This is a genomic window from Hymenobacter cheonanensis (assembly GCF_030581075.1).
Classification (GTDB): Bacteria; Bacteroidota; Bacteroidia; order Cytophagales; family Hymenobacteraceae; genus Hymenobacter.
Genome location: NZ_JAUQSW010000017.1, coordinates 1 through 42,400, shown reverse-complemented (window position 1 = coordinate 42,400; position 42,400 = coordinate 1). Strand labels below are relative to the sequence as shown.

Genomic DNA, 42,400 nt, shown 5'->3' with positions numbered 1-42,400 from the left:
TCATCCTGAGCCAGGATCAAACTCTCCATTGTAAAATATTCCTGCACCCATGCGAACATGGGCTGATGTCGAGTGCTAATCCGACTCGTATTGACGAGTTCAATTTTTAATGTTACGTTTCTGCTTACTTACGTAAGCATACTTACCATTTGTCTTTTCCAGTCATTCAAAGAACGTTTGTTGCTTCCATTTGAGGCAACATGGTGGGCTGCGTGGGCGGCCCGGTTTTGCTGTTTGCAGCGCCCTGTTTTAATTGGGAGTGCAAAGGTACGAGAAACTTTTTACTTTGCAAGTTATGGGCGAAAAAAATTTTAATATTTTCGCTTCGCCTTGTTTGTGGTGGCTTCCAGTTGAAGCGCGGTGCAAAGGTAAGAAGTTTTTTTGACTTTCAAAATTAAAAGTAGAAATTTTTAAGGTTTCTCGTTTCGTTTGATTGTCTTGCCGGCTTCGATTAAGCTGGTATTTGGTATGCAACTGCTTGTGAATTACGCTGCTGTTGCTGGTGTTTCACATGCCCCATTTTATTTGGGAGTGCAAAGGTAGTGCTTTTTTCTGACTTTCCAAATTTGAGGCGAAAAAATTTGATTTTTCAGCCTCTTCTTCAGCTATTACGATGAGCCGCTGCTGGAACGGGGTGCAAAGGTACGCTAAGAATGTCGGAATTTCCAAAAGAGTTTTTTTGAATTTGTGGCTCATTGCTCGTTTGGGAGTGCCCGCGTCCGTTCGATTTGGGAGTGCAAAAGTACGGCTGGAAGGGCCACGTTGGTAACAGCGGGCTGGCTTTTTTCGTAATACGCCGCTTTGCTGGAAAGCCGGGGGCAGGTGCTGCCGTTAGCAATCAGCCGGTTAGCCAACCAAGCGGGATTGAAAAAAATTCATACCTAGGGGTATTTTTCGAAGAAAAGGGTGAGGTCGGGGCAGTATTGGCGGGGGCGGCGGGCTTCGTATTGGTAGAAAAGCTGGCCTAGCTGGGCCAGGAAGGGCTCGCCGGTGGTGTCGTATTCATAGGCGGCGTCGTTGATAATGCCATCTTGGTTGACGTAGAGGACGGCACTGAGCAGGAATTCGGACTGGTGGAGGGAGTCGGCGAAGTAGGCGACGTCGGCCAGGTAGCCGTGCGACATGCCCACGATGTTGAAAATGCGGAGGCCGGGCTGGAGTTGCGCCTCGGGGCGGCGACCGTAGTAGAGGTACTTTTTATAGGCGTCGAAGTACCTGGGGGCGGTATAGGGGGTGAAGTGACTAGCGTGAGGCGTGAGGTGGAGGTATTGGCGGAGGAAGGCGTGGTCGGCGGGCGTGAGGTGGGGGCGCTGGGCGGCGGGGACAGACTCGGGAAAGAGAGCGGTTTGAAGCAGGGCGGTGATGTCGAGCAGGGGGAGGTTATTGGCAGTGGTGAACTCGTAGGGGCGATGAATGACGAGGCGACCGACTTGGTAGGCGCGGCCGGCAAAAACGGGCCCTAGTGGCGGCGCGGGCGTGCGCGGGTTGGTTTGGGCGGGCTGCTTATAGATGGTATCGCCCGCTAGGGTGTGGAAGGCGATGGGGTTAGTATGGCGGTTGGCGGCGGTGTCGCAGGGGGCGAAGCGGCGGACGATGCGGCTGCCGGGATAGCCAAGCTGCTGAAGGCGGTCGTTGAGGGGTTTTTGACCCAGAAACTCGTAGAGGCGATTGTAGGCGAGGTTATCGCTGACTAGCAGCATCCGCTTGATGTAGTTGCCCACCGTAGCCAGCTGGTCAGAATCGGCCGGGGCGGCAAAGGGCACAGGCGTTTGGCAGCGCCAGGCGGTGCCGGTAGACATGATGGTACTCCTATTAATAGGAGTGGGCAGCGTATGGAGCTTTTCGAGGGCTAGCAGGGCTACGGGCAGCTTGACGAGGCTGGCGGGGTTGAAATATTGGCGGGGGCTGAGATGGTAGGTGTGCTGGGTGAAGTGCGGCACATTTTGGGCGTCGCGGTTTATTTGGGTGTAAATGAGTTGGAGCTGATAGGTGGCGGGATGATTGAGGACGCGGGCCAGGGCGGGGCTGGTGTGCAGAAGGCTATCGAGGAAAGGAGAATCGGGGTACTGGGTAGTTTGAGCCTGGGCGCGGGTGCTAAGCAAGAGTGCTAGCAGGAGCAGAATAGACTTCATGAATGCGGGCGTTTTCATACTGTATATAATAAGGAAGGCCGTGATAGTTTGTATCACGGCCTTGTGGCGCGGCGGCGCTTGGTTTTATTCGATAGGCTGCTCCCCTATCCTGCAGGCTGCTCCCCTATCCTGCCCTGCTTGCCTTTTACTTAATAGGAATGCGGCGTTTGGCCAGCAGCAGGTTGCTGTCGGTTTGGCGCCAGTTGTAGCCGGTGCCGAAGGGCAGCGGGCGGGCCGGGTGCAAGCTGTCGTGGTAGGCAGCGGTCAGCTCGGGCTGATACTGCTTGGCAAACAGGTTGATAGGGCGCCGGTACGTACCGTAGTAAGTGAACTGCCAGGCGCTTTTCGGGAAGTATTTCATGCCGATTCCCGAATCGTCTTGCAAAATGTACTGGCTCTGGGCTAGCACTAGGTTGCGAATTTTGGAGAAGTACGACTTGTGCATGAGGTAGGTGGCCGACTTTACATAGGTAGTAAGCGGGCCGAGGCTGCGCACGTAGCGCAGCGGCGCATCTTTGGTGCCGAGCTTCCAGTCGCTGAGGTCGGCCGAGAAGTAGTAGATAGTTTTCTCGGAGCCGTCGGCGGCTTGCAGCTTCAGCTCGGCCCCCGGGATGGTTTTGGCGGCGGCTAGGGCAGCGCGGGCGGCCTGGGTAGTATCGGTAACGGCCTGGAGCTGGCCTTTGGCATCGAGCTGCACCGGGCGCACGGCCTGCAAGTGGTTGCCGGTGCGGGCAGCAAACAGCATAATGAGCGGCACGGCGCCGTCGAGGTTCACCGATTTGAGGTCGATGGCCATGTCGTTGGTGCGGAAGAAGCTGAAATTCAGCACCGACCAGAGCGACTTTTTTACCGCCCCCAGCAGCACAGGATTGGCCAGGTTATCGGGCGTAGGAATGCTTCCCACGGGCTCCAGCCCTATCATCACGTAGGTTTTGCTGGCCGGGAAGAGCGTGAACGCATTCAGGAAATCGGGGCCGCTGAAGGGATAAAACAGCGTGGGCGTGGCCTGGCGCACCGAATCAAGCTCGGTGGCGGCCCACTGCCCCATGGGGGCGGTGTGGGTGGTGCGGTATTTGGCCCAGCTCTTGTCCTGGTCTTTGGCGAAGGCTTGCCAGGCGGGCTGGGCAGCCAGGTCGGCTAGCGGAGTGCCGGGCTGGGGAGGCAGGCCAGCGAGATAGTTGGCCACGTTTTGCACGCTGGCCGTGTCGGGAGCGAGGTGCACGGGGGCGGCCGGGCGCACGGCCGGCGCGACTGCAGTCACCGGGGTATCAGGGCGCACGCCGGCTACTTTATTGGCCGTGTCGGCCATAGTTTCGGTCTTGGTGGTGGATTGCTGCTCGGAAGTAGAATTGGAGCAGGCAGCCACCAGCGTAAGGGCTGGCAGCAGGGCTAGCAGAGAAAGGCGCATTGACTTAGAAAAGAGACGGGCCAGCGGCCGACAGTGCCAACCGACCCGCAGCCGCAGGGAAAAACAAGAATAGAGCGTGGAGAAAGGACTAGCGCAAGGGCAGCTTAGGTGGGGCGGCCGGGCCAAATTTTTGCGTTGCAAAATAAACCAGCAGGCCCGCCGCCACTGTATAAAGGCCGTAGAGCGACTCGCTCGGCTTGTCGCGAATGATAAAGACCAGCGTCCAGCCACTAAGGGCCAGAAAAAGCAGCGGCGTGAGCGGATAGCCCCAGGCCCGGTACGGGCGCGGCAGCTCGGGCTGCCGCCAGCGCAGCACAAACACGCCCAGCACGGTGAGAAACGTGAACAGATTGAGTACGAAGCCGGCGTACACCAGCACGGCTTTGAAATCAGGCTTTAGAATAAACACCAGCGTGAGCGCCACTTGCAGCAGCAGCGCGCGCACCGGCACGCCAGCCGGGCTGCGGCCGGCCAGCCAGCGCAGGGCGGGCAAGTCTTCGCCCATAGCCTGCACAATGCGGGGGCCAGCAAAAACCATGGCGCTGATGGTAGAGACGAGCAGCGCCGCAATAACGCCCCCCGTAAACCGCCCTGCTACCGGGCCAAACAGCCAGCTGGCCGCCAGGTAGCCCACCTCTACCTGGCCCTTGAGCACGCCCAGCGGCGTGGCGCGCAGAAACACGTAGTTCAGTCCTACATATAAGAGAAGTACGATGGCCGTGCCCGTGAGCAGGATGCGCGAGAGGTTGCGGCGTGGGTTTTCAATCTCGCCGGTGAGGTAGGCGGCGGCGTTCCAGCCCGAGTAGGCGTAGCTGACATACACCAGCGACACCGCAAACGTGGGGCTGAGCAGCGCCCGCCAGCCCGCCGCATCGGGCCCGAAGTGAATGGGCTGGCTCTCGCCCAGTACCAGGCCCGCCCCGATAAAAGCCACCAGCACGCCCACTTTCAGGGCCGTAATAATGACTTGCAGCCGGCTGCCGGCGCGGGTGCTGCGCCCGTGCACGAGCGCCAGCGCCAGCACCACCGTCACGGCTAGCCCCGTACCCCAGGTGTAGGAAGTGCTCGCGCCGAGGGGCGCGGCCAGCGCCGGCCACACGCTTTGGGCATACTGGGCCAGGGCCAGCGCGGCTAAGGCCGTGGGCGCGGCAAAGCCCACGGTGGCCGACACCCAGCCCGACAAAAAGCCCAGCGCGGGGTGGTAAATCTGGCTCAGGTAGTGGTACTCGCCGCCCGAGCGGGGCATGGCGGCCGCCAGCTCGCCGTAGCACACGGCCCCGCACAGGGCAATGAGCCCGCCCACGGCCCAGAGCATGAGCAGCGCAAAGCCGCTCTGGATACCCATAATCTGAAAGCCGAGGCTAGTGAAGACTCCGGTGCCGACCATGTTGGCAATAACAATGGCGGCGCCGGTGCGAAAATTTATTCGGTGGGGTTGAGCTTGCACGCCGGCAAAGGTCGGGCGCATCGGCTACTCGCGGGGTATTGGCCAGCAAAAAGCCCTGCCAGCCAGGTATGCTACTGGTTGGCAGGGCTTTGCCGAAAGCCAGGGCTGCTTATGCCTCCGCGGGGGCGGCGGCTTTGGGCTTTTTATAGAGCGGCACGGTGCTGCACGGCTCGCCGTACATGATGCTGGCGGCTACCGGCAGCAGGCGCTGCATAATGGCTACGTAAGCAAAAGTGGGCACCGGCTTATCGCCGCAGCCTTTGATTACCAGCTTGGCGTCGCGGTATTCTTCAGAATCGATGTCCGCGATGGCTTCTTCGAAGAGCGACTGTTCGAGCGCTTCCAGGTTGCCAAAAACGTAGCGGTGGGCGTGCCCCTGCAGCTTGCTGGCGAGCAGCATGTAGGCCCAGGTGGGCACAATGGCATCGGCCGAGCAGATAATGGCCACGTTCTGGCCGTCGTACTGCGCCCAGTCGTGGGTTTTCACAAACTCGCGGAAGTCCTTCTCGCGCAGCATGAGGCCGTGGAAGAGGTTGTCTTTGATGTCGTACACCACCCGGTCACCGGGGTGAATGTAGTCTTCCAGGTTGAGGGTAACCAGGCCGCTAGCGGCCACGCGGTTGACGAAAAGCGGTTCCATAAGGCTCGGTATTACTGGCCTTTCGGCGTGGTAGTGTATACTTCTTTTAAGTAAAATGGCTCGTAGTAAGCCACATCCTGAAACTCCTGGCGCTGGTAGGCGGCGTAGGCCAGCTCGCCCACGGCCACGGCCGAAGGCTGCACACCGGCCAGGAAAACAACATTTGCCTCCTCCCCTAGCATAGCCTCAAACTTAGCCGCACCCGAACCAAAGCATAACAACGGCGCCTGGGCTAAATGTTCGGCCAGCGCGTCAGGGTCCAGAATGAGGTTGGTGGGCGCCAGCACCGGCGTGCCATCGGCGCGGTAGAGCGCCGTGTACACTTCCTGGCGCCGGGCATCGAGCATGGGGCAATACACATACTGCACGGCGCGCGGGGTGCGCGCGGCCACTTGGTGGGCTAGCGCGGGCAGCGTGCCCACCGCCAGCAGCGGCACATCGAGGGCAAAGCACAGCCCTTTGGCGGCGGCGGCCCCAATGCGCAGGCCGGTGTAGGAGCCCGGGCCGTCGCTCACGGCCACCGCCCCGAGGTCGGCGAAGGCATGGCCAGTATTGCTGATAAGCTGCTCGATGAGCACGGTGAGGTGGGTAGAATGCGACTTTTCGAGGCGCAGTTCGGCCTGGCCGAGCAGGCGGCCATCGGCGAGGTGGTGCAGGGCCACGGCGCAGATGGGCGACGAGGTTTCGAGCGAAAGCAGGAGCATGGACATAAGCAGCCGGCAAGTTCCGGCCCATTGGCAGGTATTTGCAAACCAACTTGCCGCGCGTTTGTCCGTTTTAGCGAGTCTAACCCCACCCTTTATGCGCCCGGCCGCTTCTGTCAGCATCACAATTATTGGCGGGGGCTTTGCCGGCACGGCGCTGGCGCTGCACCTCACGCGGCAGCCGGGCCCGCTGCCGCTGGAAGTGGCCCTGGTGGAGCCCCGCCCGGCGCCCGGCCCCGGCCTGGCCTACTCGGTGCCCTGGCCCGAATTGCTGCTCAACGTGCGCCCCCGCAGCCTGAGCGTGTGGGCCGACCAGCCCGCGCATTTTGCCGAGTGGCTGGCCCGGCAGCCCGAGGCCGCCGGCGGCCTGCCCGAGTTTGCCCCCCGCGCCACCTACGGCCGCTACCTGGCCCAGGAACTGGCCACGGCCCTAGCCGCGCCCGCCGCCAATGGCGTGCGCCTGCGCCACTACGCCACCACGGCCGTAGCCGCCCCTCTCCTGCCCGACGGCCGCCGCAGCGTGCAGCTTGCCGATGGCCGCACCCTGCCCAGCCACGCCACCGTGCTGGCTTTGGGCAATTTTCCGCCCGCCCCGCCCACTGCCCCCGGCACCGACCAGCGCTACCTGCTGCACCCCGGCTACCACGCCGACCCCTGGGCGCCCGGCACGCTAGCGCGCATTGGGGCCGACGAAGAGGTGCTGCTCATTGGCGCTGGCCTCACCACCGTGGATATGCTGCTGGCCCTGCGCGCCCAGGGCCACCGCGCGCCGGTGCAGGTGGTGGCCCGCCGGGGCGGCTGGCCCACGGTGCACGGCCCCGCCAGCCTCCCCGCCTACCCCAACTTTTACCCTGAGCTAGCGGCCGAAACCACCGTGGCCGGCGTGCTGGGCCACCTGCGCCAACACTTGGTCCTAGCCGCCGCACAGGGCCTCGACTGGCGCCCCGTGCTCGATGCCCTGCGGCCCGACCTGGGCCGCATCTGGGCCGCCTGGCCACTGGCCGAGCAGCGGCGGTTTTTGCGGCACCTGGCGGGGCGCTGGTCGCGGGCCCGGCACCGCATGGCGCCCAGCGCCGCTGCCTTGCTGGCCGAAATGCAGGCTAGCGGCCAACTGCGCACGCAGCCCGGGCGCGTGGTAGAAATTGAGCCCGCTGCTAGCGGCCTGCGCGTGGGCGTGGCCCAGCCCGGGCAGGCCACTAAATGGCTGGCCGCGCCGCACGTAGTGTGCTGCACCGGCCCGCTACTCGACTACAGCCGCCTGGCAGTGCCGCTGGTGCAGCAGCTCCGCGCCAGCGGCTGCCTCACCCCCGATGCCCTGCGCCTGGGCATCACTACCGATGCCAGCGGGGCACTGCTAGGGGCCGACGGCCGGCCCAGCGCGGGGGGCTTGTTCACGCTGGGCGCCAGCCGCCGGCCGGCCTACTTCGAGTCGACAGCCGTGCCGGAGCTGCGCCAGCAGGCCGCTGCCCTGGCCGTAGTGCTGGCCCAGCGCTATCGGCGCAATTTCTAACCAAGAAAGCGCCCCGCCAGCCAAAGCCAGGGGGCGCTTTTCACTTGGTTTTTTGCTTTCAAACGCCGCTAGGCGGCCAGTGGCAGGCCCGCCGGGTACATGGGCAGCACGGGCGTTTCGGGGGTCTGGGTCGTGGGCGCCGTGGGCTGGGCAGCGGCCAGCTCATCGGCGTGGCGGCGCAGGGCGCGCATGAGCAGGTACTTATATTTTTCGGCGTCGGCCAGGGCCTGCGTGAGGGCTTGCACAGCGTCGGCGTAAGCTACCACGGGCTGCAATTCGCGGCGGGGCCGGCGGGCCTCAAAAACGTGGCGGGCCAGGTAATCAGCAGGGTTTTTCATGGGTACGATAAAGCTAATTGGGGTCTGCTTGATTAACACCCAGCCTGCGGGATAAATTCACCGACTAATTATTTTAAAAACACTGATAATCAGCAGCTTTTATTACACTTAACATACTCTTTGCGGCGGCTCCGGGGCGGGGGTTTTTTGGCAAGGTTTTGGTACTATCCTAGCCGCCGGCAATCGCGCCGGCCACCGCACAGGCCCTTACTAAAACCAGCATCCGGAAATTAAACCTGCGCGTAGTAGTGTTATCAAAGTAGCGTTGTTTTTCACAACTTAATCCGAGGTTTCGACCTCGTTCTGTCATGCGTCGCAATCTGTTTTTTTCCTTGCTTCTGATTCTGGGCTTAGGCCTGGGCCTCAGTAGCTGCGCCCCGGGCGTGTATGCCGGGGCTAGCATTGGCGCTCCTTATCCTTACTATGGCCCTTCGTACTACGGCCCGCGCTACTACGCGCCGCGCCCGGTGATTATCGCGCCGGCCCGCCCCTACGGCGGCGGCTGGCACGGTGGCGGGGGCTGGCACGGCCGGGGCGGCTATGGCGGCGGCGGCTGGCACGGCCGGGGCCGCTAGGCTACCCTAGTGTAGCCGGCATACTTTATCCGCAGCTTTTACGTTTTCACTTCCTACCCTTTTCCACGTGCTTCGGCACGGCCTACCATGCGTCTTCGTCCTTTGTTTTTTGCGTTGGTGTTTGCGCTGCTTGGCGCGGGCACGGCTTCGGCCCAGGTTGTTATCAGTGCCCAGGTGGGCCGGCCTTACTATGGGCGCGGCTATTATCCGCCCGTGGCGCCGGTAGTAGTGGCCCCGCCGCCCCCCGTGTACTATGCGCCGGCGCCGGTTTATTATGCTCCCCGGCCGGTGTACTATGCACCGCGCCCTGTTTATTACGCTCCGCGCCCCTACTACGGCCGGGGCGGCTACGGGCGGGGCTATGGACGCCGCTGGTAGAGCCTTGGACCAGCTAGCCTGGTTTTGAGTATTGCCGAAAGCCCCGGCGCCAACCTGGCGACCGGGGCTTTCTTGTAGTGGTAATCGTAAGTAAAATGCCTGCGTGAGCACCGCCAGCTTAGCGCTGCCAGCTCTGGGCAGTGCCAGCCCATAGCTTCTAAGCGAAAGCAGGGAAACCGTAGCTTTACAACGTTTCGGAGCTGTGTACGCGCACGCCGCCGCCATCGTCTTCGGCGGCGCGCAGCATGGCCCGGGCCACGGTACTGGCGGCTACGGGGCGGTACTTACGCCAGCTGCCCCGTAGCAGCGGGCGCGCCAAGGCTAGCATCAGTGCGCCAACACGCTCGCCCAGGCGCGGGGACGGGCGCTCGCCCAGCAGCAGCGAGGGCCGAAAAACGTGAATGGCCCGGAAGGGCGTTTGGCGCACGGCTTCCTCCATTTCACCCTTCACGCGGCTATAGTAAAAGCGCGAGTCGAGGTCGGCCCCCAGCGCAGACACCACTAGGAATTGCGCCGCAAAATTGGCCGCCGTGAGGGCCGCTAGCCGCACTACGTACAGAAAATCAACTTTGTAGAAGGCCTCCTGCGAGCCGGCCTGCCGAATGGTGGTGCCTAGGCAGCAGTACACATCGTCGGCAATGAGGCGCAGCCGCTCATGCTCCAGGTGGTCGAGGTCCGTAACTACCTGCACTAGTTTGGGGTGCTGCGCAGCTACTGGGTGGCGGCCCACTACTATCACTTTGGCGTAGCGGTCAGAGGCTAACAGTAAGGGTAATAAAGCGCTACCAACAAGCCCGGTAGCGCCAGCGAGTAAAGCAGTTTTTTTCATACCAGAAGTTAACGGGCCGGCGACCAGCCGCCCAGCCCCGCCTGCGCTTACGCAAGGGCCGGGCGCGCGTTTAAACCAGCTTATTTTCCCAGCTCTTCGGCGCGGGCGCGGGCGGCCTCGGCGCCGGCCATCAGGCCCTCGCGCACGGCCCCGCCCCCGAAGGCCTGCATGGCGGCCTCGGTAGTGCCGCCCTTGGAGGCCACGCGGGCTATCCAGTCTTGGCAGCTGAGGCCAGCCTGACTGTACAGCTCCACGGCACCCCGAAACGTCTGGCTCACCAGCAGCTCGGCCTCGGCGGGGGCGAAGCCCATTTGGGCGGCGGCGGCCATCAGGGCCTCCATGCAGTAGTACACGTAGGCCGGGCCGCTGCCCGAGATGGCCGTGCTGGCGTCGATGGCGCTTTCCTGCTCTACATACACGGTTTTGCCGGTGGTTGAGAGCAGGTTTTGCACCTGCACCAGCTCGGCGCGGGTCACTTCGTCGGTGCTCGTGAAGGCCGTCATGCCCATGCCAATCTGGGCCGGCAGGTTGGGCATGGCCCGAATAATTTTGGGCGTACCCAGCGCCTCGCGCAGGGTGGCAATGCGCACGCCGGCCATGATGCTGAGCACGACTTGCTGCGGCTGCACCAGCCCGTGCAGCCGCTCAAACAGCACGCCCGAGTCCTGCGGCTTCACGGCCAGAATGATGATGTCGGCGCCCGGCACGCAGTCTTCGGGGCTAGCCCACACAGTGCCGATTTCGTGGGCGGCCAGTGCCGGCACCCGCTCGGCCGAGCGCGCCAGCAGGCGCAGGTCGAGGCGCGAGGTCACGTGGGCACGCACAAAGCTGCGGGCGTAGGTAAGCCCCATATTGCCGCCGCCAATAATGAGAATTTTCATGTGAGATGCCGAGCCACTAGGGCCCTACTATTAAGTAAGTGCCGATACGCAGGAACTTACCTACTGATTATAAGCAACTTATTTTTATGCAACTTCGATGCAAAAACTATTCAAGACAAAATGCAACAACGTTACGAATCTTGAATTTTATACTTTCCAAACCCAGTTTCGGCGGCGCAGCCAGCTTAGCACAACCAGCCAGATGAGCAAACATACCACCGCGCCGGCCAGTGAGGCATTGCGCGGGTCGCTAAAGAAAGGGGCAATTCCCCGTTCATAGAGCCATTCCTTGCCGCCCACCGGCTGCCCGGCCGGCCCTGGCAGCCGTAGCAGCCCTAGCGTGCGCGAGAGAATAGCCGAGCCAAAAAACACCGCAATGGCGTTGACCCCGAAGGCCAGCACCGGCCCTAGCCCCCGCCGGTGGCCGCGCACATCGCAGAGCCAGTACAGCAGCGCCAGCAGGCCCAGCGCCAGCCCGCCCGCATACAGCACGTAGGAGCTAGTCCACAGCGCCTTGTTGATGGGAAACCAGTGGTTCCAAACCAGGCCCAGCGCCACGGCTAGCCCGCCCGCCAGCGCCAGACCGGCGCTTTTACCCAGGCGCGCCGGGCCGGGCCAGCGCAGCCATTGGCCGGCCAGCAGGCCTAGCAGGCCGGTGCCCAGCGCGGGCAGCGTGCCGAGCAGGCCTTCGGGGTCCCAGGTGCGGGAGGTTTTCCAGAGGTGGGGCTCGGTGAGCACGGTGCGGTCGAGCCAGGCGCCGAGGTTGGTGGTAGGCGCCAGGTTGGCCGGGCCAAAGCCGGGCACCGGCACGAGCTGCATCAGCACAGCGTAGCCCGCCAGCAACACCAGCAGCAGCAGTAGCTGCGTGCGCCAGCTGCTTACCAGGTAGATAAGGCTGCACCCAAAGTACACCAGCGCAATACGCTGCAGCACACCCATGATGCGCACCGTGCTGAAATCGAAGTGGGGATAAAGCGAGGTGAGCACCCCTAGCCCAAACAGAATGGCGGCCCGCCGCGCCACCCGCCCCAGCACCGGGGCTAGCGGCGCGTGGTCGCGCCGGGCGCCGGCCAGGGCGTAGGCCAGGCTCACGCCCACGATGAAGAGGAAGAATGGGAACACCAGGTCGGTGGGCGTGCAGCCGTTCCACTCGGCGTGCTCCAGGGGCGGATAGATGTGGCCCCAGTCGCCGGGGTTGTTCACTATCGTCATCAGCATGACGGTGAGGCCCCGAAATACATCGAGCGAAACCAGGCGGGTGGGCGGGGAGGATAAAGAGTTTGCCATATACTATAAAAGCAACGTCATGCTGAGCTTGCCGCAGCGTTTTGTCTGCCGCAGGCGTAATGACCCTAGCGGCACGGGCAAGATGCTTCGGCAAGCTCAGCACGACGGGCGTTTTATCCTATTTCCCGGCCAGCTTACCTCAGCCCAAAAAGCCTGGCGAAAAAGCCGCGCCGCCGGGGCTTTTCCTTGACTTTAACCTTCGTGGCTTCGCTGACGCTCGGCGCCGGGCGGGGCGGCACCTGCGGGCGCGGCGCGGCGGCCACCGGCGGCTGCGGGCGGGGCGCCGGGCGGGCAGCTACCGGCGGGGCCTGGGCGGGCGGCGCGGCGGCCAGGGTTTCAACGGGCAGCTTGCCTTCGGTGAAGATGCGCACGGGCAGGCTCTCGTTGTGCAGGCGGTCGACGGCCGTGAGGTAGTAGGCGTAGGCCACGCCGGGCGTGGCGGCCGTGTCGGCATAGGCGGCGGGCTGGGCTAGCCCCCCGGGCCGGACGATGGTGAGGATGCGGCGCGGGTCGTTGGGGCCCATCACCTGGCCGCGCTCGAAGCGGTAGAGCACGTAGTAGGCGGCCAGGTCGCCGTCGGCGGCGGGCACCAGGTCGGGCTGCCAGGTGAGGGTGGCGGTGTGGCCCCGGCGGGTGAGGGCCAGGGTGCGCACCGGGCGCGGGGCCAGGCTATCGAGCCAGGGCATCACGGGCACCAGGGCCGGGGCACGGTAGAGGTCCTGGCGCAGCGAGTCGGTGGTGTGCAGCGGGTTGGTAGCCACCGATTTAGCCGAAAAAAACACGCTACCCTGCACATCAGCGGGGTAGTCGCGGTTGAGGCGCAGCTGGCGGGGCAGCTCGTGCGGGTTGCGCCAGGCCGTGTCCGAGCGCGTGCTTTCGAGCATGCGGTAGGTGCCGTGGCCAATGTAGAGGTGGCGGTCGAAGTGGTTGCGCGTCCACCACTCCAGCAGCGTAGCGTAGGGCACGAGCCGGAATTTGGTGCTCCAGTACAGCTGCGGCAGAATGTAATCGACCCAGCCCTCCTTTAGCCAGAGGCGCGAGTCGGCGTAGAGGTTGGAGTAGCTGGGCTGGCCGGCGCGGGTGTCCGAGCCGTTGGGGTCAGCGCTCTTGTTCATCCACACGCCGAAGGGCGAGATGCCAAATTTCACCCAGCGCTTGGCCGACTGAATACTGTCGTGCAGGTCATGAATGAGGCTATTCACGTTCTGGCGGCGCCAGTCGGCCAGGGCCAGGTTATCAGGGTTTTGGTTTTGGAACGCCTGCTCGTCGTGAAATACCTGGCCCGGCTCGGGGTAGGGATAAAAGTAATCATCAAAGTGCACGCCATCAATATCGTAGCGCCGCACCACGTCCATAATTACGCGCTTGATGTGGTTGCGCACATCGGGCAGGCCGGGGTTATAGAGGTACTGGCTGGCGTACTTGATAAACCAGTCGGGGTGGCGCTTGTAGGGGTGCAGCGGGGCTAGCGCGCGCGTCACAGTGTCCATGGTGGCCCGGTAGGGGTTAAACCAGGCGTGAAACTCCATATTGCGCCGGTGGGCCTCCGCGATGAGGAAGGGCAGCGGGTCGTCGCCCTCGCCGGGGGCCTTGCCCTGGCGGCCGGTGAGGTACTTGCTCCAGGGCTCTAAATCAGACTTGTAGAAGGCGTCCGACGCGGGCCTGATTTGCACAAACACGGCATTGAGGCCCGCGCGCTGGCCAGCGTCGAGCAGGCGGCGGTACTCGCGGCGGTAGTGCTCGGGTGCCTCGCCGCGCTGGTTGGGCCAGTCGATATTGGCCACCGTGGCCACCCAAAAGCCGCGCAGCTCGCGCTTGGGGGGGGCGGGGCGCAGGTCTTCCTCGCCGGCAATAGCCCCTAGCGAAGGTGGCACCTGCGCGCGCAACACAAGCGGCAGCAGGCAAAGGAGATAACAGAAAACGCGGCGGGGGCAGGAAAACCAAAGACTCAACACGGGCACAAAGTACGGTCAGGGCCGGGGTTTGCGCGCAGCCGGGCCCGGGGTGCCGGGGCTGCGGCCAGCCCGGGCTCATCAAGTGTTCATTCCGATACGCTAAGCTGGCAGTGGCCTGGCGTTTGGCTAGTATTCAGCAACTTATTAGGATTTAAAATACTAAGAAATCCTACATTTACCCGCCACCCCGGTAGCTGAACGGTGTAGAAAAAACCCGGCAGCCGGGCGGCGGCCCCCTGTTCTCTCACCCTATTCTTACCCGCTATGAAACACCCCGTTGCCACCATTTTGGTGGCTAGCCGGCCCACGCTGCTCCGGCACGGCCTGGTCACGCTGCTGCGCGAGCGGTGGCCCCGGCTGCTGTTTACCGTTACGGCGGCCGCGAGCCAGGTGGCCGAGCAGGTGGCGCGCCGGCCCTTCGACCTGCTGGTGCTGGATGAGGCGCTGCCGGGGCGGGCGCTGCCCGCGCTGCTGGCGCAGCTGCACCGGCGGCGGCCCAGCCAACGCATGGTGCTGCTGCTGAATAATTTGCGCTCGAAGCAATTGGCGGCGGCGCCCTTGCCCTGGCCCAATACCCGGCTGCTGCTGCCGCACCACGTGCCGCTGCCCGAGCTGGTGCAAGCCGTGGCGCCCTGGCTCGACCCGGTGGTGGAGGCCAGCCCCGAGCCGGCGCCGCTGGCTACGGCGGCTGGCAGCACATTCAGCGCGCGCGAGCTGGAGGTGCTGCACCTGGTGGTGGCCGACTGCTGCAACCAGGAGATTGCCAACCGGCTGTGCGTGAGCGTGCGCACCGTGGAAAGCCACCGCCGCACGCTGCTGCACAAGGCCGGCACGCACACCTCGGTGGGGCTGGCGGTGCGGGCCGTGCGCGAAGGCTGGGTGTGCTGAGAATTTCAGTGTTGCTACTGATGCCTGAGGCCAGGGCTATTGGCGTGCTTTGTGGCTCACCTTTACCCCTTTACCACCATGCCAAACTCAGAAGGGATTACCGATGTGCGGAAGCTCGCGCAGGAGTTGCACGACAATAAAGTTATCAACCTGAACACCTCGGTGGGCGACTTGCTGAAGGCCGCCCAGGGCGTCGGGACCATCAACAAAGGCCACGGCGGCGACGTGATGGACTCGGTGGTGGCCTGGTCGGGCTACGTGGTGGTAACCAAGGGCAAGCCGGCCGATATGAGCCAGCTCGAAAGATTGGGCAAGCAGAATATCGGCGGTCAACATTAGCTGGAGCCTGGCCCGCGCCATGACGCAACTGTCGCCCAATTTGCCCACGCCCGATGACGTGGCCGCGCTGCTCGCCACCCGGCTGCGGCAAACGGGGCGACAGTTTTTTGTGGATGCCGGCTGCGGCAGCGGCGAGCTGCTGCTGGCCACGGCCCGCGCCTGCCCCGCCGTGCAGTGCCACGGCCTGGAGCTGTCGCCCACGCTCAGCGCCGGGCTGCGCGCCACCATTGCCACAGCTGGCCTGCCCAACGCCACGGTGCACGAAGCCGACCTGCGCTACGTGCTGGATGTGGTGCCGGCGGCCGATTTCGTTTTTGCCTACGTGGGCGGGGCGCTGCACCAGGCGCTGGCCGTGCACCTGGCCGTGCGCCGCTACCAAGGCACGCTGCTCAGCGCACTGTACCCGTGCTACCCGCTGCCCATCACGCAGGCGCACCCGCACGGCTCGCTGCCGGCCTATGAATACGAGTTTCCGCAGTGCAGCACGCAAATGCGCTGGGATGCGGCTGCTTCGGTGGCGCTGGCCCCGGCGCCCGGCTACGCCCTGCTGAGCCGGGCGGCCACTTTTTTTGCGCCCGGCAAGCTGAGCGTGCACATGCAGGTACCCGAGGCACTGCGCGGCTGCGTAGCGGTGCACCTGGGCCAGCCCGTGGTGGCCGTGGGCCAAACGCTGCTGCTCGATATCATCGTCGATACTACGCAGCTAGCCCGGCCGGTACCGCCCAGCGTGGCCACCATCAGCCTGGCCAGCAATGGGCGGGCGCTAGGGCCGGCGCACACGCTGCTGCTGGGCTACCACCCCAGCGCGGTGGTCGAGTTGGCCCTGCCCCAGCCGGCCGGCGAAGTGCTTGTGCACAGCGTGCAGGCGCAGGATTTCACCACGTTTTATGCCCAGCTGGCGGCCCACGAGGCAAGCGCGCCGGCCGTGCAGCAGCTTCAGCCTTCTTAGCCTATGCCGCCTTCTACCCTACCCCAGCCGCCGCCCGGCGGGCTAGCCCGCCAGCGCCTGCACGAGGCGCTCGACTTTGCCCTGCGGCACAGCGCGCAGCTTACCCAGCTGCAACCCTATTGGCAGGAGCCCTGCGGCAATGGCATTGAGTGGCTTGATAAGGTGGTGACCGAAACGGCGCTGCTCTGCCTCATTGCGCCGCGCGCCGGCGGCCCCGACCCCGCGCTGGTGGCCAAAGCCCAGGCTCTGGCCGCTAGCATCGAGCCGCTGGCCCGCAAGGTGGCGTACCTCCAAAAAATAATGCGCAACCCGCAGTACGTCATCGTGTATGGCATTGCGCACCTGGCCCTCACGGCGGCCGGGCGGCCCGATGCCTACTTCGATTTTGTGGTGCGCCGGGCCGTGCACGCCCGCTTGCACCAGGCCGCCGAGCGCATTCCGTTTCGCGACCTCGATGCCATGTGGCTGCTGCACGGCTACGACGAAGAGGCGTTCGCTATTTCGTTCGAGGCCGTGGCCTACGGCTCTATTCTGAGCGCGCCCACCAGCCCGTTTTACCTCACCCGCACCGATGGCTACGCCATCACGCACACCGTATTTTACCTCACCGACTTCGGCCGCCACCCGCTGCCGGCGGCCATCGACCAGCCCCGCCTGCGGCAATTGCTGGAGGAAACCATTGCCTGGAACCTGCTGGCCGGCGACCTCGACCTGCTGGGCGAACTGCTGCTGTGCGCCTGGCAGCTCGACCAGCAGTGGGGGCCGTACGCGCGGCTAGGGCTCGATTATTTTTTTACGAGCTGGCAGCGGCTGGGCCAGTTGGTGGCCCCCAGCTTCGAGCCCGCGCACTTTGCCACCCTAGCTGGCCCCGAGCGGGCCGCCTACCAATTTTTGCACACCTACCACACTTACTACGTGGGCGCGCTGCTGTGCACGGCGCTGTGCGAAAGCGGTTTCCCCTACGAGTTGCCCATCGCGCCGGGGCCGCCCGCCCTGCCCGGCAGCGCCGGGCACGAGCTGCAACAGCTGGCCGCCGAAATCTTCGCGGCCAACACCTTTCTGCTGCCTGTGGTGCAGGCCGCCGCCGTGCCCCCGGCCGATAAGGCCAGCTGCCTGCTCGATATGCTGCTCATCCAGGCCGTGCGCGAATACGACCTGCGCCTGCTGGCGCGCCTCTACGAGCTGGTGCCGCGCCACGGGCTGCCGCCCACCTCCCTGCTGCGCGGCTCGCTCGCTTACCTGGCGCTGCAGCAGCTGCCGGATGGCCAGTGCGGCGTATTTGCTATTGGGGCCGACACGCCGGCTACCCGCGCCGCCAGCGCCTGGCTAGCCACCTGCGCCGCGCAGATGCAGGCGTACTGCGCCAGCTTCGAGCCAGTGGCAGACTCTTGTATGTCAATTGCTTAGAACCCCCTGCCCTACTGTCCTTCTACCTTGCCTACACAACGAAGCGCCGCCAGCCTATTGTTCAGGCTGGCGGCGCTTCGTTGCTTTTGCGTGAGAGCTGGCTATCCTGGCGGCGCTTACTTCTCGACCCCGCCGTTGGCCTGGGCGGCGTTGGTGGGGTTCTGGTCGGCGCGGTCGGGGCTGGCATCGGTGGCGTTTTCGTCGCCACCTTCGAGGCCGTTGGTTTGCTCGGCGTCGCCATAATCGCCCCGGATGCCAGCGCCATCGCTCTTGGCCAGGTCTTCCTGCGTCACGGTTTCGGGGTTGCCGCTGGCGTTGGGGTCCGGGTCGGCATCAGGGTTGGTGATGGGGCCGGCGGTGCTGGGGGTTTTGCCTTCTTCAATTTCCGACGGGCGGCCGGAATCGGGGGCGGGGTTGGGAGTTACCATACTATTACTGAATAATTTAAAATGAAGAAAAAGAAGCTAGCGGCCGGCGTTTAAAAGGCGAAATACTCCCCACTAAACGCCTTCTGCTAAACTCAGAGGTTTACCTGGCCCATGCTGGAGCCGCTCACGCCCGTGCCGCCGCTGGCGCCGGGGCCGCTGATGCCGCCGTCGTTCTCTTCGTCGGTTTGGGCGTTGCCATCGGCATCGGTTTCGAGTTCCGCGGCTTTTTTATCCTGGGCATTGGCGCTGGGGCGGGCGTTGCCGCCGCTGCCCGAGTTGTCGTCGGCATTGCCGCCGTAGAGGGCCTCGGGGTTGGTGGGTGCTTCCTGGCGGCCGGTGGGCTGGTACTCATCCGACTGGATGGGCTGCGTGGCCTGGTCTTTTTCGGGGCGGGTGGTAGGCATGGGTCGAGTGGAAAAGGATGTAGCTGCTGTACGCAGCCGGGCGGCGCTGGTTAGTATTGGGTATCTGAAGATTTATGCCCAACTTACTGGCCCAAGCGTTGCCAGCCCCCTTTTTGCCCTTACCATGCCCACTGCCACCGATGTGCTGCGCGCCAAAACCGACGCGGAGCTGCAATTTTTTGTCGCTAATCCCGGCTACTACCACCCCGACCTCGTGGCCGCCGCCGGGCAAGAGCTGCGCCGCCGGGGGCTAGCCCCCGCACCGCCCCCGGCCCTCCCCTACGATGACCTGGCCGAAGAGGCTGCCCCTAGCCGGCGCGGGCTGCTGCTGGCGGCGGGCCTGCTGGGGCTGGCTGGCGCGGGCGGGGCGTACTTCTGGGCTAGCCGGCCGGCTGCCCAGCCGCTGGCCGCCGCCCGCCCGGCCCGGCTCTCGCCCGATTCGCTGAAACTCGAAACCGTGGAAGCGCGGGCCATTCCCAACTTCGATGTGGATAAGCTGGTGGCCGAGCAGGTAGCCGGCATTCCGGCCGCCGAAAAGCAGAAGCCCCAGGAGTTGCGCCAGTTTAAGGGGCTGTGCCGCCGCTTTTGGGCGGCCGAAACCCAAACCGAGTTTCTTACCAGCCAGGCGCACGCCGGCCAGGCCGGGCCCCTGTTTGCCGAGCAAACCCTGCTGGCCCGCCAAACCTGGCGCGACTGGAACAAGGCCGTGGTGTACAGCTACCGCTTTGGGCCGAAGATGAAGGACCAGCTGGGGCGCATGGCCAGCACCGCCAGCAGCCAGCAGCACATTCTGGCCAATTTCCCCGCCTTGCTCGATGGCCGCAAATTCTTGACCGACAAGGAGATGAACGCCCGCGAGGCCGACGTGCAGGATTGGCTGGCCGGCCTGCGCAAGGTATCGCCCGTTACGGGCAAGGCATACAAGGCTACTGTGCTGCAAATCAAGCTATAGCCCGGTTAAGGTAGAACAGCTTTTTAGGCGGCGAGCACCCAACTCCAACACGCGCGAACTAAAAATTTGCGTTACTAGCTGGCCACCCCTGGCCCGGCGTCGAAACCCAAGCCCCCCGGCCGGTAGTTAAGCAAGCACCATGGATGTCTCCACCCCCGAGGCGGCCGCCGCGCACTTTGCCCAGCGCCCCGACGCCGAGCTGCTTTACCTGGCCCACCATGCCAGCCGCTACCCGCCCGCCGTGGGGGCCGCCGCCGTGGCCGAGCTGCAGCGCCGCGGCCTGGTGCCCGAGGCGCCCGCCCCGCTAGCCCCGCCCGCCCCCGAGGCGCCCGCCGAGCCCGACGAAACCTGGGGCCAGGTGCTGCGGCCGGTGCTGCGCGGCCTGTTTTGGCCTACGCGCCAGTGCTGGGCGGTGCCGCTGCTCATCGACCTCAACCTGCTGGTGTGGCTGGCCATGACGCTGAGCGGCGTATCGGCCACGGCGCCCAGCGGCCACGCGCTGGCCACCTGGGGCTCCAACGTGACGGGCCTGACCTGGCCGGGCCAGCCCTGGCGGCTGGTTACGAGTTTGTTTGTGCACGGCGGCATCACGCACTTGCTGCTCAACATGGCCAGCCTGTGGCTGCTGGGCGTGCTGCTGGAGGCGCGCACCGGCGGCGCCCGCCTGCTGGCCGCCTACCTGGCTAGCGGTGTGGCCGCCTCGGTAGCTACGCTCTGGTACCACAGCGGCGGCATCAACTCGACGGGGGCCAGCGGGGCCATTTTTGGGCTCTATGGCCTGCTGCTGGTGCTGCTGCTCAGCAAAAGAATATTGCTCGACAAGTGGGACCGGCGCGGCATGCTAGGCCTGGTTTTGTACCTCGTGCTCAGCAATTTGATTTCGGGATTGACGGGCAATATCGACAACATCGCCCACCTCGGCGGGTTGCTGATGGGGCTGCTGGTGGCGGTGCCGCTCCAGCTTTCTATGCGCCGCACGTAGCGCCTACTTATCGCTTTCGCGTTTTTCTTGTTTAAAAGCAGGCGGCTAGGCCAGGCTGCTTCGTTTAGCACTCACCTTCTCTATTTTATGCTCGCTCTCCAGCAAGATGCCCCGCACCAGCCCGCCGTGGCCCGTGACCTTGCCACGCCCCAGCCCGCCGCCGGCGAGGTCCTGATTAAGCTGCGCGCCGCTGCCCTCAACCACCGCGACGTCTGGATTCAGAAGGGCCAGTACGCCGGCATCAAGCTGCCCTGCACGCTCGGGGCCGATGGCGCGGGCGAACTAGCGGCGCTGGGCGCGGGCGTGGCGGGCTGGGAAGTGGGCGCGCCCGTCATCCTTTACCCCGGCGTGGAGTGGGGCGATAAGCCAGCCGCGCAGGGCCGCAATTTCCGGGTGCTGGGCATGCCCGACCCCGGCACCTTTGCCGAATACACCACCGCTGCGGCCCGCTACGTGCGCCCCCGCCCGGCCCACCTGAGCTGGGAGCAGGCCGCCGCGCTGCCGCTGGCCGGCCTCACGGCCTACCGCGCCGCCTTTGTGCGGGCGCAGGTGCAGCCCGGCGAGCGCGTGCTGGTAACCGGCGTGGGCGGCGGCGTGGCGCAGGTGGCGGCCCAGTTTTGCGCCGCGGCCGGCGCCGAAGTCTGGGTAACCTCGGGCGAGGAAGAAAAGGTGACCCGCGCCCTGGCCCTGCCGCTAGGCCTGCGCGGCGGCATCAGCTACAAGCAGGCCAACTGGGGCCGCACGCTGCTCCAGAACACGGGCGGCTTCGACGTGATTATCGACAGCGCGGCGGGCGAGGCCTTCGGCACGCTGCTCGATGTGGCGGCGCCGGGGGGGCGCATTGTGTTCTACGGCGCCACGCTGGGCAATATTCCGCAGCTGCCGGCCGCCAAGGTGTTCTGGAAGCAGCTCAGCATCCTGGGCTCCAGCATGGGCTCGGAGCAGGATTTTGATAATATGCTAGCCTTCGTAAACAAGCACCAGCTCGTGCCGGTGGTCGATAAAACCTTCCCGCTGGCCGAGGGCGAAGCCGCCCTGCGCTACCTCGAAGCCGGCCAGCAGCTCGGCAAAGTGGTGCTGACTTGCTAGGTCGAGCTATTCACTGCACTTACAATGACAAACAGGCAGTTAAGTTAACTAGCTAGTAAATCGCTTGTCATTGCGAGCGCAGCGAAGCAATCGCATCAGGACAAGCCGCTCGGGTGCGATTGCTTCGCTACGCTCGCAATGACAAAATATGAGCAGACAATTTTGCGTAGCCCAAACGACAAGCGGCCCGCTGCTACAGCGGGCCGCTTGTCGTTTACCGGAAAATAGTAGCTTACTTCTTGCGGTATTCGCTGTTGAGGTAGGCTAGCACGGGCGTGGTCACGTCGAGGGCTTTTTCGCCGTAGGCGATGGTGCCGCTCGGGGCCGCAATAAGTATCATCTTGTAGCCGTGGGCTTTGCCGTAGGCTTCCACTTTCTTGTTCACGCTGGTGAGCACGGTCTGGGTCAGCTTGCCTTCGGCTTCCTGGGCCTGCTGCTGAATTTTTTGCTGCTCGGCGGCGCCCTGCTGCTGCTTTTGCTGCAGCTGCTGCTCGGCGGCGGCGCGCTGCTCGGGGGTGAGGCCGGCGGCGGTTTTCTGGTACTGCTCCACGGCGGTGCGGAAGCTGCTCACGAGGGCCTGGTTCTGGCGCTCCCAGCCCTTGGCCTTGCCCTCAAACGAGCGGCGGGCGTCCTTCATGCCCTGGTAGCCATCGAGCAGCTTGGCCGACTCGACATAGACGATGGCGCCGGCGGCCGGGGCCGGGCCGGCGGGCGCGGCCGCCACGGCGGGAGTTTGTTCGGCAGCGGGGGCAGCCTCGGCGGGGCTAGCGGCGGCAGTAGTATCGGCGGCCGGGGCGGCCTCTTCGGTAGCGGCTACGGGCGCGGCGGCGGCCACCGCCGCGGGGCGCTGGTTGAAATGCAGAAAGTACAGCACGGCCACCGCAATCAGCAGCACGGCATTAAAAGCTAGTTGGGCAGGGTTTTTCATGTTCGCAAAAGTAGGGCACTTTAGGCAATAGGCATACTGAGCGCGCCGGGCGTAATCTCGGTCAGGCGTCAGAACTCCCTTACCTTCATCGCCTCCGTTATGCGCTAGGCCGGCATGGCCAGGTGCAGCAGCGCATCGCCCTGGTTTACCACGGGCATGTAGTTGAGGCCGATAACGTAGCCGCTGGCCGTGGCCTCCAGGCGCACCGACTGCTCGCCGTAGGGGTCGGCGATGGAGCCGAAAATCTGGCCTTCCTCCACAAAATCGCCGAGCGCCACGTGCGCCCGAAACAGGCCCGCGTAGCGCGCCCGCAGCCAGCGGTGGCGGTGGCACACCACGTTGGGGCGGGCGGGCGCCGGGCCCTCGGCCCCCATACCCAGGTGGTGCAACACCCGCAGCGTGCCCGCGATGGCTTCCTCAATGCCCGCCTCGTCGAAGCGCAGGCTCTCGCCGGTTTCGTACACGATAATGGGCTTGCCCAGGGCGTGGGCCGTGGCGCGCAGCGAGCCGGTGCGCAGCCGCGCGTGCAGCGTAAACGGGGCGCTGAAGGCGGCGGCCAGCGCATCGGTGGCGGGGTCTTCGCCCAGCACGCAGCGCAGCTGCGGGTGGTTGGCGCGGGCCGCCCCGCCGGTGTGGAAATCGATGCCGTAATCTACCAGGGGCATGATTTCGCGCATGAAGCGGTGGGCCACCCGGCTAGCCACCGACCCACGCGGGTGGCCCGGAAACGAGCGGTTGACATCTTTGCCATCGGGCACCTCGCGGCTGAAATTGAGAAAGCCGTAGATGTTGAGAATCGGGATGGCGATGACGGTGCCGCGCGTGGGCTGCAGCAAATCGCGCCGCACCATGCGCCGGATGGTTTCGATGCCATTAACCTCGTCGCCGTGCATACCGGCCATCAGCAGCAGCACCGGGCCAGGCTCCAGCGAGCGGATTACGTGCACCGGCACATCGATAATGGCCCCCGAGGGCAGGCGCGAAATAACCAGGCGCGTGAGCACGCGCTCGCCGGGCTGAATACGGAGACCATTCAAGGCCAAAGAGTTATCAGTTGCCATCGCTAGCGGCAGGCCAGCCCCTGCGCGCGGCCAGCCTACCAATAAGTATCAGAAAGCCAGCCGCCGTTCAAGAATCCGGCCAAGTGTGCCAGCGCGGGCTACAGTTGGGCTTTACGCGGCATCGGCCGCCGAGTCGGGGGCGGCTTTCTGGCGCTTGGGCTTGGTTTTGCCGCCGCGCTTGCGCAGGGCCAGCTCGGCGGTGTAGTCGATGATGCGGCCGGCAATATCGAGGCCGGTGGCTTTCTCGATGCCTTCGAGGCCGGGCGACGAGTTGACTTCCAGCACCAGCGGGCCGCGCTTGCTTTGCAGCATGTCCACGCCGGCCACCCCTAGCCCCAGCGCCTTGGTGGCGAGCAGGGCGGCGGCCTTCTCGGCCCGGCTGAGCTTGACGAGCGTGCCCGTGCCGCCGCGGTGCAGGTTTGAGCGAAACTCGCCCTCCTTGCCCTGGCGGCGCATGGCGCCCACTACCTCGCCGTTCACCACGAAGGCGCGCACATCGGCGCCCTTGGCTTCGGCAATAAACTCCTGCACCAGAATGCGGGCCTTGAGGTTGTGAAACGCCTCGATAACCGACTGCGCGGCCTTGGCGCTTTCGGCCAGCACCACCCCCAGCCCCTGCGTGCCCTCAAGCAGCTTGATGATGACGGGAGCGCCGCCCACGTGCTCGATGAGGGCGGGCAGCTCGTCGGTGTCGTTGGTGAAGGCCGTTTTGGGCATGCCCACGCCGGCGCGGCTCAGTATCTGCATCGAGCGCAGCTTATCGCGCGAGCGCACAATGGCCTGGCTGTCAACGGCCGTGCGTACCTTCATCATCTCAAACTGCCGCACCACGGCCGTGCCGTAGAACGTGACGGAAGCCCCGATGCGCGGAATAATGGCGTCGGGCCGCTCCAGGGGCTGGCCCCGGTAGAGGATGCTGGGCTGGCCTTTTTCCAGCACCAGGTTGCAGCGCAGGTGGTCGAGCACGCGGGCCTCGTGGCCGCGCTCGGTCGCGGCCGCCAGCAGCCGCTGGGTGGAGTACGACTGCGGCTCGCGCGAGAGAATGGCCAGTTTCATAACAAGTGGAAGAGGCAGGGCTTAGGGCAGAATAATACTAGCAAATACACCAAACCCAAGCTGGGCCGTAGCGGGCGCTAACCAGCATTTCCAACTTTTTTCAGCTTGAATTTCGGTACCAAACTACGCCTAAACCGGGCCACCGTGCGCGCCATTCAGCGGCGAGATTTTCGCAGCAGCTAGGCGCTCAGCCTGATACGACACATCGCGCCGGGCCACATCGACCACAAAGCGGCCCTGCCGCAGCAGCGAGCGCCCTAGCAGCACGGGGTGCTTGAGGTCGGAGCGGTCGGCGAGCGAAAACTCGGTGGGGAAGTCTTCGCCGTAGAGCCGCACCACCGTGCGAATGACGTAGCGGGCCTGCACCTCGCCGTTGGAGGAGCGGATATTACGCTCCGCAAAATTCGGAAAGGCCAGCGGCTGGCCGTCGGTGGCGGGGTGCTCGGGGTCGAGCAGGCGCACGTGCAGCACGGGCCGGCCGGTGGCGGGGTCGGGCGCCAGGCGCACCTCATCGCAGTGAATGGCGCTGGTGTACGCCCCGGTATCGACTTTGGCCACCACGCCGCGCAGGCCTAGGGCGGGCAGGTCAATCAGCTCGCGGCGGCCGAGCAGGCGTTTGGGCGGACGCTTCTTCATAAAATTATGAATTATAAATTATGAGTTATGAATTGGCCCCACAGGCCGCCAAGATACACGCAACCTAGCGCCGGGGCGGCGTGGCCAGGCCGCTCCACGACCCAAGTGTCAACTCATAATTCATAATTTATAATTCATAATCTGCCTTGGCGCGCAGGCGCTCGTACTCGCGCTGGGTGCGCTCGCCCCGGTTGAGGCTACCGTAGGCGGCTAGCCCCTGCGCCGCCACGCCCACGCCCCAAAACACGGTAGACCAGATGGGCCAGGGCAAATAATCGTGGTGGTGATGCGTTTCGAAGGGACGGGTGGTGAAGGCCCACAGCAGCCACAGCCCGGCATTGACAATCAGGTACGTAAGCAGGTGGCCCTGAAACTTGGTGCGGGCCTTGGCTATCTGCCACAGGCGCTGGTCGCGGGTGGCATCGGGGGTGAGGGTGGGGCGAAGGGGCTGCATGGCAAGTGGGGCTAGCGGTGATTGGAAGTGATGGCCAAATGTAGATTTTGACCTGCCCTGGCACAAATGGCCCTCACCCAAGCGGTATTTTTAGCGCCTCAAGCGGCAAAAACACGGCCCCGGCCGTTGCGTACTCCTCCCAAATCAGTCGCGTTTTTCATGTCCGCTTCCTCTCCCACCCGCCTGCGCGTCGAGCAGGGCGATATTACCAAGCTCGCTACCACGGCCATTGTCAACGCGGCCAACTCATCGCTGCTCGGCGGCGGGGGCGTCGATGGGGCCATTCACCGTGCGGGCGGCCCCCAGATTTTGGAGGAATGCCGCCAGATTCGGGCTCGGCAGGGCGGCTGCAAAACCGGCGAGGCCGTCATTACCACCGGCGGGCGGCTGCCGGCCCGGTACGTCATCCACACCGTGGGCCCGGTCTGGAACGGCGGCCATAAGGGCGAGGGCGAGCTGCTGGCCTCCTGCTACCGCAACAGCCTGCGCCTGGCCCTCGAAAATAAGCTCGCCTCCGTGGCGTTCCCGGGCATCAGCACCGGCATTTACGGCTACCCCAAGGCCGAGGCCGCCGCCATTGCCGTGCGCGAAGTGCGCCAATGGCTGGCCACCCACGAGTGGCCGCAGGCAGTAGTTTTCGTAGTCTTCGACGAAGAAAACAGGCGCCAGTACGAGCAGGCGCTGGCTGGCTAGCCCGTTCCGCACCCCTGGCTACTTAGCCGCGCCGGCGGCCAGCCGGTTGGCATTATACCCCTGCACGATGGCCAGCATATCGGGGTAGTGCAGCTGTTTGTTAAGCAAGGCGGTGGCGGTGGCGGGGTCGTCCTTGAAATACTCGCTCATCTGGGCCGCGAAGTTGTCGCGCTTCACCTGCACCAGCTCGGTGCCGCGGCGCAGGTACCAGCGCCGCTCGGCTAGCCCCTCGCCGCCGGTGCCGGCCAGGATGGCCCCGGCCACCACGGCGCTCACCAGCCCGGTGGGCAGCACCTGGGTTATTTCGGTGTAGTTGAACAGCTCGACCGGGCCGTGGGCCACGCGCGCCGCCAGCAGGTGCTTGCGCTTGCCCTGCACCACCATGTGCTCATAGTACACGCCGTAGAGGCGCATTTTCTGCACCTTATCCACGCTGATGCTCTAGGGCTGGCCGAGCGCCCGAATCTCGGTTTCGCGCCGGTAAAAGGGCAGCATACCCACGAAGCCCGGCAGCCCGACCGGCACGTACACGCGGTGGGTCTGGCCGCTAGGCTCCGTAATGTCGGCCAGGGCAAAGCCCTTGATGAGGGCCAGGCTATCGGGCGCGGCGGCTTCGGTGGGCGGCTCGTCGGGGGCCTGGGCGGCGGCGGGCCGGGCCAGCGCCGCGCCCAGCGCCCCTAGCAGCAGTAGGCGTAGCGGGTGCTTCATGCCCCAAATTAAGCAGCCAGGCCCGAAAACTGCCTACGCGGCTACCTCTATGCCCTCTACGCGCTCGGCCACCTGGCGCATAAGCCAGAGCGGCGTGCTGGTAGCGCCACAAATGCCCACCGAGCTAGCCCCGGCAAACCACTCATCCTGCATTTCATGCTCGTTCTCAATGAAATAGCTGCGCGTATTCACCGCGTTCACTACCGAGAAAAGGGCCTTGCCGTTCGAGCTTTTGCGGCCGCTCACGAATAAGATTACATCGTGCTCCTGAGCAAAGCGGGCTAGCTGAGGCTCGCGGTTGCTCACCTGGCGGCAAATGCTGTCGTTGGCGTCGAAGCTTTCGAGGGCGCCACCGGCCGCCGCAATGCGCGCCTCCATCAGGGCCTTCATCTTGTAGAAGCCGGCCGTGCTTTTAGTAGTCTGGCTGAAGAGCGTAACGGGGCGCGTGAAGTCAATCTGGTCGAGGTCGGCCTCGGTCATCACAATCAGCGCCTGGTTGCGCGTTTGGCCCGTGAGGCCGATAACCTCGGCGTGGCCGGGCTGGCCGTATATCACAATCTGGCCGTTTTCGCGGGTGGTGGCATCGAAGGCGTGCTTCACCCGGTTTTGGAGCTTGAGCACCACCGGGCAGCTGGCGTCGATAAGCTCCAGGTTGTTTTGCAGGGCTAGCTGGTAGGTTTCGGGCGGCTCGCCGTGCGCCCGGATGAGCACCTTGCAATCGTGCAGGGTGCCGAGCTGCTCGCGGTCTATCACGCGCAGGCCCTGCTTGTGCAGGCGCTCCACCTCCATGCGGTTGTGCACGATGTCGCCGAGGCAGTACAGCGTATGGCTGTCGCTGTGGCTCAGCTCGTCCTCCGCCATCTGAATGGCGAACTCGACGCCGAAGCAATACCCGGAATTTTTATCGATGGTTACCTGCATACTAGCTGTCAAACCTCTCGATAAGCCCTCGGGTTTGCTGCCCGCAAAGGTACGCAAGCGCCCGGTGGTTGCGGGCAAGCGTTGCAAATGCCTGGCGCGGAGCCCTGCGGGGCCGGTGGCTAGCCCCCTGGCAAGCCGGCAAAGGGGCCAGGCGGGCCGCTCGGGGCTTTCGGCCGAACTTTACCGTCCCATTCCCGGCCCATGCTGTTCAACTCGCTCCACTTTCTCGTTTTTTTTCCGGTTGTGCTGGGGCTCTACTTTGCCCTGCCGGCGCGCTGGCGGGCGCCGCTGCTGCTGGTTTCGAGCTACTACTTTTACCTGAGCTGGAGGCCGGTGTATGGCCTGCTGCTGGCCGGCACCACGCTGCTCGACTACTACAGCGGGGTGCGCATGAGCCGGCTGGCCAGCCCGGCACAGCGCCGCCCCTGGCTGTATTTGAGCCTGGCCAGCAACCTGGGTACGCTGTTCATTTTCAAGTACTTCAATTTTTTTGTCGATACTGCCGGCGAGCTGGCGGCGGCGCTGCACGCGCCCTTTGCCGCCCCCACGCTGGCGCTGGCGCTGCCGGTGGGCGTGTCGTTCTACACGTTTCAGTCGGTGGCCTACATCGTGGATGTGTACCAGGGCAAGCTGGCGGCCGAGCAAAACCTGGGGCGGTTTGCGCTGTTCGTGGCCTTCTGGCCGCAGCTCGTGGCGGGCCCCATCGAGCGGGGCGCCCAGATGCTGCCGCAGCTGCGGCAGCCCCACGGCTTTGGCTACAGCCGGGTGGCTAGCGGGCTGCGGCTCATGGCCTGGGGCATGTTCAAGAAAGTGGTGATTGCCGACCGTCTGGCCCTGCTCGCCAACCCGGTTTTTGACCACCCGCACCGCTTCGAGGGGCTGCCGCTGCTGCTGGCCGTGGCCGCCTTTACGGGCCAGATTTACGCCGACTTTTCGGGCTACACCGACCTGGCACGGGGCGCGGCGCGGGTGCTCGGTTACAACCTGGTGCTCAATTTCCGGCAGCCGTACTTCGCGGCCTCGGTGGGCGATTTCTGGCGGCGCTGGCACATGTCGCTCTCCGGCTGGTTTCGCGACTATGTGTACATCCCGCTGGGTGGCAACCGGCGCGGGCCCGTGCGGCGCTACGCCAACCTATTCATGGTCTTCCTGCTAAGTGGCCTGTGGCACGGCGCCAGCTGGACGTTTGTGGCCTGGGGCGCACTGCACGGCCTTTATCTGGTAGTCGAGGCCTTCACGCAGCCCACCCGCGCCGCTTTGGCCCGCCGCCTGGGGCTGGCCGCCCGGCCGCGCCTGCTGCACGCGCTGGGCGTGGCCAGCACCCTGCTGCTAGTGGGCTACGCCTGGATTTTTTTCCGGGCCAACACACTTTCCGATGCGTTTTACATCAGCACGCATTTGCTGCGGGGCTGGGGCCACCTGCCCACGGCCCAGCTGCCAGCGGCGCTGGCTGGGCTAGGCCGGCACTTCGCGGCCGAGCTGCTGGTAGCCGCCGGGGCAGTGGCCCTGCTGGCCACCGTAGACTACCACGCCGAGCGCGGCTCGGTGGCCGCGTGGCTGGCCGGCTGGCCGGCCGCGGGCCGCTGGGCCAGCTACGCGGGGCTGCTGCTGGCCATGCTGTACTTTGGTATTTTTGGCAGCAGCCAATTCATTTATTTTCAGTTCTAAAGGAGACTTGCCTGTTATGCTAAAGCTGGTACTGCGCCTGGGGCTGCTGCTCGGAATTGTGGGGCTGCTGGGCGGGCTGGGCCTGGCGGCCGGCCTGCGGCGCGGCTACGTCGATGCCTTTTATGCGCGCTTTACTGCCCCGCCGGCGGGCTCGCTGGTGCTGGGCACCTCGCGGGCGGCGCAGGCCATCAAGCCAGCGGTGCTGGCCGCGCGGCTGGGTAAGCGCTATCAGGGGCCGTGGCTCAACTACGCGTTTACGCTGTTCGAGTCGCCCTACGGGCCGGGCTACCTCAGCAGCATCAGGCGCAAGCTGGCGCCCGGCACGCGGCACGGCCTGTTTGTGCTGGCCGTTGACCCGTGGTCGCTGTCGCTGCCGCACGAAGTAAAATACCAGCCATTACCAAATCGGCGCGGCGGCCAAAGGCAGGAGCTGGTTTTTCCCGAAGCAAAGTCGATGGTCAGCCAGCTGGCCAGCGTCAGCCAGAACCCCAACCTCGACTACCTGGCGCACTACCTGCACAAACCCTTTTACCAGTTGCTGCTCGACACCGACACCGCCCGCGTGGTGGAGCGCCTGCACCCCGATGGCTGGCTCGAAATAGCCATGCCGCCCCCTAGCTCTCCGCAGCGGCGCACCAACGAAAAGATGGCCGTGTACCACCAGCTGGCCGCCCACAGCTACCTGGCCCCGGCCCGCCAGCAGAGCCTGCGGGAAACGATAGCTTTTTTAAAAGCGCACGGCCAGGTAGTGCTCGTGCGCCTGCCCACCGGCGCCGCCATGGCAGCGCTGGAAAACCAGTACCAACCTGATTTTGATGCCTCTATGCGCAATCTGGGCCGCTCGCTAGGGGTGCCCTACCTCAACTACCTGGAGCAGCCTTATCCTACCAACGATGGCAACCACCTCACGCGCACGGCCGCCGCGCAGCTAAGCCAGCGCCTGGCCGATGACCTGGCCCAACTGCCCTAGCTAGGCCTGGTTTACCTTGTGGGCATAGGCCGCAAACAGTGCCGACGACACCTTATCCAGCACAAAATCAACCTGTTCGGTAATGGTAATGTGCGTGGTATCGAGCAGCACGGCGTCGGCGGCGCGGCGCAGGGGGCTCTCGGCGCGGGTCGAGTCGATGTGGTCGCGCTTGCGCAGGTTTTCGATAATGTCGGCCAGGGCCACGTGCTCGCCCTTGGCGGCTAGCTCCTCTTGGCGGCGCTGGGCCCGGATGGTGACGTCGGCGGTCATAAAAATCTTGACCTCGGCATCCGGAAAAACGGTGGTGCCGATGTCGCGGCCGTCCATCACCACGCCGCGCTTGCGGCCCAGACGCTGCTGCTGCGCCACCATGGCGTGGCGCACCTGGGCAATTACCGACACCTCGCTCACCGAGTTGGAGATGCGCATCTGGCGAATATCGTCCTCCCGAATCCGGTCGTTCAGGCACAGCTCGTTGCGGCCCGTGCGGCGGTTGCGCTTGAAGCTGATATGGATATCCTCGCGCAGCGCCCGCTCCACGCGGGCCATGTCGTCGAAGGCAATGTTGTTTTCCAGCAGGAAAAGCGTAACGCCCCGGTACATGGCCCCGGTATCGAGGTAGGCGTAGTGGAGGGCGGCGGCAACTGCCTTAGCCGTAGTGCTTTTGCCACAAGACGAGTAGCCATCAATGGCGATGACGAGGTTTTTCATAAACGCGCGGAAACGGCCATTGGCCCCGCAAGATTACGAAATTTAGCGCGCCCGGGCCGCGCTGGCCGCCACCAGCCGCTGCGGCACCGACCGAAAAAACCCGGCTACCGAGGCTGCCTCCCCGTTATTTAGCTGCTGATGCACCAGATAAAACGGGTTGAAAAAAAGTTGGTTTGCCAGGCCCACGCCGGTGCTGCCGTCGGGGCCGGCGGCCCACTCGGCGTGGTAGGCGTGCACCAGGCACTGGCCCAGAAAGCAGCCTAGCGCCGTCACAATGCCTTCGCGGTCGGGCGAGTGCGCGGGCAGCTCGGCGCGCTGCACGGCAATGTAGCGGTCGAGTTCGCGCACGGCGGCTTCGTTGTAGGCAGCCAGGCCCAGCTGCTGGCGCACCTGCTCGGCGGCGGCCTGCAAGGCAAGTACTTCGGGGGCGTTTTCGGTCATGGGCCGGGAAGATACGCGCAACCGCCGCCTGGCGGCCCGGGCTTTGCCTGCCCGGGCCGCCGGCCGCAGCGCCTACTTCCCGCCCTCAGTTGCGCGCCAGCGGCCGTAGGCCGTCAGCAGCTCAGGCAGCTGCGCGGGCAAGATGTTGGGGTCAAGCTCCAGCTGCTGCGACAGGGCCGTGTAGTCGAGCAGCGCCTTAGCCAGGGCTAGCCGAAACTGCACGTTGCTGGGCGGCAGCACGGCCCGCACCTGGCTGGCCTCCGTAAGCAGGGTGTACACTATCGGGGGCTGGGGCGCGGGCGGCACGGCCACGTACTCGCCTACCTGAAACCCACCGCGGTGGTAGAGCTGCCGCGCAAACAGCGTGCGCAGGTGCTGGCCCGGCCGCGGAATATCGACCTCGCGCACCACCGCAAACGTATCGCGCCCAATGGCGAACGCCCGAATACTATCGGCCGGGTACACCAAGGCGTACTGCGGCTTGTGGTCGGCATCGCTCACGCTCAGGGTCTGGGCGTCGTAGAGCAGCTTGGCGTGCTTCCAGTCGGGGTGAGATTTCAGCTGATAGGCTCCGCCTTTAAAGCTGGTGGGCGGCAAATGCACCGCCGACGCGGCCGGGGCCGGCGCCTGCGCCGCCGCCGAACCGGCTAATAATGAGAATAATCCTAATTTGTAAAGTTTAAGCATAATTAGCAAGCTGCATAAGAAAAAGCAGCGGCTAACATACTGACAAAACGCAAACTATCAACCTAGTGCCCGCAGGGGCAGGGCACCGATTTGCCGCCGCTGTGGTGCTTATACCACCGGGTTTTTTGCGAAAGCGAGCCGTGCGTGGCGCAGCCACTAGTGGCTAGCAGCAGGGTCCACAGGGCCAGCAGCAGCGCCGGCCGGGCCAGCAAATGGGCATTTATCGATAGCTTCACGGCACGTTTTTTTTCAAATTTACTTCGCGTTGACCCAATCGGCCACCTGGCTAGGGTCTTCCCCTTTTTCTCGAAACGATATGGCGGCTGATTTCGTGCTCTCTGTTAATCTGGTTGATATTCCGGCACGCACGGTGTGCCCGGTGGCCCTGCGCGTGGCGGCGGGCCGCGTGGCAGCCATTGAGCCCGTGGCGGGGGCCGGCGGCCCCGACCCAGCCCTGCCCTACGCCTTGCCGGGCTTTGTCGATGCTCACGTGCACGTCGAGAGTTCGCTGCTGGTGCCCACCGAATTTGCCCGGCTGGCCCTGGCCCACGGCACCGTGGCCACGGTGAGCGACCCCCACGAAATCGGCAACGTGCTGGGCGTGGCGGGCGTGCAGTATATGCTGGATAACGCGGCGGCTAGCCCCTTCAAGTTCTGCTTTGGAGCCCCAAGCTGCGTGCCGGCCACGCCGTTTGAGACGGCCGGGGCCGAAATAACGGCGGCCGACATCGAGCAGCTGTTCCAAAACCCGGCCATCGGCTACCTGGCCGAGATGATGAACTGGCCCGGCGTGCTCAACCGCGACCCGGGCGTGCTCGAAAAAATTGCGCTGGCCCACCGCTACGGCCGCCCCGTGGATGGCCACGCGCCCGGCCTGCAGGGCGACGATGCCGAGCGCTACGCCAGCGCCGGCATCAGCACCGACCACGAGTGCTTCACGGCGGCCGAGGCGAGCGACAAGCTGGCGGCGGGCATGAAGGTGCTCATCCGCGAGGGCTCGGCGGCGCGCAACTTCGATGCCCTCATCGAGCTGCTGCCCCAGCACTACGAGCAGCTCATGTTCTGCTCCGACGACAAGCACCCCGATACCCTGCTGCTGGGCCACATCAACCAACTGGTGCAGCGCGCCGTGGCGCTGGGCTACAGCGTGTTTGATGTGCTACAAGTGGCCTGCCTCAACCCCGTGGCGCACTACCGCCTGCCGGTGGGCCAGCTGCGCACCGGCGATGCGGCCGACTTCATCCTAGTCGATAACCTGACGGATTTTCGGGTGTTAAAAACCTACCTCGACGGCGAGCTGGTGGCCGAAAATGGCCAGTGCCTGCTTCCCAGCCCCCCGGTGGCCCTGGCCAACAATTTTCACGCCCGGCCCATTGAGGCCGCCGCGCTGGCCCTGCCCACCGGCGAAAAGCAGCCCGTAGCCACGCACCAAACCTATCCCGTTATCGAGTGCTTCGATGGCCAGCTCATCACGGCCCGGCGCGAGCTGCGGCTGCCCGTGGCCGATGGGCAGCTCCAGCCCGACCCTAGCCAGGATATCCTCAAGCTGGTGGTGCTCAACCGCTACGCGCCGGGCGCCAAGCCGGCCGTGGCTTTCATCAAAGGCTTCGGGCTAACTCAGGGCGCGCTGGCCAGCAGCGTGGGCCACGATTCGCACAACATCACGGCCGTGGGCTACGACGATGAGAGCCTGGCCCGCGCCATCAACTTGGTGGTGGAGGCCCGGGGCGGGCTAGCGGCCGTGGGCGCCGCGGGTGCCGAGCACGTGCTGCCGCTGCCGGTAGCCGGCCTCATGTCCGACCGCCCCGGCCCCGAGGTAGCGGCTGCCTACTCTGCCCTCGACGGCTTTGCCAAGGCGCAGCTGGGCTCGGGCCTGCAAGCACCCTTTATGACGCTCTCGTTCATGGCCCTGCTCGTTATTCCCAGCCTCAAGCTCAGCGATAAGGGGCTGTTCGACGGCGAGCGGTTTGAGTTCGTGACCGTAGCCGGGGGCTAGCGCCTGGCCAGGGCAACAAAAAAGGCCACCCTGATATCAGGGTGACCTTTTTTGTTGCTTATCGATAATTTTTACAGCTTCACATCCGACGGGAAGCGCTTGGTGAGCAGGCGCTGCATTTTTTCTTCGGTGAGAGGCTTGGTCAGGTATTCTACGTTCGGGTACTGGGCCACGCGGGCCGTGTCGGCGCCGTGCATGGAGGTGGTGAGCACGGCCACTACGGTGCGCTCCTGAGCATCGGTGGGTAGCTGGCTGTAGCGCTCCAAGAAGTCGAAGCCGTTCATGCCGGGCATTTTCAGGTCGACAAACACCAAATCGGGCGTGACTTGCGGCGCCTGGGTGCCGCCGGCCGGGGCATCGCCCCACAAGAAATTCAGCGCCTCCTCGGCCTTGGAGAAGGACGTGACCTGCCGGGCTACGCCTAACCGGCTTAGCAACCGATTATTCAGAAAGCTGGTCGTCTCGTTGTCCTCTATCAGCACGATATGGTTGAGCGCGTCCGTCATATAAACATCTTGATTTGAGGTAACGAAGTTAAGCCCAGCCCTTCACTTTAGCAAACCAGTCGGGCGCCTTACAGCCAGCCCTGGGCGGCCATCCACTCGTCGTTGTAAATCTTGCCGAGGTAGCGCGTGCCGTGGTCGGGCAGGATGATGACCAGCGTATCGTCTTCCGTAAGGTGTTCACGGGCATACTCCAACGCGCCGAATACGGCCGAGCCGCAGCTCCAGCCCACAAACAGGCCTTCTTCCTTGGCCAGGCGGCGCGTCATGAGGGCGGCATCCTTGTCGGCCACTTTAATAAACTGGTCGATAACATCGAAGTTTACATTCTTGGGCAGAATGTCCTCGCCGATGCCTTCGGTCTTGTAGGGATAAATTTCGTTTTCGTCGAAAATGCCCGTCTCCTTATATTTCTTAAATACCGAGCCGTAGGTGTCCAGCCCCAGCGTGAATACCTTGGGGTTCTGCTCTTTCAGGTACTTGCTGCTGCCGCAGATGGTGCCGCCCGTGCCCACGCCGGCCGCCAGGTGAGTAATCTTGCCCTCGGTGCCCTGCCAGATTTCGGGGCCGGTGGTTTCGTAGTGCGCCGCCGTGTTCGACATGTTGTCGTACTGGTTGGGGTAGAACGAGTTGGGCGTTTCCTGGTTGAGGCGGCGCGCCACCGAGTAGTAGCTGCGCGGGTCGTCGGGGGCCACGTCGACGGGGCACACCACCACCTCGGCGCCCACGGCGCGCAGGATATCCTGCTTTTCCTTGCTCTGCTTATCGCTCATCACGAACACCGTTTTGTAGCCTTTGGCAATGGCCGTGAGGGCTAGCCCCATGCCGGTGTTGCCGCTGGTGCCCTCGATAATGGTGCCGCCGGGCTTGAGCAGGCCGGCCTTTTCGGCGTCCTCAATCATGCGCAGGGCCATGCGGTCCTTCACCGAGTTGCCGGGGTTAAAATACTCTACCTTAGCCAGAATGGTACCTTTGATGCCGTCGGTAACTTTGTTGAGCTTCACGAGCGGCGTGTTGCCGAGCGTGTCGATAATATGGTTGAAATACATGCTGCCAGTTGGGGAGAATTAGTGCGCCAGTGGGGCCGCAAAGGTACGCCGGCCAGCCGGCGGGGGCCGGGCAGTGCGCATTGGGCGCGCCGGCCCTACTTTTGCCCCACTTAACTCTCCCTAACAAGTTAGCCGCCCATGAGCGTTCTCGTCAATAAAGATTCCAAGGTCATCGTGCAGGGCTTCACCGGCTCCGAAGGCTCGTTCCACGCGCAGCAAATGATGGATTACGGCACCCAGGTAGTGGGCGGCGTGACGCCCGGCAAGGGCGGCACCGAGCACCTCGGCCGGCCCGTGTTCAACACCGTGGCCGACGCCGTAGCCGCTACCCAGGCCGATACCAGCATCATCTTCGTGCCCCCGGCTTTTGCCGCCGACGCGATTCTGGAAGCTGCCCAGGCCGGCATTAAAGTAATCGTGACCATCACGGAAGGCATCCCGACCAAGGACATGATTGCCGTGAAGCACTACCTCAAGGACCGCCCCGGCATTACGATGGTGGGCCCCAACTGCCCCGGCGTTATCACGGCCGGCGAGTGCAAGGTGGGCATCATGCCCGGCTTTATCTTCTCGAAAGGCAAAATCGGTATCGTGTCGAAATCGGGCACGCTGACGTATGAAGCCGTGGACCAGCTCACCAAGGCCGGCCTGGGCCAGACCACGGCCATCGGCATCGGCGGCGACCCCATCATCGGCACCACCACCAAGCAGGCGGTGGAACTGCTGATGAACGACCCCGAAACCGAAGGCATTGTGATGATAGGCGAAATCGGCGGCGGCATGGAAGCCGAAGCCGCCCGCTGGATTAAGGAAACCGGCAACAAGAAGCCCGTAGTAGGCTTCATCGCCGGCCAAACCGCGCCTCCCGGCCGCCGCATGGGCCACGCCGGTGCCATTGTGGGCGGCGCCGACGACACGGCCGCCGCCAAAATGGCCATCATGCGCGAGTGCGGCATCCACGTGGTGGATTCGCCCGCCGAGATTGGTGATACCATGCTGCGCGTGCTGGGCGGCAAGTAAGCTAGCCCTTCATTAGTTCTATAGAGAAAGCCCCGGTACTTGCCGGGGCTTTTTTTTGTTACTTTTACCGCTACCAACCACCCGGCGCGTTCCTTCTCTATGCAGGCTCTTTCTAAGGTTTTTATTGCCCCGCTGGCCTTGCTGCTACTGACGGCCTGCAAGAAAGAAGTCGAAAAAATTGTGGTGCAGGAAGTAGACAAGCAATACAGTTGGGCGGAAGTGAGGCAGCTGTATGGTTTGCAGAAAGTTATTATTGGCATGTCGCAGGATGCCAACTCTCTTTACCTGCAGCAGCCTAGCTGGTTTGGGGTGCTTACGCCAGCTTCTACCGCTGCGACCCGCCGCACCTATCGCTATTATGAACCCGTAATAGGGCCTTTGAGCACGGTGGTGTTGCCGGCCGATGTGCAAACCCGCATTCCGCTAGGGCCGAGCTTCTTTGCCTACCCCTACCACAGCGACTCGGTACTACTGGCCTTTCCGACCGCGCCGCCATTCGCGGCCAACCTGGGCGCCGAAATTCATTTGCACCGGCTCGACCCTACCGCCACCGTTTTTGCCAACAACCGCGGGTATGTGCCCTTGCAGTTTGGCGCCGTTAACAATAATAATCAGCTGCTGGTCAACTATTCCACTACCCGGTATCCTGACCCTAACCTGCACTTTACGCTGTCTAAGATTACCACTTATTTTGGCCAGGTAACGGCCCAAACGCGGGTGGTGCAGGTACCGCTCTCGGCTACTGGCACGTATGCCGGCTTTTGCACCGTGGCGGCCATCGAAGATTATTTTTTGGTAAATGCCTTCAACCAAGGTATTTATAAGATAAAGCCCGATGGCACGGCCCGGCAGGTATTCGGGCCGGCCGCCGTGGTTAACTACTACAAGTGGCAGGGCACCGTGTACGCGGTGGAAGGCAACGGCTCCAACGCCGTTATAATTTCTACTGATAACGGCGAAACCTGGCAGCGCTTCACAGGGGTACCCTACTATTTTGGGGTTAGCACTTTTCGCGCCGTGGGGGATAGCCTGGTGGGTATTACGCACACCATTGCCACCAACTCGCTGTACACGCTGCGCTGGCAAGGCAATAACTACCGGGTGCGTGAGCTTAAAAACGACGGGCTAGGGCAAGCAGATTTCACCGATATAGCGCAGCTTGGCGACACCGTATACTTAGGCACTTTAAACGGTTTGTTTAAGCGTCCGCTCAAGCAATTCTTCGAGAAAAAATAGCCCGGCCCGCCTGGGCAAGCAACCCATTCTCCCGGCTAAAACAAGCCTTCTTACTACGCCAGCTAACCCTGGCACCCGGCAGCCCGGCCCAGGTGCAGAAGCTGCTGCCTACCTTAGCAGCAGCTTTTTTTGTTTGTATGCGGCGGTTGCTTGCTTCTGTTTTTTGCGGTGGGCTGCTGGGCTGGGCTACTGCGCCGGCCAGGGCCCAGGCGGTGGCGCCGGCCGATACCAGCCACCAGGTCATTATTGGCACCGGCAAGCCTAAGCCGGCTTTTTTATGGTCGCTGCCGCCCGGTGATGGTTACGCCCTGCGGTTTGCGCCGCCGGCCGGCCAGCACCAGGTGGTGAGTATTCGGCTGCATTTTCAGGCGTTTGGGCAGCGCGTGGCCAAGGGCCAGGTGCGCCTGCGGCTGGCTAGGGTGGCAGCCACCGGCGCCCCTGCCGAGGACAGCCTGCTAGCCCAGCCCGTGCTCATTTCGGAGTATACCCTGCAAACCCTCGACCACCCGCTGGTGCTCACCTGGCCCGCCGAGCGCATTGTGGTGCCGCCCGCCGGCTTCTTTCTCATGCTGGAGGGCGTGGGCCAGGCACCGGATGAGTACGTAATGCACTCGCCCCGGGTGGTGCTGGCCGGCGCGGGCAACAGCCACATTGGGCGGCGCAGCCAGCCCACGGCCCCGCCGCGCCTGCTCAGCACTTGGAGTATTCCGTCGCTGCTGGGCGCCAGGGCGGCCAGCACGCCGCTTGGCCTGTGGGCCAAAGGCGGCGAGGTAGTGGAATGGCGGGCGTACCCCGAGGGCAAACAGCTGCCCCTGCTGGAAATAGGCTTTAAGTAACCGGCGATTTCGCCGGCCAACTGCCAGGCTCGGCGAGTTGGTGGCGAGCGCTTTTCTGCGCCCGGCCTACCAGGTTTTGCGCCGCCGCCAGCCCTTACTTCAGCCGCCAAAGCAAATGCGGGTAGAAGGCCAGCCCCACCGATACGTAGCTGCGGCTCAGGGTGAATTGCCGGGCCGGGTCGTCCTGGCCAGCCGCTAGCTGCGCCTGATACGCGAAAGCCCCCGAGCCCCCCACCGCCGCCTGAAACTGAATTACGCCCTCCTTGAGCGCGGGTCGAAACCGCACAAAAAACATGGGCTCGCTGCGCAGAATGGGGCCGGCGGCCACGGGCACGCCCCCGTCGGTGACATCGGTGAGGCGCAGCTGCACCAGCCGGTACGAAAAGCCCAGGCTCACCACCTCGCTGGGCTGATAGCTGACGTAGACCTCGCCAGTGTATTTGGCATAAATGGCATCAAACTGATGCTCAATGGCTTGCACGCCGCTAAATAATTTAACCCCGCCGTCATCGACGTAGCGGGCCTGGCTGTGGGCCTGGCCAAAGCTGGCTAGCCCGCCCACCAGCCAGTGCTCGCCCAGCGGCCAGTAGGTGCCAATGCCCAGCTCGTACTGATTGTTTTGCAGATAGTTGCTGTCCGACAGGTTGGGGCGCCCGCCTTTGGCGCTCGTGGCGGCCCGCACCAGCAGGTGGCGCAGGGGCGAGTACGTGGCCGAGGCATCTACCCGGTTGGTGAGCGACCAGCTGCCGGCCACTTCCGCCTCCCCTTTCGCCCTGATTTCGGGAGCCGCCCCCTGCATGGGCACATACACCGTGCAGCCCCCGAGCATCAGCAACACCCCTAGTCGATAAACAGTTAAATACATAAACCCACAAAACAAGCCAATAAAGGAGATTGCCGATAGCCTTGGCTAGACCCTTGAGGCTGGAAATATCTCAAGGGTTGCGTGGGCCGGGCCAGCGTGGCTAGCCCGGCAAAAGGCAAAGGAAGTGCCCTGCCTTGGGCCGGCAGGTGGCAAGCGCCGCGCCGGCGGCAAAAAACCATGTCCCTTACCAGCCCGGCCGTTCGCCGCGGCAATTTCTGCGTATGCAAGCGGGCCACTGCCACCCGTGGCGTTTGCTGATTTTTATGCCCGATTACTCTTGCGATGCGCTCATCATCGGCTCCGGCCAGGCTGGCAACCCCCTTGCTACGGCGCTGGCCGAGGCCGGCCGCACCGTTATCTTGGTAGAGGAAGCCCACCTGGGCGGCTCCTGCGTTAATTACGGCTGCGTGCCTACCAAAACCATTCTGGCCTCGGCCGAGCGCATGCACCAGGTGCGCACCGCCGGCGACCTGGGCATTCGGCTGGGCGGCGTGGCCGAGGTTGATATGCCGGCCGTGATTGCCCGCAAGGATGCCTTGCTGGAGCATTCCCGCCAAAATCTGGCCCGGTCGCTCACCCACGACCACGAGAACATAACCTTGCTGCGCGGCCATGCGGCCTTCACCGGCCCGCACGAGGTGCAGGTGCAGGAAACCAAGGAGCAGCGCAGCACCATCAAGGCCAAGCAGGTCTTCATTAATACCGGCACCCGCCCGGCCGTGCCCGAGATACCGGGCCTGGCCGAGGCCAACTACCTGACCACCACTAGCCTGCTCGATATTCAGGAAGTGCCCGAGCATCTGCTCATTTTGGGTGGCGGCTACATTGGGCTGGAGTTTGGGCAACTATTCCGGCGCTTTGGCAGCCGCGTCACCATCATCGAAACCGGCCACCAGCTGCTGGAGCGCGAGGACGACGACGTGTGCGAATGCCTGCAAAAAGCCTTGGTTGACGATGGCATCGAGCTGGTGTTCAGCGCCCAGGCCCGGCGCGTGTCGCGCAGTGCGGCGGGCGAGCTTACCATCACCCTCGACACACCCCACGGCGAGCGCCGCCTGCACGGCAGCCACCTGCTGGTGGCCACCGGCCGCCGCCCCAACTCCGATAGCCTGAACCTGGAAGCCGCCGGCGTGAAAACCGATGAGAAAGGCTACATTCAGGTAAATAGCAAGCTGCAAACTGCGGCGCGCCACATTTATGCCCTGGGCGACGTGCACGGCGGGCCGCAGTTCACGCACATCAGCTACGACGATTTTCGGGTGGTGCGCGATAACCTGCTGCACCGGGGCCGCCGCTCGGCCAAGCAGCGCCCCCTGCCCTACTGCGTGTTTACCGACCCGCAGCTAGGCCGCATCGGCCTGAGCGAGCAGCAGGCCGAGGAAGCAAAAGTGGCGTACCGCGTGGCAAAACTGCCGGTGCGCAGCATTGGCCGCGCCCAGCAAACCGGCCAGCAAACCGGCTTCTGGAAGGTGCTCGTGGGCCCCGACGACCGCATTCTGGGCGCCGCCATCGTGGGCCCCGAGGCGGGCGACATCATGACCATTCTGCAAGTAGCCATGACGGGCCGCCTGCGCTACCAGCAGCTGCAAAACATGGTTATTGCCCACCCCATCTGGGCCGAAGGCCTGAACGTGGTGTGGAAGAAGCTGGCGGAGTAACGCTAGCCCAGCAAATGCAAAAAAGGCCTCTGCCAAGTCAGCAGAGGCCTTTTTTGCAGCGAATTCATCACTTATTTCTTTGCTTCCTTCGTAACCCGCACGCCCACGGCCATGATGCCGGGCAGCTGGTTTTGGCGCATGTACTGCTCCAGCGTCAGCTTGTAGGTGCCGGGCCGGGCAAAGTGCTGGTGCGGCAGGGCCAAGAACTGGTGGTCGAAGATATCGCCCGCCCCGGCCCCTAGCGGCTGGCCGGTTTTGGGGTCCATCAGCACCATTTGGTGCAGCAGGGCCGGGCCGGCGGGGCGGCCGTTGGGCCCGGTGAGGGTGTGCTTCAGGTACAGGTTGTAGAAGCCGTAGTCGGCCGCGTTGCGCACATTAAAGTACACATCGTAGCGGGCCGTGGTATCGGCAATGGCAAAGGTGAAGGTCGGGCGCTGCTGCACATCCCACACATAAGCATCGCCGGAAGGCGATTTGAGGTCCGTATTCTCCTCATACACCCGGTTGGGGTCGCAGGCGCTAAGGGCGGCCACCCCGGCCAGCGCCACCGCCGCCAGCCCCGCCCGGCGGGCCATACTTCCGCTAAAAGCAAGATAACGAAGCATATACTACGAAGCGCTAGGAGAAGAACTGGCCGGGCTGGCCCCTTCGCCGCTACTGCGGCGGCCGCTGCCGCCCCGGCGGCCCCGGTTGCGGCCGCCAGGGTTTTGGCTGCCTTCGGGGCGGGGCTGGTCGCCGCCCTCGCGGGGCGGGCGGGCGCCCGGCGCGCCGGCGGTAGGCT

At 64.2% G+C, this 42,400-nt stretch carries 45 protein-coding genes and 1 pseudogene; 18 read left to right on the top strand and 28 right to left on the bottom strand.

Annotated elements, in window-relative coordinates; translation table 11 throughout:
- Nucleotides 1–881: 881 nt before the first annotated feature.
- From Q5H89_RS22380 to tsaB, 5 genes are all read right to left on the bottom strand, one after another.
- Nucleotides 882–2,150 carry a serine hydrolase gene (locus tag Q5H89_RS22380; RefSeq protein ID WP_305021564.1) on the bottom strand — a complete coding sequence of 423 codons (1,269 nt, stop codon included), beginning with the start codon at nt 2,148–2,150 and terminating at the stop codon, nt 882–884.
- A 127-nt stretch (nt 2,151–2,277) separates the two neighbouring features.
- Nucleotides 2,278–3,540: a hypothetical protein gene (locus tag Q5H89_RS22375; protein ID WP_305021563.1), complete on the bottom strand. Its 1,263-nt coding sequence runs from the start codon at nt 3,538–3,540 to the stop codon at nt 2,278–2,280.
- An 88-nt stretch (nt 3,541–3,628) separates the two neighbouring features.
- Nucleotides 3,629–5,008 (bottom strand): APC family permease, encoded by a 1,380-nt coding sequence (locus Q5H89_RS22370; protein WP_305021562.1) that lies wholly within the window; start codon nt 5,006–5,008, stop codon nt 3,629–3,631.
- A gap of 88 nt (nt 5,009–5,096) precedes the next feature.
- A complete protein-coding gene (locus tag Q5H89_RS22365) occupies nt 5,097–5,627 on the bottom strand; it encodes a DUF2480 family protein (protein WP_305021561.1) in 531 nt (176 codons plus the stop codon).
- An 11-nt stretch (nt 5,628–5,638) separates the two neighbouring features.
- Nucleotides 5,639–6,337 carry a tRNA (adenosine(37)-N6)-threonylcarbamoyltransferase complex dimerization subunit type 1 TsaB gene (gene tsaB / locus Q5H89_RS22360; protein ID WP_305021560.1) on the bottom strand — a complete coding sequence of 233 codons (699 nt, stop codon included), beginning with the start codon at nt 6,335–6,337 and terminating at the stop codon, nt 5,639–5,641.
- Nucleotides 6,338–6,428: 91 nt separating this feature from the next.
- On the opposite strand from tsaB, the gene Q5H89_RS22355 reads away from it, so the two are divergent.
- Entirely contained in the window at nt 6,429–7,841 is a 1,413-nt protein-coding gene (locus tag Q5H89_RS22355) for an FAD/NAD(P)-binding protein (RefSeq protein ID WP_305021559.1), read from the top strand.
- 68 nt (nt 7,842–7,909) lie between these two features.
- Here the strand turns inward: Q5H89_RS22355 and Q5H89_RS22350 are convergent, their stop codons facing one another.
- Nucleotides 7,910–8,179 carry a hypothetical protein gene (locus Q5H89_RS22350; RefSeq protein ID WP_305021558.1) on the bottom strand — a complete coding sequence of 90 codons (270 nt, stop codon included), beginning with the start codon at nt 8,177–8,179 and terminating at the stop codon, nt 7,910–7,912.
- A 308-nt stretch (nt 8,180–8,487) separates the two neighbouring features.
- Here Q5H89_RS22350 and Q5H89_RS22345 point away from each other — a divergent pair, with 308 nt between their 5' ends.
- Together Q5H89_RS22345 and Q5H89_RS22340 are read left to right on the top strand one after the other, a co-directional pair.
- The gene (locus tag Q5H89_RS22345; protein WP_305021557.1) at nt 8,488–8,754 is read left to right on the top strand and encodes a hypothetical protein; all 267 of its coding nucleotides are present in this window, start codon (nt 8,488–8,490) and stop codon (nt 8,752–8,754) included.
- An 87-nt stretch (nt 8,755–8,841) separates the two neighbouring features.
- On the top strand, nt 8,842–9,132 hold the full coding sequence (locus Q5H89_RS22340) for a hypothetical protein (protein WP_305021556.1): 291 nt from the start codon (nt 8,842–8,844) through the stop codon (nt 9,130–9,132).
- Nucleotides 9,133–9,316: 184 nt separating this feature from the next.
- Here the strand turns inward: Q5H89_RS22340 and Q5H89_RS22335 are convergent, their stop codons facing one another.
- The 4 genes from Q5H89_RS22335 to Q5H89_RS22320 form a co-directional block, all read right to left on the bottom strand.
- Entirely contained in the window at nt 9,317–9,961 is a 645-nt protein-coding gene (locus Q5H89_RS22335) for an NAD-dependent epimerase/dehydratase family protein (protein ID WP_305021555.1), read from the bottom strand.
- A gap of 80 nt (nt 9,962–10,041) precedes the next feature.
- The gene (gene proC, locus Q5H89_RS22330; protein ID WP_305021554.1) at nt 10,042–10,842 is read right to left on the bottom strand and encodes a pyrroline-5-carboxylate reductase; all 801 of its coding nucleotides are present in this window, start codon (nt 10,840–10,842) and stop codon (nt 10,042–10,044) included.
- Between the two features lie 147 nt (nt 10,843–10,989).
- A complete protein-coding gene (locus Q5H89_RS22325) occupies nt 10,990–12,129 on the bottom strand; it encodes an acyltransferase family protein (RefSeq protein ID WP_305021553.1) in 1,140 nt (379 codons plus the stop codon).
- A gap of 134 nt (nt 12,130–12,263) precedes the next feature.
- A complete protein-coding gene (locus Q5H89_RS22320) occupies nt 12,264–14,018 on the bottom strand; it encodes a glycoside hydrolase family 10 protein (RefSeq protein ID WP_305021552.1) in 1,755 nt (584 codons plus the stop codon).
- Nucleotides 14,019–14,348: 330 nt separating this feature from the next.
- Here Q5H89_RS22320 and Q5H89_RS22315 point away from each other — a divergent pair, with 330 nt between their 5' ends.
- The 4 genes from Q5H89_RS22315 (at nt 14,349) to Q5H89_RS22300 (ending at nt 17,667) form a co-directional block, all read left to right on the top strand.
- Nucleotides 14,349–14,972, top strand: a complete 624-nt coding sequence (locus Q5H89_RS22315) for a helix-turn-helix transcriptional regulator (RefSeq protein WP_305021551.1) — start codon at nt 14,349–14,351, stop codon at nt 14,970–14,972.
- Between the two features lie 78 nt (nt 14,973–15,050).
- Entirely contained in the window at nt 15,051–15,311 is a 261-nt protein-coding gene (locus Q5H89_RS22310) for a hypothetical protein (RefSeq protein ID WP_305021550.1), read from the top strand.
- Nucleotides 15,312–15,330: 19 nt separating this feature from the next.
- Nucleotides 15,331–16,260 (top strand): class I SAM-dependent methyltransferase, encoded by a 930-nt coding sequence (locus Q5H89_RS22305; protein ID WP_305021549.1) that lies wholly within the window; start codon nt 15,331–15,333, stop codon nt 16,258–16,260.
- A gap of 3 nt (nt 16,261–16,263) precedes the next feature.
- The gene (locus Q5H89_RS22300) at nt 16,264–17,667 is read left to right on the top strand and encodes a DUF6895 family protein (RefSeq protein WP_305021548.1); all 1,404 of its coding nucleotides are present in this window, start codon (nt 16,264–16,266) and stop codon (nt 17,665–17,667) included.
- A 116-nt stretch (nt 17,668–17,783) separates the two neighbouring features.
- Here Q5H89_RS22300 and Q5H89_RS22295 read toward each other — a convergent pair whose 3' ends face one another.
- Both Q5H89_RS22295 and Q5H89_RS22290 read right to left on the bottom strand, forming a co-directional pair.
- Nucleotides 17,784–18,095 carry a hypothetical protein gene (locus Q5H89_RS22295; protein ID WP_305021547.1) on the bottom strand — a complete coding sequence of 104 codons (312 nt, stop codon included), beginning with the start codon at nt 18,093–18,095 and terminating at the stop codon, nt 17,784–17,786.
- 92 nt (nt 18,096–18,187) lie between these two features.
- Entirely contained in the window at nt 18,188–18,499 is a 312-nt protein-coding gene (locus Q5H89_RS22290) for a hypothetical protein (RefSeq protein ID WP_305021546.1), read from the bottom strand.
- Between the two features lie 124 nt (nt 18,500–18,623).
- On the opposite strand from Q5H89_RS22290, the gene Q5H89_RS22285 reads away from it, so the two are divergent.
- From Q5H89_RS22285 to Q5H89_RS22275, 3 genes are all read left to right on the top strand, one after another.
- The gene (locus Q5H89_RS22285; protein ID WP_305021545.1) at nt 18,624–19,451 is read left to right on the top strand and encodes a hypothetical protein; all 828 of its coding nucleotides are present in this window, start codon (nt 18,624–18,626) and stop codon (nt 19,449–19,451) included.
- A 139-nt stretch (nt 19,452–19,590) separates the two neighbouring features.
- On the top strand, nt 19,591–20,433 hold the full coding sequence (locus Q5H89_RS22280) for a rhomboid family intramembrane serine protease (RefSeq protein ID WP_305021544.1): 843 nt from the start codon (nt 19,591–19,593) through the stop codon (nt 20,431–20,433).
- Nucleotides 20,434–20,520: 87 nt separating this feature from the next.
- Entirely contained in the window at nt 20,521–21,522 is a 1,002-nt protein-coding gene (locus Q5H89_RS22275) for a zinc-binding dehydrogenase (protein ID WP_305021543.1), read from the top strand.
- 232 nt (nt 21,523–21,754) lie between these two features.
- Here Q5H89_RS22275 and Q5H89_RS22270 read toward each other — a convergent pair whose 3' ends face one another.
- From Q5H89_RS22270 to Q5H89_RS22250, 5 genes are all read right to left on the bottom strand, one after another.
- Nucleotides 21,755–22,450 carry an OmpH family outer membrane protein gene (locus Q5H89_RS22270; protein WP_305021542.1) on the bottom strand — a complete coding sequence of 232 codons (696 nt, stop codon included), beginning with the start codon at nt 22,448–22,450 and terminating at the stop codon, nt 21,755–21,757.
- Nucleotides 22,451–22,554: 104 nt separating this feature from the next.
- A complete protein-coding gene (locus Q5H89_RS22265; RefSeq protein WP_305021541.1) occupies nt 22,555–23,487 on the bottom strand; it encodes a succinylglutamate desuccinylase/aspartoacylase family protein in 933 nt (310 codons plus the stop codon).
- Nucleotides 23,488–23,622: 135 nt separating this feature from the next.
- Entirely contained in the window at nt 23,623–24,567 is a 945-nt protein-coding gene (gene rimK / locus Q5H89_RS22260) for a 30S ribosomal protein S6--L-glutamate ligase (protein WP_305021540.1), read from the bottom strand.
- A 129-nt stretch (nt 24,568–24,696) separates the two neighbouring features.
- The gene (locus Q5H89_RS22255) at nt 24,697–25,203 is read right to left on the bottom strand and encodes an ATP-dependent zinc protease family protein (RefSeq protein ID WP_305021539.1); all 507 of its coding nucleotides are present in this window, start codon (nt 25,201–25,203) and stop codon (nt 24,697–24,699) included.
- Nucleotides 25,204–25,330: 127 nt separating this feature from the next.
- Nucleotides 25,331–25,657, bottom strand: coding sequence for a 2TM domain-containing protein (locus Q5H89_RS22250; RefSeq protein WP_305021538.1), 327 nt, complete (start codon nt 25,655–25,657; stop codon nt 25,331–25,333).
- A gap of 159 nt (nt 25,658–25,816) precedes the next feature.
- On the opposite strand from Q5H89_RS22250, the gene Q5H89_RS22245 reads away from it, so the two are divergent.
- Complete coding sequence (locus Q5H89_RS22245; protein ID WP_305021537.1) at nt 25,817–26,350, top strand: O-acetyl-ADP-ribose deacetylase; 534 nt, start codon at nt 25,817–25,819, stop codon at nt 26,348–26,350.
- A gap of 18 nt (nt 26,351–26,368) precedes the next feature.
- Here the strand turns inward: Q5H89_RS22245 and Q5H89_RS22240 are convergent, their stop codons facing one another.
- Genes Q5H89_RS22240 through Q5H89_RS22230 form a run of 3 tightly spaced genes read right to left on the bottom strand, consistent with a single transcriptional unit; the run spans nt 26,369 to nt 27,979 of the window.
- Nucleotides 26,369–26,782, bottom strand: a complete 414-nt coding sequence (locus tag Q5H89_RS22240; RefSeq protein ID WP_305021536.1) for a hypothetical protein — start codon at nt 26,780–26,782, stop codon at nt 26,369–26,371.
- A gap of 9 nt (nt 26,783–26,791) precedes the next feature.
- A complete protein-coding gene (locus tag Q5H89_RS22235; protein WP_305021535.1) occupies nt 26,792–27,058 on the bottom strand; it encodes a hypothetical protein in 267 nt (88 codons plus the stop codon).
- Between the two features lie 33 nt (nt 27,059–27,091).
- Nucleotides 27,092–27,979: a 4-hydroxy-3-methylbut-2-enyl diphosphate reductase gene (locus tag Q5H89_RS22230; RefSeq protein WP_305021534.1), complete on the bottom strand. Its 888-nt coding sequence runs from the start codon at nt 27,977–27,979 to the stop codon at nt 27,092–27,094.
- A 201-nt stretch (nt 27,980–28,180) separates the two neighbouring features.
- Here Q5H89_RS22230 and Q5H89_RS22225 point away from each other — a divergent pair, with 201 nt between their 5' ends.
- The gene (locus tag Q5H89_RS22225) at nt 28,181–29,647 is read left to right on the top strand and encodes an MBOAT family O-acyltransferase (RefSeq protein ID WP_305021533.1); all 1,467 of its coding nucleotides are present in this window, start codon (nt 28,181–28,183) and stop codon (nt 29,645–29,647) included.
- 16 nt (nt 29,648–29,663) lie between these two features.
- Nucleotides 29,664–30,617 (top strand): hypothetical protein, encoded by a 954-nt coding sequence (locus tag Q5H89_RS22220; protein WP_305021532.1) that lies wholly within the window; start codon nt 29,664–29,666, stop codon nt 30,615–30,617.
- On the opposite strand, the gene cmk is transcribed toward Q5H89_RS22220, so the two are convergent.
- The 4 genes from cmk to Q5H89_RS22200 all read right to left on the bottom strand — a co-directional run bounded on the left by cmk (nt 30,618) and on the right by Q5H89_RS22200 (nt 32,692).
- Nucleotides 30,618–31,328: a (d)CMP kinase gene (gene cmk / locus Q5H89_RS22215; RefSeq protein WP_305021531.1), complete on the bottom strand. Its 711-nt coding sequence runs from the start codon at nt 31,326–31,328 to the stop codon at nt 30,618–30,620. It lies immediately after the preceding gene.
- Nucleotides 31,329–31,370: 42 nt separating this feature from the next.
- A complete protein-coding gene (locus tag Q5H89_RS22210) occupies nt 31,371–31,769 on the bottom strand; it encodes a hypothetical protein (RefSeq protein ID WP_305021530.1) in 399 nt (132 codons plus the stop codon).
- Between the two features lie 72 nt (nt 31,770–31,841).
- Nucleotides 31,842–32,456, bottom strand: coding sequence for a hypothetical protein (locus tag Q5H89_RS22205; RefSeq protein WP_305021529.1), 615 nt, complete (start codon nt 32,454–32,456; stop codon nt 31,842–31,844).
- A 62-nt stretch (nt 32,457–32,518) separates the two neighbouring features.
- Nucleotides 32,519–32,692, bottom strand: coding sequence for a hypothetical protein (locus tag Q5H89_RS22200; protein ID WP_305021528.1), 174 nt, complete (start codon nt 32,690–32,692; stop codon nt 32,519–32,521).
- A gap of 80 nt (nt 32,693–32,772) precedes the next feature.
- Here Q5H89_RS22200 and ade point away from each other — a divergent pair, with 80 nt between their 5' ends.
- Nucleotides 32,773–34,452, top strand: coding sequence for an adenine deaminase (ade, locus tag Q5H89_RS22195; RefSeq protein ID WP_305021527.1), 1,680 nt, complete (start codon nt 32,773–32,775; stop codon nt 34,450–34,452).
- A 71-nt stretch (nt 34,453–34,523) separates the two neighbouring features.
- Here ade and Q5H89_RS22190 read toward each other — a convergent pair whose 3' ends face one another.
- Complete coding sequence (locus tag Q5H89_RS22190) at nt 34,524–34,958, bottom strand: response regulator (RefSeq protein WP_305021526.1); 435 nt, start codon at nt 34,956–34,958, stop codon at nt 34,524–34,526.
- A 71-nt stretch (nt 34,959–35,029) separates the two neighbouring features.
- Nucleotides 35,030–36,004, bottom strand: a pseudogene (locus Q5H89_RS22185) (PLP-dependent cysteine synthase family protein); the annotation flags it as partial.
- 138 nt (nt 36,005–36,142) lie between these two features.
- On the opposite strand from Q5H89_RS22185, the gene sucD reads away from it, so the two are divergent.
- From sucD to Q5H89_RS22170, 3 genes are all read left to right on the top strand, one after another.
- Nucleotides 36,143–37,024 (top strand): succinate--CoA ligase subunit alpha, encoded by an 882-nt coding sequence (sucD, locus tag Q5H89_RS22180; protein WP_173110067.1) that lies wholly within the window; start codon nt 36,143–36,145, stop codon nt 37,022–37,024.
- A gap of 99 nt (nt 37,025–37,123) precedes the next feature.
- Nucleotides 37,124–38,260 (top strand): hypothetical protein, encoded by a 1,137-nt coding sequence (locus Q5H89_RS22175; RefSeq protein ID WP_305021525.1) that lies wholly within the window; start codon nt 37,124–37,126, stop codon nt 38,258–38,260.
- 137 nt (nt 38,261–38,397) lie between these two features.
- Nucleotides 38,398–39,096, top strand: coding sequence for a hypothetical protein (locus tag Q5H89_RS22170; RefSeq protein ID WP_305021524.1), 699 nt, complete (start codon nt 38,398–38,400; stop codon nt 39,094–39,096).
- Between the two features lie 94 nt (nt 39,097–39,190).
- On the opposite strand, the gene Q5H89_RS22165 is transcribed toward Q5H89_RS22170, so the two are convergent.
- The gene (locus Q5H89_RS22165; RefSeq protein WP_305021523.1) at nt 39,191–39,961 is read right to left on the bottom strand and encodes a hypothetical protein; all 771 of its coding nucleotides are present in this window, start codon (nt 39,959–39,961) and stop codon (nt 39,191–39,193) included.
- A 263-nt stretch (nt 39,962–40,224) separates the two neighbouring features.
- Here Q5H89_RS22165 and Q5H89_RS22160 point away from each other — a divergent pair, with 263 nt between their 5' ends.
- A complete protein-coding gene (locus Q5H89_RS22160; protein ID WP_305021522.1) occupies nt 40,225–41,619 on the top strand; it encodes a mercuric reductase in 1,395 nt (464 codons plus the stop codon).
- 71 nt (nt 41,620–41,690) lie between these two features.
- Here the strand turns inward: Q5H89_RS22160 and Q5H89_RS22155 are convergent, their stop codons facing one another.
- A complete protein-coding gene (locus tag Q5H89_RS22155; protein WP_305021521.1) occupies nt 41,691–42,224 on the bottom strand; it encodes a gliding motility lipoprotein GldH in 534 nt (177 codons plus the stop codon).
- Nucleotides 42,225–42,400: the final 176 nt, after the last annotated feature.

Bases quoted from the DNA above. Each gene is read 5' to 3' on its own strand.
- sucD (WP_173110067.1), top strand. From the start codon at position 36,143: ATGAGCGTTCTCGTCAATAAAGATTCCAAGGTCATCGTGCAGGGCTTC.
- Q5H89_RS22325 (WP_305021553.1), bottom strand. From the start codon at position 12,129: ATGGCAAACTCTTTATCCTCCCCGCCCACCCGCCTGGTTTCGCTCGAT.
- Q5H89_RS22335 (WP_305021555.1), bottom strand. From the start codon at position 9,961: ATGAAAAAAACTGCTTTACTCGCTGGCGCTACCGGGCTTGTTGGTAGC.
- Q5H89_RS22275 (WP_305021543.1), top strand. From the start codon at position 20,521: ATGCTCGCTCTCCAGCAAGATGCCCCGCACCAGCCCGCCGTGGCCCGT.
- Q5H89_RS22235 (WP_305021535.1), bottom strand. From the start codon at position 27,058: ATGAAGCACCCGCTACGCCTACTGCTGCTAGGGGCGCTGGGCGCGGCG.
- Q5H89_RS22290 (WP_305021546.1), bottom strand. From the start codon at position 18,499: ATGCCTACCACCCGCCCCGAAAAAGACCAGGCCACGCAGCCCATCCAG.
- Q5H89_RS22285 (WP_305021545.1), top strand. From the start codon at position 18,624: ATGCCCACTGCCACCGATGTGCTGCGCGCCAAAACCGACGCGGAGCTG.
- Q5H89_RS22305 (WP_305021549.1), top strand. From the start codon at position 15,331: ATGACGCAACTGTCGCCCAATTTGCCCACGCCCGATGACGTGGCCGCG.
- Q5H89_RS22255 (WP_305021539.1), bottom strand. From the start codon at position 25,203: ATGAAGAAGCGTCCGCCCAAACGCCTGCTCGGCCGCCGCGAGCTGATT.
- Q5H89_RS22350 (WP_305021558.1), bottom strand. From the start codon at position 8,179: ATGAAAAACCCTGCTGATTACCTGGCCCGCCACGTTTTTGAGGCCCGC.
- Q5H89_RS22165 (WP_305021523.1), bottom strand. From the start codon at position 39,961: ATGTATTTAACTGTTTATCGACTAGGGGTGTTGCTGATGCTCGGGGGC.
- Q5H89_RS22315 (WP_305021551.1), top strand. From the start codon at position 14,349: ATGAAACACCCCGTTGCCACCATTTTGGTGGCTAGCCGGCCCACGCTG.
- tsaB (WP_305021560.1), bottom strand. From the start codon at position 6,337: ATGTCCATGCTCCTGCTTTCGCTCGAAACCTCGTCGCCCATCTGCGCC.
- Q5H89_RS22270 (WP_305021542.1), bottom strand. From the start codon at position 22,450: ATGAAAAACCCTGCCCAACTAGCTTTTAATGCCGTGCTGCTGATTGCG.
- Q5H89_RS22210 (WP_305021530.1), bottom strand. From the start codon at position 31,769: ATGACCGAAAACGCCCCCGAAGTACTTGCCTTGCAGGCCGCCGCCGAG.
- Q5H89_RS22155 (WP_305021521.1), bottom strand. From the start codon at position 42,224: ATGCTTCGTTATCTTGCTTTTAGCGGAAGTATGGCCCGCCGGGCGGGG.
- ade (WP_305021527.1), top strand. From the start codon at position 32,773: ATGGCGGCTGATTTCGTGCTCTCTGTTAATCTGGTTGATATTCCGGCA.
- Q5H89_RS22375 (WP_305021563.1), bottom strand. From the start codon at position 3,540: ATGCGCCTTTCTCTGCTAGCCCTGCTGCCAGCCCTTACGCTGGTGGCT.
- Q5H89_RS22160 (WP_305021522.1), top strand. From the start codon at position 40,225: ATGCCCGATTACTCTTGCGATGCGCTCATCATCGGCTCCGGCCAGGCT.
- Q5H89_RS22380 (WP_305021564.1), bottom strand. From the start codon at position 2,150: ATGAAAACGCCCGCATTCATGAAGTCTATTCTGCTCCTGCTAGCACTC.
- proC (WP_305021554.1), bottom strand. From the start codon at position 10,842: ATGAAAATTCTCATTATTGGCGGCGGCAATATGGGGCTTACCTACGCC.
- Q5H89_RS22345 (WP_305021557.1), top strand. From the start codon at position 8,488: ATGCGTCGCAATCTGTTTTTTTCCTTGCTTCTGATTCTGGGCTTAGGC.
- cmk (WP_305021531.1), bottom strand. From the start codon at position 31,328: ATGAAAAACCTCGTCATCGCCATTGATGGCTACTCGTCTTGTGGCAAA.
- Q5H89_RS22295 (WP_305021547.1), bottom strand. From the start codon at position 18,095: ATGGTAACTCCCAACCCCGCCCCCGATTCCGGCCGCCCGTCGGAAATT.
- Q5H89_RS22355 (WP_305021559.1), top strand. From the start codon at position 6,429: ATGCGCCCGGCCGCTTCTGTCAGCATCACAATTATTGGCGGGGGCTTT.
- Q5H89_RS22365 (WP_305021561.1), bottom strand. From the start codon at position 5,627: ATGGAACCGCTTTTCGTCAACCGCGTGGCCGCTAGCGGCCTGGTTACC.
- Q5H89_RS22230 (WP_305021534.1), bottom strand. From the start codon at position 27,979: ATGCAGGTAACCATCGATAAAAATTCCGGGTATTGCTTCGGCGTCGAG.
- Q5H89_RS22340 (WP_305021556.1), top strand. From the start codon at position 8,842: ATGCGTCTTCGTCCTTTGTTTTTTGCGTTGGTGTTTGCGCTGCTTGGC.
- Q5H89_RS22175 (WP_305021525.1), top strand. From the start codon at position 37,124: ATGCAGGCTCTTTCTAAGGTTTTTATTGCCCCGCTGGCCTTGCTGCTA.
- Q5H89_RS22245 (WP_305021537.1), top strand. From the start codon at position 25,817: ATGTCCGCTTCCTCTCCCACCCGCCTGCGCGTCGAGCAGGGCGATATT.
- Q5H89_RS22370 (WP_305021562.1), bottom strand. From the start codon at position 5,008: ATGCGCCCGACCTTTGCCGGCGTGCAAGCTCAACCCCACCGAATAAAT.
- Q5H89_RS22205 (WP_305021529.1), bottom strand. From the start codon at position 32,456: ATGCTTAAACTTTACAAATTAGGATTATTCTCATTATTAGCCGGTTCG.
- Q5H89_RS22190 (WP_305021526.1), bottom strand. From the start codon at position 34,958: ATGACGGACGCGCTCAACCATATCGTGCTGATAGAGGACAACGAGACG.
- Q5H89_RS22170 (WP_305021524.1), top strand. From the start codon at position 38,398: ATGCGGCGGTTGCTTGCTTCTGTTTTTTGCGGTGGGCTGCTGGGCTGG.
- Q5H89_RS22225 (WP_305021533.1), top strand. From the start codon at position 28,181: ATGCTGTTCAACTCGCTCCACTTTCTCGTTTTTTTTCCGGTTGTGCTG.
- rimK (WP_305021540.1), bottom strand. From the start codon at position 24,567: ATGAAACTGGCCATTCTCTCGCGCGAGCCGCAGTCGTACTCCACCCAG.
- Q5H89_RS22220 (WP_305021532.1), top strand. From the start codon at position 29,664: ATGCTAAAGCTGGTACTGCGCCTGGGGCTGCTGCTCGGAATTGTGGGG.
- Q5H89_RS22250 (WP_305021538.1), bottom strand. From the start codon at position 25,657: ATGCAGCCCCTTCGCCCCACCCTCACCCCCGATGCCACCCGCGACCAG.
- Q5H89_RS22300 (WP_305021548.1), top strand. From the start codon at position 16,264: ATGCCGCCTTCTACCCTACCCCAGCCGCCGCCCGGCGGGCTAGCCCGC.
- Q5H89_RS22280 (WP_305021544.1), top strand. From the start codon at position 19,591: ATGGATGTCTCCACCCCCGAGGCGGCCGCCGCGCACTTTGCCCAGCGC.
- Q5H89_RS22310 (WP_305021550.1), top strand. From the start codon at position 15,051: ATGCCAAACTCAGAAGGGATTACCGATGTGCGGAAGCTCGCGCAGGAG.